The sequence below is a fragment of the Salinisphaera orenii subsp. orenii MK-B5 genome (genome assembly GCF_003788635.1).
GTDB lineage: Bacteria > Pseudomonadota > Gammaproteobacteria > Nevskiales > Salinisphaeraceae > Salinisphaera > Salinisphaera orenii.
On the sequence record NZ_AYKH01000016.1, the window covers coordinates 1 to 55,928 of the forward strand.

The following is a 55,928-nucleotide window of genomic DNA, read 5'->3' on the forward strand; positions in this document are numbered from 1 at the left end:
TGCACCTTTCGGAATGACACGGCCCTTTATTTGTACCTTGATATTTTTTCCGGCATCGGTCTGGATAGCGTCGTAGCCGGCTTGCCGAGCCCCAGCGAGCTCTAAGCCTAAAAGTTCAGCGGCTGCAAATTCAGCAACCTCGCCAGTGATACCCAAAGGCTTGCCGGTAAGATTTCGATATCGCCGCGCCAAGGATTTCGCTTCTTGGAGCAGTTTGGCTTGCTCATCCATATTTTAATAAGGCATAACGCCGAAGCTCAGGTGCGCCGGAGCGCGTAGCGCGGAGGGAACCCAAGCCGCGACAGCGGGTTGGGCGTCACCTGCAGCGCCTCGTTATACCAAACACCGCATTGGCGCATTAGGCTCGAAATAACTGAAGCACCGAAGCTTCTTGTTACTTCACCGCAACCACATTTGCCCCCAAGCGCTTCAGTTCTTTAATCAGCTTCGCGATATTTTTTTGCGCGGCTTCTTCATTCGCTAAGCGTAAGCGCTTAACTCCAAAAAATGCATCTCCCATAGTTGCTGAACCAGTTGATCCTATTATCTCGTTGTAAATTATGTCATTGCTACCTAAGTTTCGAAGCATATAACGCACACGCATTGTTACAGACAACGTAAATCCAGCGATCGGCTGATCTACACTCAGCAAATCAGCCATTAAAAGATAACGGCCTTCTCCTTGTGATGAGGCGAGCATACCAACTGACTTTAACGACTCGCGTAATGCCTGACCAAAGTTTCCGCTACTAATTTCGGATGTCCACATCGGGTTTGTGTCGCTTCCTCCATTAACCGCTCCGACGGATATTTCATCGTGCAGTGCTGTGGATGAAGCTACGGGCTTCGCCGTGTAAACACTCATGCCTTTCACGGTAGCTGGTGCTGCGCACCCGGTTAGCTGTACCACGACAAACGCAAATACGGATATTGCCAACAAGTTCTTTACGGACTTCATACTTCCCCCTTTCGAAAATAATAGGCTACATCAAAATTCCAGATCCGTCCCACACTCCACGACATGCTCAATTTGATTCACACAAAATCGGCGTGAAGCAAACCGGAGCCAGGCCGGGCACGCCTAGAACCAAAGGCGTATAACGCTGTGCATCACCGGCAGCAAAAAGCAGAGCGACAAAGGAGCGGCGCTTTTTGCTGTCCGGGTGCATGCAATTGTTAGGCTTAGTACTGATCTAGTATTTGAAGAATTTGGCCGTCCAGGCTCACCTTCGCCTTCACGGAGTTCTTTACGACACCGCCAAATGCATTCTTGCCTCTAAAAGTAGTTCGCACTATCAAATAGTCACCCTGATCCCAATATACAGTCTCAACGTGATCGTAGCTGTCTGGATCATTCATTGAATTCTGAATCACACGCTCCAAATTTCTATGCGAGCCGTCCCATGCACTGAACTGAGACTCGATTCTTTTTTTCCTTTTCTCGGCGGCAATCTTCTTTCTTTTCTCTTCCTCTATCTTTTTGCTGTAGAACGCGACTTTCTCTTTGTATAGGTCATTATTCGGGTGCATCTTCAGTAGTTGTTGGTACAAATTTTTATTCTTGTTATATTCTTCTACCGGTATGGATTTCAGCTCGGCCAACAACTTCTCGGTTTTTTCGGCCTTCTGAATTGCCGCACGCTCGTTTTTTGCTTGAGCATTCAATTGCTCAAGCTTCTTGTCGCCAGCAACAAGGTACTTGCTAGACTGGGAAAGAGCCGCCTGATATTCCTCATGTGTAATCGCTTTCTCAACTGAGGCTATTATCTGGGCGCGGTTGGCATTGAAGTGATCAATTCTTTCCTGCCGCAATTGGGCTGCCTTTTCAGCCCTTTCTTCGGCTTTCTGGGCAGCTAACTCTTGTTCTCTTTGTTCCTGCGCCTGTCCGGCGAAAAAACCAAATGCCATAAACAGAACAAAGACGGAAACAGCTCTAGCCTTTACAGGAAACTCTCGATTTGTTTTTGAGTAGACGAAATTCCTTACCGGAGGAAGCAAGAGAGTGGATGCAGCAATGAGACACAGTCCAGCCAAAGGTGATTCAATTAAGGAAAGCGCCCCCGCTAATAAGAAAAGGACGCCAAAGACCCAATTTAGCGCCAGATATACATATTTCACTATTCTCTCCTTCTACGTTGCCGCATCCGCAGATGCCTAACGCCTAAGCTCAGGTGGCCGAAACCGCGACAGCGGGTTTCGGATCACCTGCAGCGCCCTGTTGTACGCCAGAGGAGCAAGGAACATGAGTGAGATAATGCTTGGAGTGCTGGAAATGCCGGATGACCTGTTTTGGTCTGACGAAACAATGGCGCGATACCAGCACAACCAGATACGCAAAGAGGCTGCGGCAGCACTCCGGAAGCTGCAGGAAGAAAACGACGCGATGCGGAGAATGCTTGAGTATTCCCGCGAAGCCATCGCATCACAGCCAATCGACGCATTCGGAGATGGACAAACGCCGGAAGGGCAGACATATCCGATTCGCGATGAACTCACACACGACATCACCAAGGCACTGTCGTACAACGCCGAAGCTCAGTTGCCCGCGTGGAGCGAAGCGGAACGTGGGTCAACTGCAGCGACCTGTTGGGTGACTGCATCACCACGAACTTACCACCGTTCGGCTGAGCGAAGGCAACCAACGTGATTGAACAAAGCCCGCGGCTTATAGCTGATAAATCCCCCATGCCCTGAAGATAGCAAAGCTTGAACGAAGCCGCTTGGGCAGCCGCCGACTCTAAGCATCAAACGAGGCCCGCTTGGCGGCTTAAAACGAAGGGGCCGGAACCACTGGCGACTGCGAAGTCTGACTTTGCCGAGACACGCCAAGCCTCGACCGAAGGCGCTGTGTCCGAATGGCCATTTTCCATCGCCGGACGGGCTGCCAAATAGCGAAGCCGAATCGGGCCAATGGTCGGCTGCAAGCCCGGCGTGCAGCAACCAAACAACACAGTTACCCAACGCCAAGTATACGTCGACTGCTAGGTATAGCACTCGTGCTGAAATTCGTATAGCGATACAATGGTCTAGTAAATGGCGGGCATTTTGGTGCTAATCTCACTGCTATAGCAAAACACGGAATAAGCAATGGCGGACGAAGCCGGTAATGAGCCGAAACTCCTCGATCGGGTGTCGGAGAAGTTGCGGCTGGGCCATTACAGTCTTCGTACGGAAAAATCGTATATCGCCTGGATCAAACGCTTCATTGTCTTTAACGGCAAGCAGCACCCGAAGCTGATGGGCAAGCCGGAAATCGAGGCGTTTCTGACGCATCTGGCGGTGGAGCGTCATGTGGCGGCGGCCACACAGAATCAGGCGCTGAACGCGATTCTGTTTCTCTATCGGCAGGTGCTGGCCATCGATCTGCCCTGGATGGACGATGTGGTGCGGGCCAAGCGGCCGGAGCGTATTCCGGAGGTGTTGAGTGCGGCGGAGGTGGCGCGGCTGCTGGCACAGCTCCAGGGCACCTACAAGCTAATGGCGTCGCTGCTCTACGGCTCGGGCCTGCGGCTGATGGAAGTCGTTCGGTTACGGGTGAAGGATGTGGACTTTGAGTACCGCCAGGTCGTGGTGCGCGACGGCAAGGGGGCGAAGGACCGTGTCACGCCGTTGCCTGCGAGTATCGAGGCGGCGCTGCGGGCGCAGATCGAGACGGTCGCGGCGTTGCACCGGGTGGATCTCAAGGCGGGCTACGGCCGGGTGTTTCTGCCGAACGCCCTGGCGCAGAAATATCCCAACGCCCAGCACGAGTTCGGCTGGCAGTACGTCTTTCCCTCCAGCCGACTGTCGCGAGATCCGCGTTCGGATGCGGTGCGGCGGCATCATCTCAACGAGAAGGGCTTGCAGCAGGCGGTGAAGCGCGCGGTGGCGCGGGCCGGCATCCACAAGAAGGCGAGCTGCCATACGCTGCGGCATTCCTTCGCGACCCATCTGCTGGAACGTGGCAGCGATATCCGCACGGTGCAGGAGCTGCTGGGCCACAAGAACGTGCAGACGACCATGCTGTACACGCATGTCCTCAAACGCGGCGGCCGCGGCGTGGTCAGCCCGCTGGACAGTTGACCGGCGGGGTTGCGGCTCGAGGGTGTCGATCAATCGGCCCGCGGGAGCCGGTGGTGCGGGTCGGTCAGCGCGTTGTGGTGCGTGTTGCGCTTTGCGGAATGATACGCACCAGGGCCCGGTCGTCGCTTTGACCGGGCGGCGAATCCTTTTCGTCGAAAGCCTCAGGCGACCATGCCCCGGACCTGCAACCGATCGACATCGGTGCGCTCGCTCGCGTGCTCGAACGTGATCGCGCAGATATTGCCTTTGGCGTCGATGTCCAGAATCGTGTTCTCGTCGAGGTCTCTTGTTTCGGCGATGTCGCCGGCGCGGAACTCGATATAGATCGTGTCGGTGTCGTCGAAGTACTGAACTTTCATGGCGTATATCCGCGGTCGAAGAAAGCGTTGTGGACCGTTTCGCCGTCATCCAACAATACGACTCTCAGGTAACGACCGTCCATATCCCCGATCGCCGCCCAGCGTCGCACACGGCCGTCGGCTTGCACGACCTCTCGCTCTGGCTTGTCGATGACGTGCTGAATCCATTCGTCGCGGATGACGGCTCGATCAGGCCGGGTGCGCGTCGCCTGGAAGTAGCGTGTCGTTTTCATCTCCGCGAGCCGCCGGGCCGCGTGGCTAGACCGGATTCGCGAGTTGTTTCAACAGAAACGCGAAGATCAGGCCGGTCTCCTCCAGCGCGGCGAAGCGACCGGGGACGCCGCCGTGTCCGGCCGCCATGTGGGTCTTGAGCAGCAGCGGATTGTCGTCGGTTTTGGTGGCGCGCAGCTTCGCGACCCATTTGGCCGGTTCCCAGTAGGTCACGCGCGGGTCGGATACGCCGGCGATGACAAGCATGGCCGGATAATCCTGGGCGGCGACGTTCTGGTAGGGGCAGTACGAGCGGATGGTCTCGAAGGCCTGGGCGTCGTCGCGCGGGTTGCCCCATTCCGGCCATTCCGGCGGGGTCAGCGGCAGGCTGTCGTCCATCATGGTGTTGAGCACGTCCACGAAGGGCACGTCGGCGATGGCCGCGCCGAACAGGTCCGGCCGCTTGTTGACGACCGCGCCCACCAGCATGCCGCCGGCGCTGCCGCCGAAGGCGGCGATCCGGCCGGGGGCGGTGTGGTTGGTCTCGCACAGGTGCTCGGCCACGCGGATGAAGTCCGCGAAGGTGTTGGGCTTTTTCTCCAGCTTGCCTTCGGCGTACCAGCGATAGCCGCGTTCCTTGCCGCCGCGGACATGGGCGATGGCGTGGACGAAGCCGCGGTCGACGAGCGAGAAGCGGGCGGCTGAGAAGGCCGCGGCCTCGGAGATGCCGTAGGCGCCGTAGCCGTGCAGCAGACAGGGCGCGCTGCCGTCGATGGGCGTGTCGCGGTGGTGCGTGATCGTGATCGGCACGCGCTCGCCGTCCGCGGTCTCGGCGGTCAGCCGGCGCACCACGTATTGCGCCGGGTCGAAGCCGCTCGGCACCCGGCGCTGCTTGCGCAGCACGCGCTCGCGGGTGGTCATGTCGTAGTCGAAGGTCTCGTCCGGCACGTGCGGCGCGCTGTATAGAAAGCGCAGCGTGCTCGTGTCGTACTCGTAGCCGGCGGCCATGCCCAGGGAATAGGCCTCGTCGTCGAAGGCGATGGCGTGTTCCTCGCCGCTGGCCTTGTCGGTGATGACGATGCGCGGCAGGGCGTCCGCGCGCTCCATGCGCACGCGATGGCGGGCGAGCTCGACGTGGTCGAGGATGAGCCGGCCGGGCACGTGCGGCACCAGTGCCTGCCAGTGGTCGTAGTCCGGTGTCTCGATCGGCGCGCGCATGAGGCAGAAGTCCTCGGCCCCGCCCGCGTTGGTGAGGATGACGAAGTGCGTGCCGTTGTCGTCGTCCACGCCGTATTCGCGGCCGGTGACGCGCGCGGCGATCAGCCGCGGCTCGGCGGTCGGGTCGTCCGCGGGGATGAAGCGCGTCTCGCTGGTGGCGTGGTCGTGGGCGTCGATGAGGATGTAGCGCGCGCTCTGGGTCTCGCCCAGGCCCACGAAAAAGCCGGGGTCGGGCTCTTCGTAGACCAGCACGGCGTTGTCGGGGGTCTCGCCCAGCGCCAGCCGCCAGACGCGGCAGGGGCGGTGGTTGTCGTCCAGCGTGGTGTAGAACAGCGTGGCGCTGTCGGCGGCCCAGACCACGTTGCCCGTGGTGTTGCCGATGGGCGGCTGGAGCTCGGCGCCGGCCTCGCCCGCGCCGCCGGTGTTGTCGGCGTTATCGGCGGCGTCGTCGAGCGCGCGGACGTGGATGGTATAGGCCTCGGAGCCGCGCTCGTCGACGGCGAAGGCGAGCCGGGCGTGGTCCGGGCTGTGGTCGACGCCGCCGAGCGCGAAGTACTCGCGCCCCTCGGCCTCGGCGTCGCCGTCCAGCAGGATGCGTTCGCCGGGCAGCGGCTCGCCCGGCTCGGCGCGGCCGTCGGCCGCCCGCGGCGCGCGGCAGAAGATCGGGTGCTGGCCGCCCTCGCGAAAACGCACGTAGTAGACCCAGTCGCCGTCGGCCGTGGGCACGCTGGCATCCGCCTCGGCCATGCGGGCGCGCATCTCGGCCACGAGCGTGGTCTGCAGCGCGGCGGTGTCGGCCATCATCGCCTCGGTGTAGGCGTTCTCGGCCTCGAGATGGGCGCGGATGTCGGCGCCGAGCTTCGTCGGGTCGAGCATGGCCTCGCGCCAGTTCGCGTCGCGCAGCCAGGCGTAGTCGTCGACGAGGGTCACGCCGTGGATCGTGGTCTCGCTCGGCCGGCGGGCGGCGACGGGCGGCTGCGGGGCGGCGTTGTCGGCGGCGGTCTGGTTCATGGGCGGGGGTCTCGAAGGTCGGCGCAATCGCACACCATCATGCCGCGGCAGGCGGGATTCAAGCGCCGCCGGCCGCCGCGTCCGCCCGCGCAGGTGCCAGCCGGCGCCGCGCGCGCCGGTGGGCCTGTTCCAGGGCGGCGGTGTCGCGCCGGCTGGTCGCCGCGGCGACGGCGGCCTCGCGCAGGGCGTCGGCCTGTTCGCGCAGCCGGCGGCGCGGGCTGTCGTCGTCCAGAAAGGCGCCGATCGCGCCGATGTGTTCGAGCATGTGCAGCGCGGCGTTGCGGTCGCCGGCGAAGTAGGGGCGCAGCTGGTCGAACACGGCGTCGGCCAGGGTGTGGAAGTCGAACGGCGGCACCCACAGGCGCAGCCGGCCGTCGGCGTCGAAGCGGTGGCGGGGCGCGATGTCCTGCCGGGCCAGCCGGATGAGCGCGGCCGCCAGCCAGTCGAGACAGCCCATGGCGGTGTAGGGGTCGTTGATGCCGGGTGACAGCGCGCGGGCGGCGATCTCGACCAGCTCGTTGACCAGAAAACCGATGTCCTGGGTCTGCGTGCGCTGGCGGCCCAGGGCGTAGCTGTTGCGCAGCGCCGCGGCGAGGTCCGCGTCCACGCGCGCGGCCGGCCAGGCGCGCAGCAGGGTCTGGCCGTCGGCGACGAAGTCGCCCGGGGCGCGTTCCAGCCGCAGGACCAGATCGTGCCGGGCCGCCGCGCGCACGAGCGAGGCAAAGCCCAGGTTCTGGATGTAGCCGTGGTCGTCCGCGGTCACCGCCAGCGCGGCGTCGTCGAAGCCGGCCGGCAGGCGCGCGGGCCCGTGTTCGGCCGCGGTCTCGGCCTCGGCGGTGTAGTCGTCCAGGGCCGCGTCGAGGTCGCGGGCGACGTTGCCGACCACGTTGGAGACGTGCAGCGATTCGGTGATGTGATGGATGAAATAGATCAGCACCGCCAGGCTGGCCACGGTCAGCCCCAGGGCGAAGACCAGTGACAGATGCGGTATGAAGGCCGCATCCGCGCCACTGTCCGCCTGCACCGTGCGCAGCAGCAGCAGGCAGTAGACGAACGTCGCCACGAACGTGCCCAGCGTGATCTGGTTGCCGCGGTCGTTCATGAAGTTGGTCAGCAGCCGCGGGCCGAGGGTGGAGGTCGTGTACGACAGCGCGGCGATCGTGATCGAGAAGGTCACGCCGGCCACCCCGATCATCGAGCCGGCGACCGTGCTCAGCACGCCGCGCGCGCCGTCGGCCTGGATGCGATAGACCCACGGCACCGCGTCCACCCAGGCGCTGCCGATGGCGCCGTCCACGGCCACCAGCACGAACGAGCAGGCCGCCGCGGCCAGCGACATGACGGTCGGCAGGAACCAGTAGCTGCCCCGCAGCCGGTTCCAGAGCTGGATGAGTCGTGCCATTGGCGGCGCCCGCTGCAAGCCGGATGATGGGGGCACTCTATCGCACCGGAGAACGAGCCATGCAGCGCGAAATCCAGGGCCTCACCCTCGAATGCGTCCAGGGCGACATCACCGCCCAGCCGGACATCGACATCATCGTCAACGCCGCCAACAAGCAGCTCAAGGGCGGGGGCGGCGTGGACGGCGCGATCCACCGCGCGGCGGGCCCGCAGCTGGTCGAGGCCAGCCGCGCGCTCGCACCCATCGAGGCCGGCGAGGCGGTCATCACCCCCGCCTTCGATCTGCCCAACGCCCACGTCATTCACTGCGTCGGCCCGGTCTACAGCAACAATCCGGCGGTGGCCGACCGCCTGGCCGGCTGCTACCGCGAGGCCATGCGCCTGGCCGCCGAGGCGGGCGCCGAGTCCGTCGCCTTTCCGGCCATCTCCTGCGGCGTCTACGGCTACCCGCTGGATGCCGCGGCGCGGATCGCGGTGGATACGGTGGCCGCCTGCGCGGCCGACGCCGCCCCGGTCACCCGGGTGCGCTTCGTGCTGTTCGACGACGCCGCGCGGGCGGCCTTCGAGGCCGCGCTCGCGGATCATCGGCCGGCGACGGAACAGCCGGGGCGACCGGGCTGAGATCGCGGTGCGGCCCAGCGCGTCTTCGCCGCGCCGATCGGGCGGGCCGGGACGACGAGTCCCCGGATCGGGCGCCGTAACCGGCGCCCGGCCTCGATTCCGCGAGTGCGGATGGCCGTTCTCGCATCGGGTCGATCACGCCGCCGAGCCTCTGGCGACGCGGCCGGGTTGGCGCGCGAACGCGATTGGTGCGGACGCCGGGGTGGCCGTTTCCGGGGCTTCGGGGCGGGGCGACGGGACGCTGTCCGGCGCGGCCGATGGACGGGCCGGCTGCCGATCCGTGTCCGTCGGCCCGCCATTCCCGCGAGCATTGGGGGTGCGTGGACGCCGGGCCGAAGGCCGTGATCGTCGGCCGTCCCGCGGCACGCCGGGTTTTCCGGAACGCGGGCTGTACCGCGGGGCGTCTCGAGGGCCCCGCTTCATGGAGATGTCACGAACACCGCCTAGCTTTCGGTGGGCCCGTTGCGTGTTCCGGGCAACACGCACATCCCAGGACCCACCACCGAGAAGGGGGAATCGTGAGCGAAGAAATCGAAGACCATCGGCTGCTCAACACGAGCGACAACGAGCCGTTTTCATCCGTGCTGGAGCGGCGCGTGTCGCGTCGCGGCGTCATGCGCGGCGGCCTTGGCATGGCCGCCGTGGGCATGCTCGGCAGCTTCGGCCTGACCGCCTGCAGCGACGACGACGGCGACGGCGTCGATCTGGACGACGACGACATGGCCGCGGCCATGGCGCTGGCGTTCGAGTCCGTGGCGGGCTCGAAGACCGACGCCGTCGTGGTGCCGGCCGGCTACACCGCCCAGGTGCTGATCCCCTGGGGCACGCCGATCAACGCCGCCGCGCCCGCCTACAGCGCCGATCTCGCCTTCACGCCGGAGATCCAGGAAAACAGCGTGGGCATGCATCACGACGGCATGTACCACTTCGCGCTGGACGACGAGAGCGCCTCCCGCGACTTCATCCTCGCGCTCAACAACGAATACATCGACCAGGGCGCGCTGTGGGCGCCGCAGGGTGGGCCGACCGGCATGGACGACGACGACGATCGCCGCCCGGCCGACGAGGCCCGCACCGAGATCAACGCCCACGGCGTGACCCTCGTGCGCGTCAACCGCGGCGACGACGGCCGCTGGACGCTGGCCGACGACACCTCCTACAACCGCCGCATCACCAGCGCCACGCCCATGCGTCTGTCCGGCCCGGTCGCCGGCACCGACTACGTGCGCACCGCCTGGTCCAGCGATGGCACCCGGACCCGCGGCACCAACAACAACTGCGCCAACGGCTACACGCCCTGGGGCACCTATCTGACCTGCGAGGAGAACTGGCCCAACGTCTTCGTCAAGGACTCGGACCGCTACGCCGACGACGACCGCATCGGCATCCCGACCGGGCGCGGCCGCTACGGCTGGGAGACCGCCGCGGGCGACGACAGCGAGCGCGACGGCGAATTCGCCCGCTTCAACGCCACGCCCACCGGCGGCTCGGCGACCGAGGACTACCGCAACGAGCCGCGCACCTTCGGCTACATCGTCGAGATCGACCCGTACAACAACACCGCGCGGCCGGTGAAGCGCACCGCGATGGGCCGCTTCCGCCACGAGGGGGCGTGGATCGGCAAGCTCGTCGAGGGCGAGCCGGTGGTCTACTACTCCGGCCACGACTCCCGCAACGAGTACATCTACAAGTTCGTCTCGGAGCAGACCTGGAGCGCGAGCGACGAGAACATGGCCGGCGGCAGCTACGACCGGCTGGCGATCGGCGACAAGTATCTGGACCGCGGCACCCTCTACGTCGCCCGCTTCGACGACGACGGCCGCGGCGAGTGGCTGGCACTCACCCCCGACGCCATGACCCGGGACGGCGACCGCACGCTCGCCGAGGCGCTGGGGCTGGCGGCCGACGATCTCGCCGGCATCATCATCCACACCTGCGACGCGGCCGATCTGGTCGGCGCCACGCCCATGGACCGCCCCGAATGGGGTGCCGTCGACCCGGTGTCCGGCGAGGTCTACATGACATTGACCAACAACGGGGATCGCACTGCCGCCGGCACCGATGCGACCTATAGCAATGGCGGCGCCAATGACGACGAGCTGGGTGTCGGTTTCGCGACCGCGCCGGTCAACGACGCCAATCCGCGGCCGGAAAGCGACGATGGTCACGTCATCCGCTGGGTCGAACCGAGCCCAGGCGATACCGTTTTCAGCTGGGACATCTTCGTATTCGGCAAGGTGCCGAGCAGCGACGACGAAAACCTGTCGGACCTGAGCGATCAGAACTACTTCTCGAGTTGCGACGGCCTCTGGTACGACGACCGCAACAACGGCAACGGCATTCTCTGGATCGAAACCGATACCGGCGGTACCGACTACACCAACGACCAGGTGCTCGCGGTGGTGCCGCAGGGCCTGAGCCAGGGCGACAATGCCGCCGTGATCAACAGCGACAACCAGGCCCAGCTCAAGCGGTTTGCCGTCGGCCCGAACGGCTGCGAGGTGACCGGTATCTTCGCCACCCCGGACAAGACGGCGCTGTTCATCAACATCCAGCATCCGGGCAACTGGCCCGCGCAGGCCGGCGACAACGTCCAGGACGCCACCACCGAGACGGCCGGCGAGGTCCGCCCGCGGGCCTCCACCGTGGTCATCCAGAAGGCCGACGGGGGCCAGATCGCGGTCTGAGCACCGCGCTCGCATCGACCCGTCATCGGGGCCGCCTTCGGGCGGCCCTTTTTCGTTGGCCCGCCCCGCGGCGTCCCGCGCTCTGGCAATCCCGCGCCTATCGGCGTGGCCGGGCGCTGCAATCCGTCGTGTCTAGATGCCGCTGGCGCGATGCCGGCGGCGTTCTGCGCTCGGTGTGCGGCCGAACAGCCGGCTGTAGCGGCGCGTGAAGTAGGAGTTGGAGCCGAACCCGCAGCCGTGGGCGACTTCGGCGATCGAGGCCTGGGAATAGCGCAGCCGCGTGCGTGCGATATTCAGCCGGAGCTGCATGTAGTAGCTGCTCGGCGTGCAGTCGAGTTCGGCGGCGAACAGGCGTTCGAGCTGGCGTTTGGACAGGCCGGCGTGCCGGGCGAGTTCCGCGAGCGCGAGGGGCTCCTCGATGTTGGCTTCCATGATCGTCACCGCGTCGCGCAGTTTGGGACGCGTCATGCCCACCTCGTGGCGCAGCGGCAGATGCTGGCTCTCCCGCCCGGTGCGGATGCGGTCGTGGACCAGCAGTGCGGCCGCGGCGCCGGCCAGATCGCCGTCGGCACGCACCATCGCGATGTAGTGCAGCATCATGTCCATCGCGGCCGTGCCCCCGCCGCTGGTCAGCCGGTTGCGGTCGATCTCGTAGAGATGGTCCGACACGACGATGTCGGGAAAGGCCACCAGCATGCTCTCGCGGTCCTGCCAGTGGATCGTGCAGCGGTAGCCGTCGAGCAGCCCGGCCCGCGCCAGCAGCACGGTGCCCGTGTCGAGGCCGCCGAGCACTACGCCTTCGGCGGCCATGCGGCGCAGCCGGTGGCCCAGATACGCCGGCTGCGGGAAGGCGATCGGATTGGGGCCGCAGACCAGCAGCGTGTCGATATCGGTCAGCTCGTCCAGCAACGTGTCCGGCACCGTTTCGACGCCGTTGCTCGCGGCTACGATCTGGCCGTCGACCGAGGCCGTCAGCGCCTCGAACACGGGCGTGCTGCTGACCATGTTGGCCATGCGCAGTGGCTCGATCGCCGAGGAGAAGCCGATATGGCTGAAGCCCGGAATCAGCAGAAAGCCCACCCGGTGCCGTTGCGCGCGCGGGCCGGGCGGCCCGTTGAGACGGCGCGGCGGGCCGGCCAGCTGCGCCGGCATGGTCGCGATCCCGGCCGGGGGCGCCTCGGCGCCGGGCGGGCTGTATTCGGCCGCCGTCGATGGTTCGTTCGTCGCCTGCGGCGCGGTGTCCGCGCAGTCCGCTCGTTGTGAATGGATGTCGGTGTCGGACGATGGGCGCACGCGGAACTCTCGTAAGGGTGATGTCGCCTTTGTATTAACACATGTCGTTTGAAGACGAAAAACGGATCGGCCAAGCGGCTAGGGTCTCTCGTGTGGCGGGCGGCTGCCCCGGCCACGACTCATTCATGCGACACGAGCGACACGAACATGGCGATGCCTCAGACACTGACCATCCGCAACGGCGAACGCGTCACCGGCACCTTCTCGGACGCGGAGATGCAGTCCCGGCTCGACCGGCTGCGCGGGGTCATGGCGGCGCGCGGCGTCGATGTCGTGCTGTTCGTCTCGTATCACAACATCAACTATTACAGCGACTTCCTGTACTGCCAGTTCGGCCGACACTTCGGCCTGGTCGTCACCCCCGAGCAGTCGACGTCGATCTCGGCGAACATCGACGGCGGCCAACCCTGGCGGCGGACGTTCGGTGACAATCTCGTCTACACGGATTGGCATCGCGACAACTACTTCGTCGCCGTCCGACAGCTGATCGCGGATGGCCTGCGTGTCGGCATCGAGTACGATCAGGTCTCGCTGACCCAGCTGCGCAAGCTCCAGGGGGCGCTGCCCAGCAGCGAATTCGTCGACATTGGCCTGGCGGCCATGCGTCTTCGCATGGTCAAGTCCGCGGAAGAGATCGCGCATATCCGCGAGAGCGCGCGGATCGCCGATGTCGGCGGTTGGGCCGGCGCCGAGGCCATCGACATCGGTGTGCCGGAGCACGAGGTCGCGCTGCATTCGACCCGGGCCATGGTGCGCGAGATCGCGTGGACGTTTCCGCATGCCGAACTGATGGATACCTGGACCTGGTTCCAGTCGGGCATCAACACCGACGGCGCCCACAATCCGGTGACCAGTCGCCGGATCGAGCGCGGGGACATCCTCAGCCTCAACTGTTTCCCCATGCCGGCCGGCTACTACACCGCGCTGGAGCGCACGCTGTTCGCCGGCGAGTGCAGTGACGCGCATCGGCGGCTGTGGGACATCAACGTCCAGGTCCACGAGGCCGGGCAGGCGCTCATCCGGCCGGGCGTTCGCTGCTGCGATATCGCCCGCGAGCTCAACGCCATCTACGCCGAGCATGGCGTGCTGGCGTATCGCACCTTCGGCTACGGGCATTCCTTCGGCGTGCTGTCCCACTACTACGGTCGCGAAGCCGGACTCGAGCTGCGCGAGGACATCGAGACCGTGCTCGAACCCGGGATGGTGATCTCGATGGAGCCGATGATCATGATCCCCGAAGGGCAGCCCGGCGCGGGCGGCTACCGCGAGCACGACATCCTCGTGGTGACGGACGACGGCGCCGAGAACATCACCGGTTTTCCCTACGGGCCGGCGCACAACGTCATCGCCTGCTGAAGCCGCGGGCGCGCGCCGCGGCCGGCCGCGGATCTCATTCCACGGGGCGTCGACGGGGACGGCGCCTGTGCAAGCAGGGGGCACCGATGTTGATTGATTCCTGGCCACTTGAGCTGTTCTGGATTCTGAGCGCGGCGACCGTGGCGTTCGCCGGCGCGGCCTACGTGCTGCTCGAGTGGCGCAGCCGCGCCCGTCGCCGCCGACGCTGACGCCGGCTCCGCTCACGACGGGCTTTTTCTCTGGGGGACAACACCTATGTTCGACAACTGGATGTGGCTCAACTGGAGCCTGATGGGGCTATCGTTCGCGGTGCTCATCGGGCTGGGCATCCGTGCGGCACGGATCGCGGATTCCGGCGACGAGTCGGGCTTTCTGATCGCGGGCCGTTCGCTCGGCCCGTTCGTCGGTGCGGCCACGATCATGGCCACCGGCTACAGCGGCTGGGGCTTCGTCGGGTCGCCGGGCGTGGCCTACGAATACGGCGCGATCGAAGTGCTCGGCAACTTTCTGTTCGGCCCGGCCTTCGTTCTGGCCATCCTGTTCTTCGCGCAGTTCCTGCGCGCGCGGGCGCAGGCGATCGGCTGCTGCACGATTCCGGAGTACATCGCCCGCGAACACGGCGCCGGCCGGTGGGTGAACGTGCTGCAGGCGATCTCGGCGGTGATCATCGTGGTCCTGCTGCTGGTGTTTCTGGTCAGCCAGATCAAGGCCGTGGGGCTGCTCGGCGCGCGCTGGCTCGACATCGACCTGGCCGCGAGTGCGACGCTCATGATCGCCGTGGTCGTGCTCTACACGCTGCTCGGCGGGCTCGCGGCCGTGGCCTGGACCGACACCATCATGCTCTGCGGCATGATGCTGGCGGCCGTGGTCATCGTCGGCCAGATGCTCGGTGATACGAGCATCGGCGGGCTGATCGCCGAGCTGCGGGCGATCGACCCCGCGCTGGTCGATCCGCAGGATTCCGGTCCCTACGGCGCCAGCCGCGGCTCCGTGTTCACGATCCTCGCCTACGCGACCCTTTGGGCGGCCGTACTGCCGTACATGGGCATGCGCTTCATGGCCTTCAGGTCGGACGTGAAGATGCGCACGGTGGCACTGTATGCCGCGCCCATGGGCGTGGTGCTGAGCCTAGTGCCGCTGGTCGGCCTGTACGTGCGTGCCCGGGTTGGTGGGCTGGACGATTCCGACGAGGCGATGCCGGTCTATCTCACCACCTTTCTGCATCCCGCGGTGGGCGCGGTCATCACGCTGTGCATTCTGTTCGCGATGAAGTCGACGGCCAATTCGATACTGCACACGGTCTCGTCCGCGGTGTCTCACGACCTGCGGCAGGCGTTGTTTCCGCATCGCACCTTCAGTGCGTCGGCCACGCTCTGGATCAACCGGGGCGCCGTGGCGGTGCTGGGTGTGCTCGCGCTCGTGCTGATGCTCTATGCACCGCCGTTTCTGCTGTCGTGGCTGGGGATCCTCGGCACCGGTACGCTGCTCGCGGCCACCGTCGCGCCGGTCTTCGTCTCCGTGTTCTGGCGCGGCAACGCCTACGGCGCGCTCGCGTCGATGCTGACGGGCACGCTCACCAGCGGCGGGCTGCTGCTGTTCAGCGGCGCCGGCTGGATGATCGGCCCGCTCGCCGGCTGTGCCGTGGCGACGGTCGCCTATGTCGCGGTCAGCTGGTCGACCTTCTCGATCCAGCCGCGCGTGGACGCGGGTGTCGCCGATCGCTCGGACGCGGCAGTGCCGAGTCCCGCGGCGGGGCGGCTCGCTCGCGGTTAGCTATCGGTAACGTGTGGCGGCCGCTATCGACGCGGGCGCCTTGTCAGTACAGGAAGCAGCGGGCCGTGTGGCCGTCGCCGAAATCGCGCGCGGCCGGGTCCTCGCGCCGGCAGCGGTCCATGACGTGCGGGCAGCGCGGGTGGAAGTGGCAGCCGCTCGGCGGGTTGGCCGGTGATGGCAGATCGCCGGTGAGCCGGATGCGTTCGCGCCGGCCGGCGTCGTCGACGCTGGGCGTGGCCGAGAGCAGCGCCTGGGTGTAGGGGTGCTTCGGGGCGCGCAGGATCCGCTCGGCCGGGCCGGATTCGACGATGCGCCCGAGATACATCACCGCGATGTCGTGGGCCAGATACGACACCACCGCCATGTCGTGGGTGATGAAAAGATAGGCCAGCCCGCGCTCGGCCTGCAGCCGTGCCAGCAGGTTGAGGACCTGCGCCTGCACGGAGACGTCCAGCGCGCTGGTCGGCTCGTCGCAGATCAGCAGCTTCGGTTCCAGCGCCAGCGCGCGGGCGATGCAGATGCGCTGGCGCTGGCCGCCGGAGAATTCGTGCGGGTAGCGCTCGAGGGCGCCTTCCGGCAGGCCGACGTCGGCGAGCAGTTCGGCGGCGATGCGGCGACGATCGGCGCTGTTGCGGCCGATGTGCTGCGCGATCAGGCCCTCGGTGAGAATCTCGCCGACCAGCATGCGCGGGTTCATGGACGAGAACGGGTCCTGGAAGATCATCTGCAGATTGCGCCGCGCCGCGCGCAGGCCGCGCCCGCGCAGGTTCAGCAGGTCCGTGCCGTCGAAGTCGGCGCGGCCGGCGGTGGCGTCCAGCAGCCGCGCCAGGGCGCGCCCGAGCGTGGTCTTGCCGCAGCCGGATTCGCCGACCAGTGCCAGCGTGCGTCCGCGCGCCAGCCGCAGGGACACCCCGTCGACGGCGCGCACATGGCCCACGGTGCGCCAGAGTACGCCCCGTGTGATCGGAAAATGCACCGCCACGTCGCGGGAGTCGAGCAGGGCCTCGGCGTCGGCCCCGGCCGCCTCGGTCGTGACGGGCTCGGCCGAGGGCAGCGCCGCCGGCAGCGGATGGCCGGCCATGCGCGTGTCGTAGAGATGGCAGCGGACCTGCGCGCCGCGGTCGCTCGCCCACGCCGGGCGGGTGTCGAAGCAGGCGGCCCAGGCGTGCTCGCAGCGATCGGCGAAGCGACAGGCCGGCAGGGTGGCGGTCAGCGGCGGCACCTGCCCGGCGATGATCGACAGCCTGCGGCCGCGCTGGGCCGCACCCGGCAGGGCCGCGAACAGCTTGCGGGTATAGGGATGGCGCGGGGCGGCGAACAGAGCCGCGCGGTCGGCGGTCTCGACCAGATGGCCGGCGTACATGACCGCGACGCGGTCGGCGACCTCGTTGACCACGGCCAGATCGTGGGTGATCAGCAGCAGGGCCATGCCGCGCTCGCGCTGCAGCCGGGCCAGCAGTGCCAGGATCTGGGCCTGGATGGTGACGTCGAGCGCGGTCGTGGGCTCGTCGGCGATCAGCAGCTCCGGCTCGCCGGCCAGGGCGATGGCGATGACCACGCGCTGCTTGAGTCCGCCGGAGAGCTGGTGCGGGTAGGTGTCCCAGCGCTCGGCCGGATCGGGAATGCCCACATCGTCGAGCAGGGCCAGTCCGGCCTCGCGCGCAGCCCGGCCGCGCAGACCGCGATGCGCGGCAAGCGCCTCGGCGAGCTGGCGTCCCACGGTCAGCACCGGGTTGAGTGCGCTCATCGGCTCCTGGAAGACCATGCCGACGCGGCGGCCGCGAACCGCGCGCAGCTCGCGCTCGGACAGGGCCAGCAGGTCGTCGCCGCCGAGCGCCACCCGGCCGTCGAGCACGCGGGTGGCGTGGGCCGGCGTCAGGCCGATGAGCGACAGCGCGGTCATCGACTTGCCGCAGCCGGACTCGCCCAGCAGGGCCAGCGTCTCGCCGGCCGCGATCGTGAAGCTGACGTCGTCCACCGCCCGCAGCGGCCCCTGCGGAGTGTCGAGCACGGTGGACAGCGCCTCCACGCGCAGCACCGGCTCGTCGCCGCGACGCGTATCCATCAGCGGGCCCCGCCCGCGGGCTGGAGCGGCGCGCTGTCGTCGTTGGCGTCGGCGCCCTCGCCACCCTCGGCGCCGCGCAGGCGCGGGTCGAAGGCGTCGCGCACCACGTCCGCGAACAGATTGGCTGCCAGCACCAGCACCAGCATGAACACGAAGGCCGCGAACAGCGGCCACCAGACGATGGGCTCGCGCGCCATCTCCAGCCGGGCGCTGTTGATCATGTTGCCCCAGCTGTTCATGGACGGGTCCACGCCGACGCCGATGTAGGACAGCACCGCCTCGGCCAGCACCAGCGCGGAGAAATCCAGCACCACCTGGATCAGCACGATGTGCATCACGTTGGGCAGCATGTGGCGGGCGAGTATGCGCCCCGGCCCGCTGCCCAGCCCGCGGGCGGCGGCCACGTAGTCCAGCTCGGCGAGCTTGCGGGTCTCCGCGCGCAACAGCCGGCACAGGCTGGTCCAGCTGGTGATGCCCAGTATCAGGCACAGGAACAGCAGCCGCAGATCCGCGCGTTCGGTGGTGGTGCCGAAGGCGTCGGCGTTGTTGGCCATGTAGACCTGCATCATCAGCACCGCGGCGGCGATGAGCAGCACGCCGGGGATCGAGCTCAGCGTGGTGTAGAGATACTGGATGACGTCGTCCACCCAGCCGCGGAAATAGCCGGCCAGGAGTCCCAGCACCAGCGCGAAGGGCAGCATCACCAGCGTGGTCAGCGTGCCGATGGCCAGCCCCGTGCGGATGCTCTTCACGGCCTGGTAGAACACGTCCTGGCCGACCTTGTCGGTGCCGAGCACGTGGTAGTCGCCGGCCAGCACGACCAGCGTGCCGACGCATACGGACACGACCAGGGCGGCGATCAGCCCGGCCCGCCAGGCCAGACGCGTGCGCCCGCCCGCGATGCGCCGGGCGACCCGCTGCGGCGGGCCGCGCGTGGCCGCGGCGATCGTCAGGACCAGCGCCAGCGCCCCGAGCAGCCAGGCCGCCAGCCCGTAGCCGGCCCCGACGAGCCCGCGGCGCGCGATGTCCTCGACCCGCGTCAGGCCGGTCTCGTCGAGCCGGGTGCCGGCGTAGGACAGCCGCGGATAGGTCTGCACCTTGCGCCCGTCGGCCTCGGTGACCACCTGCTGGACATAGGAATCCAGCGCGAACGGCGCGGAATAGGTCTGCTCGTTCTGCTCGATCAGCGGCCGGGCCAGCGTGTCCAGCACGCTGACGACCTCGCTGGCGACCCGCGTGCCGCCGTCGCCGGTCGCCTCCACCGGCCGGTAGTGGATGCTGTCGAGCACGCCGACCACGGTATAGGCCAGCAGCACGACCAGCGTGACCATGCCCACCGGGCGGGCGAACACCCGCAGCCACGGCACCCGCAGCGGCTTGCTGCGCGCCGCGAAGACCGCGAACACGCCGATCGCGATCAGCAGCAGGTAGATCAGCGCGTCGGTGTAGAGGAGGACGTACAACGTGTTCAGCTATGCGAGGAAATGACGGTGAGCGACGCGATCATGCTTCTGCGGGTTCATGATCAGGCCGCGTCGAACTCGATTTTCTCGACCGTATCCAGATCGATCGTACGCCGGGCCTGCCAGAGTTCGTACTGATCCTGCATGGCCATCCAGCTTTCGGGCGAACGACCGAGCGTTTTCGACAGCCGCAGTGCCATTTCGGAGCTGATGCCGCTCGTACCTTTGAGCACCCGGTTGAGTGTGGATGGGGACACGCCGAGCTTGCCGGCCAGCGTGCGTCCGGTAATACCGTGGGGCTCCAGATAGACCGCGCGGATGAATTCACCGGGATGCGGGGGATTGTGCATGGTCATCAGTGATAATCCTCGTAATTCAGTACGTACGCGTGCCCGTGTCGGAACTCGAAGGTGAGGCGCCAGTTGCCGCTGACCCATATCGACCATCGATCGAAGTTGTCGCCGCTGAGCGAATGGAGTTTGAAGCCCGGGATATCCATATCGCTGACCGTCTGTGCGGTATTCAACGCGGCCAGTTGCATTTGCAAGCGCTTCGCATGGTCGGGTTGTATGCCGGCCTTCGAGCCGGTCTCGAAATATTTCTTGAGCCCCTTGTGTCGAAACGATTGGATCACGACTCGATTCTAGCGCGTTGCGCAACGCGCAACAAATGACGGATGTCTTGTTCCGGTGCTGCTCACAGCCGTATCCGCGGATCGAACAGTGTGTAGCTGATATCGGTCAGCAGCAGGCCGACGATGTAGAGCACCGAGCCGAGAAACACCATCGCCCGCACGATGGCGAAGTCCTGGTTCTGGATCGCCTCGATGGTGTAGCTGCCCAGGCCCGGGATCCCGAAGAACGATTCCATGATCAGGCTGCCCATGAACAGCAGCGGCAGCAGCACGACCACGCCGGTCAGGATCGGGATCATGCCGTTCTTGAGCACGTGCACGAAAAGGATGCGCAGGTCGCCCATGCCCTTGGCGCGGGCGGTGCGGACATAATCCTTGCCGTATTCCTCCATGAAGATGGTGCGATACCAGCGCGTGCCCGAGCCGATGCCGGAGACCACGCCGATGACCACCGGCAGGACGAGGAACTTGGCCATGTCCCAGCCGCCGGCATAGCCGGAGATCGGCACGAGATTCATCAGCTTGCCGGCCACGAACTGCCCCGCGATGATGTAGAACAGCGGCGAGATCGACATCAGCACCACGCACAGCACGACGCCGCCCCAGTCGATGGCGGTCGAGCGGAAGAACACCAGCAGCAGGCCGAAGGTGATGTTCACCGCCATGCCCACCAGCAGCGTGGGGATGGCCAGCGCCAGGCTCGGACCCATGCGGGCCTGGATGTCGGCGGCGATGGCGCGCCCGCCGTCCGAGCGCCCGAAGTCGAAGGCCATGACCTTCACCGATTTCTGGAAGAACAGCGTGTCGGTGAACGCCGCCAGACCCGGTTCGTCGGCGTTGTGGAAATAGGGCCGGTCGTAGCCGTGGGTGGCCTTCCAGGTGTCGATGGCCTCGGGCGTGACACGCTTGGCGCCGAGCTGCATGCGGGCGATGTCGTCCGGCGTGTTGACCACGAAGAACAGCAGGAACGTGATCAGGTTGACGCCGATCAGCACCGGAATCGCGTACAGGGCGCGGCGGACGATATAGGCGAACATCAGCGCGCCGGCCGCCGCACGGCTCGGTGTTCGCGCCGGCGATGGATCCACACCCCGGGCAGCAGCAGCACGAGCAGCCCGCCCGCCCCCGCGGCGAGCGGCCAGAGCACGGGCTGATTCCAGGCGAGGCGTTTTTCGGCGCGCGCCGCCGGGTCGATGTCGAGGTACTTGATCGTGTTGTTCGCCATCGCGTTGGGCTTCGTGTTGGCGAGCCAGCTCTGGTAGAGGCCGTACTGGCGCGGATACATGCCCCACACCCAGGGCGCGTCGCGCTGGACGATGTCGATCATGCGGTCGATGAGCTGCTGGCGCTCGGGGCCGTTGTCCATGTCGCGCATGCGCCTAAACAGCCGGTCGAAGGTGTCGTCCTGGTAATTGGCGATGTTCTGGCCGTTGTTCTCGGCCGCGCTGTTGGGGCCGTAGAGCAGGAACAGAAAGTTCTCCGGATCGGGATAGTCGCCCATCCAGCCGGAGCCGAAAAACATCTGCACGTTACCGTCGGCGGTCTTCTGCTGGAACCGGCTCCAGGTGGTCGCGCGCACCACGAGCTGAATGCCCAGCTTGTCGAACTGCTGGCGCATCCAGTCCATCTGCGACTTGAATTCCGGGCCGCTGGCCGGCGTGTCCAGATTCAGCAGCAGCGGTCGTCCGGTCTCCTCGTCGGTGCCGCCGGGATAGCCCGCCTCGGCCAGCAGCTCGCGCGCGACCTCGATCGGCTTGCGCCGGCGTTCGCCGTCGACCCAGTCGTAGACCACGGGGTTCATGCCGGCTTTGCCCTCGCGGGCGCCGAACAGCCCCGGCGGCAGCGGGTCCTGGGCGACCAGGCCGCGGCCGTTGAGGAATATGGCGACGTAGGACTCGTAGTCGACGGCGATCGAGATCGCCTGGCGCAGCTTGCGGGCGTCGTCGTCGCCGCCGACCACGTCGTCGTTCATGTTGAAGCCGAGATAGTAGATCGCCGGCAGCACGGTGGTGGCCAGCCGCATGCCGCGCTCGGCCATGGTCTCGGTCAGATGCGGCTCGCCGTCGGCGTCGATGCGGATCGCCTGGCCGAAGGCGTCCGAGGAGATGCCGGAACTGTCGTAGTAGCCCTGCAGGAACTTGTTCCAGTAGGGAATGGATTCCTTCTCCAGCGAGAACACGACCCGGTCGATGAAGGGCAGCGCCCTGCCGGCGTCCTCGAGCAGGCCGGCTTCGCGATCGCCGGGCGCACCCTCGCTCGGGTAGCGCTCGCCGTGGAAGTTGGGGTTGGTCTCGAGCACCATCCGCCGGTTCGGATTGTTCTCGGTGAGCATGTAGGGCCCGGTGCCCACCGGAAAGGTGTCGATGCCGATGTTCTTCGCCGCCAGCGCGTCCTGGTTGTAGAAGGCGATGGCCTCGGGCGGCATCGGCGCGAAGAACGGCATCGCCAGCCAGTAGCGTAGCTGCGGGTAGACGCCGTTGACGCGGATCTCGAAGTGGCGGTCGTCGACGGCGCGGGCGCCCTCGAAGTCGTGGCGGGTCAGATCCAGATGTTCGCCCGGTGCGAGTGTGTCCCGCGCGGCGCGCAGGCGTTCGGCCAGATCGGCCAGGCCGACGATGTGCTCGCTCATCACGCCGAGGATCGGCGAATTCACTTCCGGGCTCGCCAGGCGCTTGATCTGATGCACGTAGTCCGAGGCGCGCAGCGTCCGGCTGCCCTGGTGAGCGAAATCCGCGGGCGAGGCGATGCCCTCCAGATCGGCCGGCGACAGGTCGCGATAGCGCGGCGCGCCGTCCGGCCCGCGGGCGAACGCCGGGTGCGGCTGATAGCGCACGCCGGGCTTGATCTCGATGGTATAGACGCTGGTGGCGACGTCCTCGGGCGGCGTGTCTGCGGGCAGGGGGTCGCCGTCGGCGTCCAGATACTGCGGCTCGGGCAGGCGCGTCGCGGCCAGCGGCTCGAGCTGGTAGGGCCGCTTGAGATAGTGATACTGGAGGGGCGGCTCGTAGATCTGGCCGGTGAACTCCACCTCGTCGGTGGCGTAGGAGCGCGCCGGATCCAGATGCCGCGGCGGTTCGGTGAAGGCGCGATAGAGCGTGTCGCTGGCGCGCTCCGCGTCCGGGTAGGGGCTGTTCCAGGGCCGTTCGCAGCCGGCGCCGAGGACGATCGCCAGCCACAGCAGCGCCCAGAGCGCGCCGCGCCGGGCCGAAGGGGTACGAACGCATGTTGCGCAGGGCATGCCCCGCAAAATAGCGGATTCCACCGGCCGACCCAAACGCGGCTCGTCGGGTGTCCACCTTCGTCGTATAGGGCCGGGGGCCTTCACGCTGGCATATTGCCGGAATCTGCGAGTAGAGGAGCGAGCATGTCCGACCCCAGCCGATACGCGGCCGAATTCGAAGCCGCGCGCGACAACCCGGACGCGTTCTGGGCCGATCAGGCCGAGGCCATACGCTGGACGCGGCCGCCGACGCAGGTGCTGGACGACAGCCGCGCGCCGTTCTATCACTGGTTCCCCGACGGCGAGCTCAACACCGCCGACAACTGTCTCGATCGCCACGTGGACGCCGGCCGCGGCGACGTCACGGCCCTGATCTACGACAGCCCCGTGACCGGCACGCAGGCGCGCTACACCTACGCCGAGCTGCGCGACGCCGTGGCCCGTTTCGCCGGCGTCATTCGCGATCAGGGCGTGGCCAAGGGCGACCGCGTGATCATCTACATGCCGATGATTCCGGAAGCGGTCATCGCCATGCTCGCCTGTGCCCGCATCGGCGCGGTGCATTCGGTGGTCTTCGGCGGCTTCGCGGGCGCCGAGCTGGCCAAGCGCATCGACGACGCCACGCCGACACTGGTGCTCTCGGCCTCCTGCGGGATCGAGCCGGGGCGCGTGGTCGAGTACAAGCCGCTGCTGGACACCGGCATCGATCTGGCCGAGCACAAGGTCGAGCGCTGCGTGATCTTCCAGCGCGACACGCAGCGCTGCGAGCTCGTTTCCGGCCGCGACATCGACTGGAACGAGGCCCTGGCCGCGGCCGAGCCGGCCGACTGCGTGCCGGTGGCCGCCACCGACCCGCTCTACATCCTCTACACCTCCGGCACCACCGGCAAACCCAAGGGCGTGGTCCGCGACAACGGCGGCCACGCCGTGGCCATGCACTACTCCGCGCGGGCGGTCTACGGCCTGTCGCCGGACGACGTGTTCTGGACCGCCTCCGACGTCGGCTGGGTGGTCGGCCACTCCTATATCGTCTACGCGCCGCTGCTGCTGGGCTGCACCTCGGTGATGTACGAGGGCAAGCCGGTGGGCACCCCGGACGCCGGCGCCTTCTTCCGGGTGATCGCCGAGCACGGCGTCGATGTCTTCTTCACCGCGCCCACGGCCTTTCGCGCGGTCAAGAAGGTCGACCCGAACGCCGAACTCGGCGCCGCCCACGACACGTCCTGTCTGCGCGCGCTGTTCCTGGCCGGCGAGCACACCGACCCCGACACCGCCCGCTGGGCCGGCGAGAAGCTCGACGTGCCCGTCATCGACCATTGGTGGCAGACCGAGACCGCCTGGGCGATGAGCGCGAACCCGCTGGGCATCGAGATGCTGGACGTGCCGCCGGGCTCGGCGGGCCGGCCGATGCCGGGCTACGACATCCGCGTGCTCGCCCCGGACGGCAGCGAGGTCGGCGCCGACGAGATGGGCGACATCTGCGTGAAGCTGCCGCTGCCGCCCGGCTGTTTCCCCACCCTCTGGCAGAACGACGCCCGGTTCCGCTCGTCCTATCTGGACGAGTTCCCCGGCTACTATCGCTCGGGCGACGCCGGCTATTTCGACGCCGCCGGCAACGTCTGGGTGATGAGCCGTGTCGACGACATCATCAACGTCGCCGGGCACCGGCTGTCCACCGGCATGATGGAGGAGGTCATCGCCGACCACGCCGACGTCGCGGAGGTCGCGGTGGTGGGCGCGGCGGACGCCGACAAGGGCCAGCTGCCGGTGGCCATGGTGGTGCTCAAATCCGGCGTCACGCGGCCCTCGGACGAAGTCATCGCCGAACTGGTGGCGCTGGTGCGCGACCGGATCGGGCCGGTCGCGGCCTTCCGTCACGCCACCCTCGTCGAGCGTCTGCCCAAGACGCGCTCGGGCAAGGTGGTGCGCGCCACCCTGCGGCAGATCGCCGACGGCAAGGAGTGGAATACGCCTGCGACCATCGACGATCCGGCCATTCTCACCGAGATCGAGGCGCAGCTGGCGACCATCGGTTATCCGCGCCGCGGCGGCTGAACGCGCTAGGGCCGGACCCGGCCGCGGCGAAGCGGTGATCCGCGCGGCGCTGGTCGTCGGCCTCGTGCTCGTGCTCGGGCTGGGGCTGTCCGCACCGGCGGCGGTCGCCGACACCCGCGCCGGCATCGCGGCCCATGCGCGCGGCGATTACGCCGCCGCCGCCGAGGCCTGGCAGTCGCCGGCGGCCGAGGGCGCGGCGCGGGCGCAATACGGGCTGGGCCTGCTCCATGCCGAGGGCCGGGGCGTGCCCGCCGATCCGGCGCGGGCGCTGGGCTGGTACACACGCGCGGCCGAACGCGGTTTCGCCCCCGCCCAGTACAACCTGGCCGTGCTGCACGAACGCGGCGCCGGCGTCCCGCGCGATATCGCCCAGGCGGTGTTCTGGTATGCCGAGGCGGCGCGCCGGGACTTCGCCCCCGCGGCGACCAACCTGGCGCTGGCTTATCTGGACGGGCGCGGTCTGCCGCGCAATCTCGAGGCGGCGGTGCAGACGCTGGCGGTCGCCACGCCGGCCGATCGGGCGCGCCTGCGCTCGGCCCTGCCGGCGGCGCGGGTGGGCCCGGCCCGGGTGAATCTGCGCGCCGGGCCGTCGCTCAACGCCGCGGTGCGCAGCCGGCTTGCCGCGGCCACGCCGCTGCGCGTGTATCGGCGCCAGCGCGGCTGGGTCGAGGTCTGGGCGGCGGACGGCGAGCGCGTGGGCTGGGTCGCCGAGCGGTTGCTGCGCGGAGTGCCGAAGTCTCTGTCGCTCGATCTCGAGGGCCTGCGCCGCGGCCCGCTGAACGGCTTCGACGCGGCCGCGGCGCCGCGACGGGTGCCGGCGCGCGGCGCCGGGTCCGAACCGCCGACGCTGGCGGCCTATGTCGGTTTGCCCGCGCTCTTCGCCGATATCGACGCCGGCCGCGGGCGCGACAGCCCCGAGGCGATGCGGCGCGTGGCCACGCCGCGGCTGAACGTGCGCGCGGGGCCCGGTACCGACCGGGCGGTCGTGGCGACGCTCTCCCGCGGTGCGACGGTGCGTGTTCTCGGCCGCGCCGGCGGCTGGCGCCGCGTGCGCTACGGCGCGGAGGCGGCCGAGGGCTGGGTCGCGGCGTTTCTGCTGGCGCCCGCGGTGGGTGCGGAATCGGCCGCCGACACGCGGCCGGCGGTCGGTACGGGCGGCGGTTAGGCGGGGAGCGCGCGCCCCATCAGGTAGTCGTCCATGATGAAGCCGGCGCCGATGTCCTTGACGTCCTCGGCCTCCACCGCGAAGCCCAGGCGCCGGTAGGCGTGGACGGCGTCGACGTTGTGCCGGTTGACCCGCAGTCGCAGCCGGGTCGCGCCCCGGCGGGCGGCGTCGGCGAGGCTGTCCGCGACCAGCCGCCGGCCGAGCCCTTCGCCGCGGGCCTCGGCGTGGACATAGAGCTTGTCCAGCCAGGCGGTGGCGGCGTCCGCCGGGTCGGGCGAGACGGCGGCGAAGCCGATGGCCCGGCCCGCCCGCCGGGCGAGCACGAAGCGGGTGCCGGCCCGCTGTTCGGCCGCCAGCGCCTGCGGGCTGTAGCCGCGTTCGAGCATGTAGTCGATCTGGGCCCGGCTGATCAGCCCCGGGTAGTGCTCGTGCCAGATCTCGCGGGCGAGCGCGGCCAGCCGGGCGTGATCCGCGGCCGTGGTCGCCGCCGCGAGGACGGCGTCGGTCATGCGCGGTCGTCGTTGCCGGCGAATCGGTCGCGTACCGCCGCGGCGTAGTCGGGATCGGCCAGCAGGGCGCGGCCGCGGCGGCTCTGGCGCAGGCGCGTCTCCAGCCAGCGCAGGCGCCGGGTCAGGCGTTCGGACTCCGCGCTCTCGGGCTCGGTCGCGGCGAGCAGTTCCTCGATGTCGCGGATCGCGCGGCGGGATTCGATCTCGGGCGGCACGAAGCCGGCGTTCTTGAGCAGACGATAGCCGGCCCGCAGTTCCGGCGGCACGTGGCGGTCGTCGTCGAGATTCAGCGGTTGGCCGGCGCCCGGCAGATCGTCGAACTCGCCGCGCTCGGCGGCGGCCTCGATATGGGCGTCGGCCAGTCGGTCGAGCAAGCTCATGACGCTAGAATACACGCGTCGCGCGCCGGGGCCGAGTGCCCCGGGCCCGGAACGAGCAGTCGCAGGATGGTTCGCTATGACAGAGTTTCTGGCGCCCGCACTCGAGGGGGCGGACAAGCAGGGGCGGGTGGCCGCCAACGGCCTCGAGCTGGCCTGGGAGCAGTTCGGCGACGACCGCGACCCGGCGCTGATCCTGATCATGGGGCTGGGCACCCAGCTCACCGGCTGGCCGGACGCCTTCTGCCGCGCCCTGGCCGACACCGGCCTGCGCGTGATCCGTTTCGACAATCGCGATATCGGCCTGTCCACCAAGCTGCGTACCGCGACCCGGCACGACGGCCCGCGGGCGGCGTTCTTCAAGTCGCTGCTGGGCCGCGAGATCGACGCGCCCTACACGCTCGAGGACATGGCCGTGGACACGGTCGGTCTCATGGACGGGCTCGGCATCGCACGGGCGCATCTGGTCGGTGCCTCCATGGGCGGCATGATCGCGCAGCTGGTTGCCGCGCTGTATCCGGAGCGCGTGCAGACGCTGACCTCGATCATGTCCACCTCGGGGGCGCGCCGTCTGCCGCGCGGCCGGCTCAAGACCCTCCTGCGCCTGGCCAAGGCGCCGCGAAGCCGCGACCCGGACGCGATCGCCCGGCACATGGCGGTGACCATGCGCATGATCGGCAGTCCCCGCTACGGCCGCAGCCTGGCCGACTGGACCAGCGAGATTCGCCGGAACGTCGCGCGCAGCTACTATCCCGCCGGCACCCGGCGGCAGATGCTCGCGGTGATGGCCGCGGCCTCCCGAACCGATCTGCTCGGCGGCATCCGGCAGCCGGCGCTGGTGATCCACGGCGCCGCCGACCCGCTGTTGCCGGTCAAGCACGGTCGCAGCACCGCCGAGCATCTGAGCGACGCGCGCTACGAGGAGTTCCCCGGCATGGGTCACGATCTGCCGCCGCGGCTGCTGCCGCGGTTCGTGGAGCTGATCGGCGAACTCGTGCACGGCGAATCGGAGCCCGCCGGCCGGGCGAGGTAGCCGCGGTGCGGCATCCGGCCGGCCGATCGAGACGGACCGCCGACGGCCGTCCGTCGACCGGGCCGCACTCGCCCGCGGGTCGCCAGGCCGGGCCGGCTGCGCCCTGCAGGCCGGGCGACTGCGGGTCGACGGCGCTCCAGCCATGCGGCGGCGCATCCGTCGCGGGCGCCGCTCGGCGCGCCGGGATCGGCCAGGTCGTCGTGTCCGGGCGGGTTGGCATTTGTGGCCCGGCACGCGGCGGCACGGAGGCGGATGCACCGCGTCGTCCCGGAACGCCTGTCGTATGAGGCCGACGATCGCGAATCGCGCCGGCCCGTCGTTCAGGCGAAATCGAAGGCCTTCTGGTCGCCGGCCGCCGGCGGACACGCGAAGCGGCCGGTATCGAGCGTGATGCGGCGGCTCGCGTCGATGCCGGCGCGCCGGCAGGCGAGCCGGAAGCGCCGCGCGATGAGTTCGGCGTGCACGCCCGAGCCGCGCATGCGCTGCCCCCAGCGGGCGTCGTAGTCGCGCCCGCCGTGGCTCTGGTTGATCAGGCTCATGACGTGGGCGGCCCGGTCCGGATAGTGGGCGGCGAGCCAGTCCCGGAACAGATGCTTGACGCCGTACGGCAGGCGCAGCAGCACGTAGCCCGCCGTCAGCGCGCCGGCCTCGGCCGCACGCGCGACCAGCGCCTCCAGCTCGTGATCGGTCAGCGCGGGGATGACCGGCGCGACCAGCACGCCCACCGGAATGCCCGCGCGCCGCAGCGCCTCGATCGCGGCGAAGCGCCGGCCGGGGCCGGCCGCACGCGGCTCCAGGCGCCGCTTGAGCGTCGCGTCGAGGCTGGTGACGCTGACCATCACGCTGGCCAGATTGTCCGCGGCCATCTCGCCCAGCACGTCGATGTCGCGGGTGACCAGTGCGCCCTTGGTCACGATCGAGATCGGCTGGTTGAAGCGGCGCGCGACCGCGAGCAGCGCGCGGGTGATCCGCAGCCGGCGCTCGTCGGGCTGGTAGGGATCGGTGTTGGCGCCGAGGGTGATCGGCGTGCAGCGATAGCCCGGCGCCCGCAGCTCGGCCTCGAAGCGCTCGGCGGCGTCGGGCTTGTAGTAGATCTCGGTTTCGAAATCGAGCCCGGCCGAATGATCGAGGTACTCGTGGGTGGGCCGCGCGAAACAGTAGATGCAGCCGTGGCTGCAGCCCTTGTAGGGGTTGATGGAGGCCGAGAAGGGCACGTCCGGGGAGTCGTTGCGGCTGATCACGCGTCGCGCCGGATCGGCGTGCAGCCGGGTGGCCGGCGGCGTGTCGTCGGCCAGCGCCTCGGCGTCGAGCGTGCCCCAGCCGTCGTCGAAGTCGTCGGCGCCGGCCGCGGCGAAACGCCCTGCGGGGTTGGTCAGCGCGCCGCGCGTCTTGTGGTGGGTCGGGCGATGGGGCATGCTTGCAACTGTATAAATAAACAGTTTATTCGGCAAGAGGTCACGGTTCGATGCTTTCGCCCGCCCAGTCGAAGACGTGACCGCTGTCCTCCGGCGTGAGCCGGTCGATCACCGCCAGCAGATGCCGGGCCGCCGTGTCCGGGCTCTGCAGGCGGCCCGCCGGCACGCGTCGCTGGAAGGGCTCGGACAGCCCGGTGTCCACGGTGCCCGGGTGCAGGCCCACGCAGATCAGCGCCCGGGAATGGCGTCGCAGCTCGATGGCGGCGGTGCGGGTGAACTGGTTCTGGGCCGCCTTGGCCGCCCGGTAGGCGTACCAGCCGCCGATGTGGTTGTCGCCGATCGAGCCCACGCGGGCCGACAGACTGGCGATGACCGCGCGCTCGCCGTGCGCGAGTAGGTCCTGGAAATGCTTGATCATCAGCAGCGGCCCGGTGGCGTTCACGGCGAAGCTCGTGGCGACGTGGGCGGGGTCGATGTCGGCCAGGCGTTTTTCCGGCCAGAGGCCGGTCCGTTCATCGTGAAGCAAGCCAGCCAGCACCAGCATGCCGTCCAGACGCTCGACCGTGCGCCCGATTCGGGCCCGCGCGTCGGCAACGCTGGTTTCGCTTGTCACATCCAGCGCCACAATCCGGAGCCGTGTATCGCCGTGCGCCTCGGCGAGCGCCTGCAGACGCGGTGCGGCCGACGGATCGCGCACGGTCGCGACCAGTCGCACCGCGTCGCGCTCGAGCAGCCGGGTCGCCAGCGCGAGGCCGAGGCCTCGACCGGCGCCCTGTATGAGGATGTTCATGGGGTTTGCCTGCTCCCGGATTGGATGGGCTGTCGTCTGCCGCGGCCGCAGCGGGCCCGGTACGGCGGATGCGTGCGCCTGTGCGGGCGCGCGGTTCGGCCCTGGGTGTGGCCCGAAGGGATACAACGACAATGCCGAACAAGGAAACCACCTCCGCCGAGCTGTACCGGCTGGAACGCGCGGAGGAGCAGCAGTGGGCCGAGGGCGCGCAGCAGACGCCGACGGAACTGCTACGCGAGCAGCGCGAACGCGGTTTCGCCACCCTCTGGTTCCGACCGGAACTGGAGGCGGATTTCTGTCGCTATCTGCGGCTGTCCGGCCGGCTCAGCCGTCTGACGCTGCTGTCGATCGCCTTTCTGGCGATGGCGATCACGCCGCTGATCGACACCACGCTGCTCGGCATGCCGGAACCGCTGGTGCCGCTGTCGCGCTGGCTGCAGCTCGGCGGGATGATCCCGCTGCTGCTGGGTGTCGGCCTGTTCTGCTGGAAGCGGCCGGACGCGGCGGCCATCGAGCTGGTCATGGTGTTGCTGTTTCTCGGCTTCATCGCGGGGCTGCTGGGCCAGCGGATCGTCGATGCCCGATACGGCTTCGACCTGCCGGTGGAGTTCATCGGCATCTGCACCGTCACCATGTTCGCCCTCGCCCGCATCCGCTTCTGGGTGATGCTGCCGGCGGCGGTCGTGGCCGGCATCGCGGCCATCGGCGTCGAGATCGCGTTCATCCATATCGAGCCCAACGTCAACTATCACGTGTTCGCGACCGTGGTGCTGATGGTGGTGGCGGTGTGTGCGGGCTATTCGCTGGAATACTTCATCCGCTGGACCTGGCTCAACGGCACGCTGCTGCATTATCTGTCGCGCCAGGACAGCCTCACCGGGCTGCTCAACCGCTATGCGCTGGAGGATGCGCTCGAGCAGGCGCAGGCGCAGGCGGCCCGGGAATCGGCGGGCTACGCGGTGGCGATGATCGATATCGACGCCTTCGGCGCCTATAACGACCACTACGGCCATCAGGAGGGGGATGCGGCGCTGCGCCGGGTCGCGGCGGTGCTGCGAGCCGGAGCCCGGCGGCCGCTGGATGTCTGCGGCCGCTACGGCGGCGAGGAGTTCGCCATGCTGTGGATGCACGGAGACGCCGACGAGATCCGGGCGCTTGCGGAAAACGTCTGTTCAGCCATCGCTGCGGAACGGATTCCGCACGCGGTGTCGCCGGTGGCCGAGTGGGTGACGGTGAGCATCGGCGTCTGCCACATCGGCCCCGACGACGGCCGCGTCGGTCTCTCGGCGGCGCTGCGCAAGGCCGACGCGTTGCTCTACGAGGCCAAGGCGCGGGGCCGCAACCGGGTGCTGTGCGAGCGTTTCAGCAGCTGGCCGGACGACGACGGCTGAGGCGCCGCGGTCGAGCGCCGGCGGGCCGACTTGCCGGTATCGCCGGCCGCGGAGCCTGCGGCGGGTGGTCGCGCGTCAGTGGATCAGCCAGGTCAGCACCACCACGCCCAGCGCCGCCCAGATCACCGCGCCGATGAGCCGGCGCTTGAGCAGCGCACGCAGGGCTGCCCAGAGCATCACCAGGCCGAGCAAGAGAATGAGCAGGCTCAGCACCGAGGTGCTGATGCCCAGGGCGTTGGTCAGCCCCGCCAGAAAGCTGTCGATGAGGCCGTAGAGATTGCCCAGCAGCCCCGCCAGCCCGTCGACGATGAAGCGGATGGCCGCGCCCAGTGTCTCGCCGATCCAATGAAAGAATTCTTCCACGTTCCTGCACGCTTCCGGCGAGCGCCGGTCCGACCAAACCAGCTGCCAGTCTAAAGCCTCATGAGGCCGATGCGGGCGGTTGGGCGCGCGCCGCGCGGTTGCCGCCGGCGGGACCGCGACCGTCGGATGCGGCCGGCGTGACCGTCGTGTCCACAGCCACCTCCACCATCATGCCCGGGCTGAGCGCGGTCTTCGGCCCGTGGTCGATGGCGATGCGCACCGGGATGCGCTGGGTGATCTTGGTGAAATTGCCGGACGGGTTCGGGTTCGGCAGCAGCGCGAACTGGTTGGTCGCGGCATGGCCGATGACGGCGACATGGCCGCGATAGGCGATGTCCGGGCGGGCGTCGACGTGCACGGCCACCGGCTGGCCGACGGCCAGTTCGGCGATCTTGGTCTCCTTCATCTTGGCCTCGATCCAGACGTCGGCCGGGTCGTGCATCATCACGATCGGCTGGCCGGCAGAGACGTATTCGCCGGCTTCGATGAAGGTCTCGTCGACGACGCCGTCGATCGGCGCGGTGATCGCCAGATCGTCCAGACGCGTGCGCTGGTGTGCCAGTTCCGCCTTCGCCTCGGCGAGCCGATGTTTCATGACCGCGCGCTCGTCGGTCAGCACCTCCGGGTTGTCGATCGTGGCCTGCGGCGCCGACAGCAGGCCGGTTCGGGCGTTGTCCAGGGCGATGCGATCGACGCGCACCTGCCGCTCGGCGCGGTCGTGCTCGGCGCGGGCGGCCTGGTAGGCGTAGCGGTCGGCGTCGCGCTCGGCCTCGGAGACGCCGTGGCGCTGATAGAGTTCGGCCGACCGTTCGGCGTCGTGGCGGGCCCGGGTGGCGTCGGCGGCGGCGGCCTTCTCGGCGGCGACGTCGGCCGCCAGCACGTCTTTCATCTGCTCGATGCCGCCGCTGATCTGGCGGCGGGCGAGGTCGATGCGGCCCGCCTGGGCGTCGAGCTCGGCCTGCATGCGCTCGACCCGCGCGGCCAGCTGGCGGCGGCGCAGCGCGTCCGGCCGGCTGTAGAGCTGGGCCACTCGCGCGCCGGTCGCGAGGCGGTCGCCGCGAATCAGGTCGAAGCCGGTCACGCGCCCGGCCAGCCGGCTGCTGACCGTGATCTCGTGGGTGGCCACCCGGGCGTCGTTCTCGCTGACGTGGGTCAGGCGGTGATGCAGCCAGAAGCCCACCCAGATCGCCGCGATCCCGATCAGCACGGCGGCCGCGAGGAGCTTGAACAGCCGCCCGGTCCGGCCGCGGCCGGATGCGCTGGAGTCGGTGTCGTTGTCGGTCTGCGATGCGGTCATGTGCGAAGCGTCGGTTGAAGGTCAGCGGTCGGCGGCGCGGGCGCCCCAGCGGCTGAGCAGAAACGAGGGCAGGCAGACCGCGACCAGGGCGGTCGCCACCATGAGAAAACCGTCCTGATAGGCGTAGATCGTCGCCCAGATGCGGTCGATGCCGGAGAGCACGTGCTCGGCCGCCGCGCGCCGGTGCGTCGCGTCCACGCCGGTGCGCCCCAAGACCTCGCCCAGATGAGAGAGCGCACGGCGGGCCATGTCGTTGCCCGGGTTCAGGCCGGCGGTCAGGTGATCGCTGTGGGCCAGCGTGCGGCGGTCGAGCATGGCCACCAGCGTGACGGTGCCGAAGGCCCCGCCCAGCTGCAGGGCGAAGTTGATCGCCCCCGAACCGTAGCCGATCAGCCGCGGCGGCAGCGCGGCGATGGAGCGCGACAGGGTCGGCGGCGGCACGGCGGCCATGCCCACGCTCAGCAACGCCATCGACAGCGCGAGGCTGGCAAACGAGGTGTTCCAGTCGGCCTGGGCCATCCGGCAGACCGCCCAGATCGCGAACGCCAGCCCGGGCAGGGTCAGCCAGTGCGGGGCCATGCGGTCGCTGAAGCGGCCGACCAGCGGCACGAGCACGGCCAGCACCAGCGTCGACGGCGTGAACAGAACCCCCGAGGTGATCGGGCTGAAGTGCAGGATCGCGTCCATGAACTGCGGCAGCAGGTACATCACGCCGTAGAAGGCGCCGCCGAACAGCAGCATGACGATCGACCCGGCCAGGAACTCCTTGTGCCGGAAGATGGCGAGGTCCAGCAGCGGGCGCGGCTGGCGCAGCTCCCAGCCGATGAAGAATACCGTGGTCGCCAGCGAGAGAACTTCGAGCTGGAGGACCGCGCTGCTCTGCCAGCCCCAGCGCTGGCCGTTGGCGATCGCGGCCAGCGCGGCGAAGATGGCCACGAACAGCGTGATCGCGCCGACCCAGTCCAGCGGCGGCCGCGGCCCGGTCGACTCGCGCCGGGGCAAAAAGATGGCGCCCATGACCATCGCGGCGACACAGATCGGCAGCACGATGAAGAACACGTAGCGCCAGGAGAAATGTTCGACCAGAAAGCCACCCACCACGCTTGCCAGAGTCAGCGGCAGGCCCAGGCTCATGCCGTAGAGCGCGGTCGCCATGCCGCGCTGATGGGGCGGATAGACCGCAAATAACGCTTCGAGCGCGACCGGGCGGATGATGCCGGTCATCGCGCCCTGCACCACGCGCGCGACGATGATCGCGCCCATGCCGGTGGCCAGACCGCCCACGAACGAGGCGGCGATGAACACCGCCAGCAGGCCGACGTAGGTCGCGCGCTGGCCGAAGGCGCTCATCAGCCAGGGCGAGATCAGCAGCGTGACCGTGGTCGCGGCCAGAAAACCGGTCGACAGCCATTGCACCTGGTCGGCGCTCATGCCGAAGGCGCCCTTGATGTAGGGCGTGGCGACGTTGACGATCGTGATCGACATGCCCAGCGCGACCAGCCCCAGCAGCACCGTCAGCGTGACCAGCCAGCGGTATTTCGGGCCATAGCGCTCGAACATGGCCTCGACCTGGGTCATGCCGCTCCGGAAGGGGAAAGACGAAGGCGTATTCTATTGCATGTAAACTACAATAAAAATGACAGTCATCGGGAGCGAGTCATGGGCGATCACACCGGGGCGCCGCGCCGCCGCGCGTGGGGGATGATTCTGGCGGCGGTCGTGGCTCTCGCGGCCCTGTCCGGCTGCGCCGCCGCGCCCGGCATGTCCGACACGTCCGTCGCGTCGGCGGCCTCATCGCGGCACTACCACAGCCCGCGCTACGGCCTGGCCATCGCTTACCCGCAGGGTGTCCCGGCCGCGCGGCGGTTCGAGGCCGATTATTTCCTGGGCACGCGCTGGAATCCCGATGCGGCGGCGGCCGTGCCCGGCGACGCCCTGCTGGCGTTGACGCTGCCCGGGTCCAACACGATCACCCGTGGGGTGATGCGGATCGGCGCCAGCCGCGCGCCGCGCGCGCTGGCCGCCTGCAGTGGACCGTCCAGCGGGCCGGCGGGCGCCCCGGCCGAGCCGCGGCGGGTGTTGATCGACGGGGTGGCCTTCACCCGGGTCGATACCGGCGATGCCGCGATGAATCACCACCTGCAGCGCCACAGCTACCGCGCGGTGACGGCCGGCCGCTGTATCGCCATCGACCTGATCGTGACCGGCGTCAATCCCTCGGTCTATGCCTCGCCGCCGGCGCGGCCGTTCGACCGTGAGACCGCATTCGCCCGGCTGGAGGCACTGTTGTCGCGGCTGCGGCTGGAATGATGGATCGCGCCCGCCCATGGGCGGCGGGCGTCGGTCCTATTCGGCGGCGTCCTGGACTTCCTCGCCGGCGCGTTCCATGTCTTCGCCGGCGCCCTGGATCGTGTTGCAGCCGGTGAGCAACGACATGCCGATGAGCATCAGAGCCACGAGGCCGGTCCATCTCGGGGTATTACGGTTCATCTGCGAACGCCCTCCGGGCGTGTCCACGGGGCGGGCTCGCCCCGCATCGACTATAGCCCCAGCCCGGGCGGATTGCGAGAGGCCGTCGAGGCCCGTGCGCGGTCGCTGTCGGCGGCGTTGTCCCCCGACATGCAAATCCCGTTTTGCCAAGTTGATGACGTCAACGGCTCCCGGCGTGTCGGCCGCAGCCATCGGCCTTTAATCAATTGAAAATAAGTAACAAAAGTGTGACAACCTCTGTTTCCAGGTGCGTTGAAAACAGCTGGTGATTCGGCGGTTTCGCTGCCAGGTCAATGATCGCAGCGGGTGTGGGCGATGTCGGCCCACGCCGGCCGTTGCCCTGCTATCGGGGCCGCGACCCGGGATCGCGCGGTGCCGCGGCCGGCCGCGAGAAGCGGCAGGCTAGGCCATGCGCGTCGGCGCGCGAGGCCGCTCGGGCGACGCGTCGGGTGTGTCTGCCCGCGCCACCGCGGCGGGCCGCTGTCGGGGCGATCGGTCCTGCGGGGCGCGAGTGCCGACCGGTTGTGGCGCGGCGCGCGCTGTCCCGGGCGGGCCCCGCGAGCCTCGGCCGCGGGCGCCTCGACGTGCTCGCTCGTACCGGCCCGGGGTGGAGATGACGTCATGCCCGGACCTATCGCGAACGGCCGCGAGCCCGCGGCTTGGAGGCGGGATTTCGCCGTCCGCATCGGCGGATCGACCCCACGTTTCCGGTTGCCGGGCGAGACCCGGCGTCAGCGCGGCGGCAGCACGCGGTCGTGCATCACCCGGCGCAGCACGAAGCTGGAATGCACGCCCGAGACACCTTCGATGCGCGTGATGTGCTGCAGCAGCAGCCGCTGGTAGTCGTCCATGTCCACCGCGGCGATGCGCAGCTGATAGTCGGCCTCCTGGCCGGTGATGAGCAGGCATTCCTGAACCTCCGGCAGCTCCGCGACCCGGGCCTCGAAGTTGGCGAAGCGTTCGGGCGTGTGCTTGTCCATGGAGATCAGCAGCAGCGCGACCAGACCGTAGCCGAGCGCGCGCGCGTCCACCTCCGCCCGATAGCCGGTGATCAGCCCCGCGGCCTCCAGTGCACGCACCCGTCGCAGGCAGGGCGAGGGCGACAGGTTCACGGCCTCGGCGAGCGCCTGGTTGCTGATGCGGCCGTCGGCCTGCAGCACCTCGAGGATGCGGCGGTCGAAACGGTCCAGGCCGGCGGTGTTGCGCTGATTTGACATGAGTTGGCAATAATTTTTATTCAGCAGGATATTATCAGCATGATATTGCGTGCCGATGCATTCCATGCGTCGACTTGGCAATCCGGTGCCGCCGCAGGCGGGTTAGACTATGTCCAGCCGGATCCCGACTAGTCGCGACCCGGCGTTCGACCGACAGCAAGGACGCAGACATGAGCCGTTTCGACCATCGCAAGTATCGCCCCGCCCCGCGGGTGACCGGTTTCGACCGCACCTGGCCCGAGCGCGACCTGACGCAGGCGCCGATCTGGGTCAGCGAGGACCTTCGCGACGGCAACCAGGCCCTGCTCGAGCCGATGAGCGTGGACCAGAAGAAGCGCCTGTGGCAGCTGCTGGTCGATGTCGGCATCAAGGAGATCATGGTCGGCTTTCCCTCGGCCAGTCAGCCGGATTACGACTTCGTGCGCTGGCTGATCGACGGCAATCGGATTCCGGCGGACGTGACCATCGCCGCACTCACCCAGTCGCGGGATCACCTCATCGACCGCACCTTCGAATCGCTGGAGGGCGTCGACAAGGCCATCATCCATCTCTACAACTCGACCTCCACCGTCCAGCGCGAGCGCGTGTTCGAGATGGACGAGGACGGCATCATCGACATCGCCGTCGAGGGCGCCAGGCGGGTCAAGGCCAACGCCGAGGCCCGCCCGGGCGTGCACTGGCGGCTGGAATATTCACCGGAGAGTTTCTCCACCACCGAGCCCGAGTTCGCGGTGCGCATCTGCGAGGCGGTGATGGACGTCTGGCAGCCCACGCCCGACGACCGGATCATCTTCAACCTGCCGAACACGGTCGAGATGGCCGGCCCGCACCATCACGCCGACCAGATCGAGTATTTCTGCCAGAACGTCAAGAACCGCGAGTCCGTGATCGTGTCCGTGCACACGCACAACGACCGCGGCGGCGCGGTGGCCGCGGCCGAGCTGGCGATGCTGGCCGGCGCCGAGCGCGTGGAAGGCACGCTGCTGGGCAACGGCGAGCGCACCGGCAACATGGATATCGTGATCCTGGCGATGAATCTCTACGGCCAGGGCATCGATCCGGAGCTGGATCTGTCCAACCCGGATGAGATCATCCGCGTGGTGCACGAGTGCACCGGCATTCCGCTGCATCCGCGCCATCCCTGGGTGGGCGAGCTGGTCTATACCGCGTTTTCCGGCAGCCACCAGGATGCGATCCGCAAGTCGCTGCGCAAGCAGGGCGAGGACGAGCCCTGGCAGGTGGCCTACCTGCCGATCGACCCGCGCGACATCGGCCGCGACTATCAGGCCGTCATCCGCGTGAACAGCCAGTCCGGCAAGGGCGGCATGGCGTTCCTGCTGGAGCGCGACTACGGCATCAACCTGCCGCGCTGGATGATGCTCGCACTCGCCCCCCACGTGCAGGCCGAGAGCGAGAAGATCGCCGGCGAACTGGCCAGTTCGCAGATCCGCGATCTGCTGTTCAGCCACTTCTCGCGGCGGGCGCCGATCGCGCTGGTGGACTACGGCCTCAGCCGCGCGGGCGATACGCAGTCGATGGTGGTCACCCTCGAGCAGGACGGCGAGCAGTTCACGCTGGAGGGCCGCGGCAACGGGCCGCTGTCGGCGTTCGTCAACGCCTGGAACGCGCATGCGAACGACGACATCGCCGTGGCCGATTACGCCGAGCATGCGCTGTCGACCGGCTCCGACGCCGACGCCATCGCCTTCGTGCAGCTCAAGTGCGGCACGGTGCGGGTACCCGCGGTGGCCGAGGACAGCGATACGGTCAGTGCCTCGCTGCAGGCGATCATCAGCGCGATCAACCTCACCCGGGAGCGCGACGAGACCGGCCAGCGGGGCGGGCTGACCGCGCTCGCCAGCTGATCGCCCGCGCACGGGCGCCGGCCTCGCTCCGGCGCCCGCTTTTCAGATGCGCGGGAGGCGCGTTTCCATGGCCGAATTCATCCGTTTTGACGTAGACGCCGACGGCATCGCCCACGTAGTGCTCGATCGGCCCGACGTGCTCAACGCCATGCACGCGCCGATGCGCGAGGCGCTCATCGATTGCATGGCCACCCTCGACGCGCGCCCCGACGTGCGCGCGGCGGTGCTCACCGGCGCCGGCGAGCGTGCGTTCTGCGCCGGGCAGGATCTAGACGAAGCCGTGGCCTTCGACGGCGACGACGCGGTCGCGGCCTGGGCGCGGCACCAGGGTGCGCTGCTGCGTGCCGTGCGCGCGCTCGACAAGCCGCTGGTCGCCGGCTTCAACGGCGTGGCTACCGGCGTGGGCTTTCAGCTCGGCCTGCTCGCCGATCTGCGCATCGGCTATCCCGAATTGCGGCTGGGCCAGCCGGAGGTCCGGGTGGGGCTGGCCAGCATCTACGGTTCCTGGCTGATGTCCCTGCATCTGGGGCTGGCCGCGAACGTGGAGCTGTCGATGACCGGCGACCTGATCGACGGCGAGCGTGCGCAGGCGCTGGGGCTGGTCAACGAGCTCGTGCCGCAGGGCGGCGTTCGCGATCGCGCCGGGGCGACCGCACGACGTCTCGCGGCGCAACCCGCCGCCGCGCTCGCCGCGACCAAGCGCCGTTTTCGCGAACAGACCCAGGCCGGCTTCGATGCCACCTGCGAGGCGGCGGTAGCCGCCCAGGTCGCGGCCTACGCGAGCGGCGAACCCCAGCGGCGGATGTCCGCCTTCATCGCCCGTCGCCAGGCCTGACGCAGCCGCCCGGGCGGGTGTCGCCCGTGATCGCGCGTTGGCGCATCCCGATCCGGACCGTTGCGGCGGTCGGGCTCGGGTCACCACCACGAGACCCGGTCGCGGCCACGGCGCTGGCCGCCAGTCATCCCTCGGGGTCGGGCGCGCGGTCGCGCTTGATCCGGACGTGCGGTGCCGCGGCCTGTGTCGCCGGTGTACCCGGTCGCTGGCTCGACTCAGCGCCGGAGGTTGGTGGCCGACACCGGCGCGGCGTCGTTGCCCCAGCTGCCGCGGATGTAGCTGATCACGGCGGCGAGCTCGCGTTCCGATAGCTGGTGGAACGGCGGCATGCCGTAGGGGCGGGGATTGCCCGCGGTCGCCGGTGGAAAGCCGCCGCGCCGGATCATGTTGGCGACGTTGACCGGGTTGTCCATGGTCACCGCGCGGTTGCCGGCCAGGGACGGGGCGCCGTCGCCGCCTTCGCCCTCGTCGCCGTGACAGTCGGCGCATGCGTTCGCATAGATGCGCCCGCCCTCGCGCATGGCCGCTTCGCGCCCGCGCTCGGACAGCCCGATCAGGCGCTCGGGCGAGGCCACCGTCCGTGCCGGGATCGATTTCAGATAAGTGGCCATGGCCTGGGCGTCCTCGGAGCTCAGGTACTGCAGACTGTCGAATACGACATCGGCCATCGGGCCCATCGTCGCGGCGTGCTCGGTTCGGCCGCTGCGCAGCAAGGCCGCCGCCTCGGCCACGGGCCAGTCCTGCAGCCCGGCCTGGGCCGGATCGGCCAGCGGCGGCGCGTACCAGCCGTGGATCATCGCGCCGGGGGCGTCGGCCTCCGTGTCGGTCGCACCGAAGGTGCCGCGGGCGCGGTGGCAGCCGTCGCAGTGGCCCAGGCCCTCGACGAGATAGCGCCCGCGCGCCCGCACGGGATCGGCGTCCGCCGTGTCCGCGGGCGTGCCCGGCTCGAAGTACAGCGCCTGCCAGAGATTGACCAGCGGCCGGTAGCCGTAGGGCCAGTCCAGATCGTGCGGCGCGGTCTCGTGCGCCACGGCCGGCACGGTCTCGAGATAGGCGTGGATCGCGTCGATGTCGTCGCGTTCGACCCGGGTGTAGCTGGGGTACGGGCAGGCCGGATACAGCGGCGAGCCGTCGGCGCGTTCGCCGTCGTGCATGGCCGCCCAGAGGTCGTCGGCGCCCCAGTCGCCGATGCCGGTGGCCGCATCCGGCGTGATGTTGGGCGTGATGAAGGTGCCGTAGGGGCTGTCCAGGCGCAGGCCGCCGGCGAAGGGTTCGCCGCCGGGCGCCGTGTGACAGCCCGCGCAGTTGCCGATGCGGGCGAGATACTCGCCGCGTTCGGCATCGGCGCTGTCAGTGGCGCCGACGGCCGGGGCCGCGGTCAGAAGGAGCAGCAGTATCGGAAGCAGGCGATGCATGGGTCAGGCGTTGTCGTCGGGCGCCGGAACGCTGCCGCAGTCCATCGGCGGCTCGGCGATCGGGGTGTCGGCGGGTTCGGTGTTGTCGGGCACCGGCCGCGCGGCCAGCCAGGCGGCCACGGCCTCGACGTCGCGGCCGTCGAGCCGCGCGGTGATTTCGGCCATGCAGTCCGGCGCCGCGGCGTGCCGGGTACCGACCTGCCAGGCGCCCAGCTGGGCCATGATGTACTGACGCGGCAGGCCGACCAGGCCGGGCGTGTTCGGCTGCACACCGGTCAGGCGCTCGCCGTGGCAGCTCGCACAGGCGGGCACCTCGGCCTGCGGGTCGCCCTCGCGCACGAGCTGTTCGCCGCGTTCGGCCAGGGCTCGGCCGGGGCGCTCGGCGGCGGCGGGATAGGGCGGATGCCGCTCGGCGAAATGGCGTGCGATCTCGTAGAGATAGTCGCGCGACAGATGCGACACCATGTGATTCATGGTCGCGTTGCGCCGCCGCAGCGTCTGATAGTTGACCAGCTGGTTGTAGAGATAACCCGCCGGCTTGCCGTGGATGCGCGGCACGTAGCCGTCCTCGAGCCGGATGCCCTCCTCGGCGTGGCAGGCGGTGCAGGCCGCGACGCGGTCGCCCATGCCGTCGTCCGCCGCAATACCTTCGGCCGGCAAGCACAGCAGATAGAGCAGGCAGGACACGATCGTGGCGAGCCGGTGCATGGGTTCGATCTCCGAGTGGCGGCGGGGCGACGCGACGAGCGCCCGTGAGCGGGGCAAGGATACGGTTTTTCGCCCCGAGCTTCAGCCCCGCGGGAGCACCGCTGGGCCGGGCCGGCTACGCAGGGCTACGGATGGCGACCCGGCTCGGGTGCACGCTAATCTATGGCGCTGTGCATTGATGCCGGCGGATGCGCGACGGGGCGCGATGGGATCCGGCCGGGGAAAGGGGAGCCTTGCATGGCTGAAGAGTCGAAGCCGGTCGACCGGGCACCGGACAATTACGTGATGCGACTGTTCGAGCGGCCGATCCAGGTGCGGTCGTTCATCATGACCGCGATCCTGGCGCTGCTGGTGCTCTATACGCTGTACTTCGCGCGGTTCGTGTTCATTCCGGTAGTGCTCGCGCTGATCTTCAATCTGCTGCTCGGGCCGCTGGTCACCAGGCTGCAGCGCTGGTACGTGCCGCGCTGGATCAGTGCGCTGCTGATTCTCGGCAGTTTCGGCTCGTTGGTCATCTACGGCGCCTACGCTCTCATGGGGCCGGCGCAGTACTGGATCAACCATGCCCCCCAGGCATTCACCTCCTTCAGCCAGCAGACGTCCGAACTGCAGCAGCAGATTCAGGACATGAACGAGAGCACCGAGGAGATCAAGGAAGCCGCCTCCGAGCTGATAGGCGAGGCGTCGCGCCGGACCATCACGATCAACGATCAGGGCATTCGCGATCAGATCGTGGCCAATCTGCAGTGGACGAGCGGCATCCTGTTCATGACCGTGATCATGCTCTATTTCATGCTCTGCGGCCGCGGCTTCCTGCTTCGACGACTGCTCATCCTCACCCGTACCGGCCGCAGCCGGCGCAACGCCGTGCGCATCGTGCGCCATCTGCAGAGCGACATCAGCCGTTATCTGCTCACAGTGACCGTGATCAACACCGTGCTCGGCGCCGCGGCCGCCGGCGTGCTCTGGGTGATCGGTCTGCCGGACCCGATACTCTGGGGCGTGCTGGTCGGGGTTTTCAATTTCGCGCCCTACGCCGGGGCGGCGATCTCGCTGGCCGCCATCTCGCTGGCCTCGTTCGCGACCTTCGACACGCTGGCGCATGTGCTCGCCGCCCCCGCCGCGGTGTTCGCGTTGAACGTGCTGGAAGGCAACTTCATCACCCCCGCGATCCACGGGCGACGCTTCGAGATGAGCGCGCTCATGGTCTTTTTGGCGCTGTTCTTCTGGGGCTGGCTCTGGGGCGTGGCCGGCATGCTCATGGCCGTGCCGCTGCTCGTGGTCATCAAGGTCACCTGCGACCACATCGAGGAACTGCGGCCGGTGGGGCGGTTCCTCGGGAACTAGCCGGGCAGATCCCGCAAAGACGTGCCGCCGGGTCGTCGATTCGGCGCAGGCTGTCGCCGGGCCGGCCGGTGCCGGATGCGCCGCCGGGCCCGAATGGCGAGCGGCGCGGGCGCCGTGGCCGGTGGCCGACGGACCACGCCACTATCGACTTCGGACGTGACCGACGCACCGCCGGCGACTCCGGACGGGCACGGCTGGCCTGACCTCGAGGTTCGAGCTTGGCTCGCGCGCCTAGCCGGCCGGCCGCAGGAACACGAAGTAGCCCAGAAAGATGACCGCCAGCGCGTACATCAGCGGGTTGATGTCGCGGGCGCGGCCGGCGGCGGCCATGGTCAGCGGATAGACGATGAAACCCAGCGCGATGCCGGTGGCGATGGAGTAGGTCAGCGGCATCATCAGCACGGTGACGAAGGCCGGCGCGGCGGTCTCGAAGCGTTCCCAGTCGATCTGCTTGAGCGAGGCGCACATCAGCACGCCCACCACGATCAGCGCCGGCGCGGTCACCGCCGAAGTGACCACCGCCAGCAGCGGCGAGAAGAACAGCGCCAGCAGGAACAGCACGCCCACGACGACGGCGGTGAAGCCGCTGCGGCCGCCGGCGGCGACCCCCGAGGCGGACTCGATGTAGGCGGTGGTCGAGGAGGTGCCGATCAGCCCGCTGGCAGTGGTCGCCAGGGCGTCGGCGAACAGCGCCCGGCCGGCGCGCGGCAGACGGTTGTCGCGGATCAGCCCGGCCTGTCGGGCCACGCCCATGAGCGTGCCGGCGGAGTCGAAGAAGTCCACGAACAGCATGGTCGCGATCACCACCAGCATGTTCGCCGTGAACAGTTCGTCGAGACGGGTCAGGGCCACGCCGGCCACCGGGGTCACGTCCGGCACCTGGCCGACGATGTGGTTGGGCAGCTCGATCAGGCCGGTGACGATGCCCGCAGTGGCGGTGGCGACCATGCCGAGGAAGATCGCGCTGGTCAGGCGCAGCGTCATCAGCACCAGCGTCACCGCGAGGCCGAAGATCGCCAGCAGCGTCTCCGGCGTGGTCAGCGGCGCCAGCCGCACCAGCAGGGCGTCGTCGTCGAGCACGATGCCCGCGTTCTGCAGACCGATGAAGGCGATGAACAGGCCGATGCCGGCGGCCACCGCGTGCTTGAGTTCCGGGGCCACCGCGTCGATGATGCGCTGGCGGATGCGCGACAGCGACAGTGCCACGAAGATGAGCCCGGAGACGAAGGTGCCGGCCAGCGCCGTCTGCCAGTCGATGCCCATACCGAGCACCACCGAGAAGGCGAAGAAGGCGTTGAGCCCCATCCCCGGGGCCTGGGCGATCGGAAAGCGCGCCAGCAGCCCCATCACCAGCGAACCGAAGGCCGCGGCCAGCGCGGTCGCGGTGAATACCGCCTCGCGCGGCATGCCCAGCGCCTCGGCCTCGGGGCCGGCGCTGGCCAGCGAGAGCACGCTGGGGTTCACGAACAGGATGTAGGCCATCGACAGGAAGGTCGTCAGCCCGGCCACCGATTCAGTGCGGAAGTTCGTGCCCAGCGTGTCGAAATCGAAATAGCGCGCGATCGCGTTCACGGCGTAATCCCTGATGCGGCCCGGCACGAAACGATACAAGAAACGTGCCGTTCCCGGCGCCGGCGGTGGCTCATGCGCCGCCGCTGCGGCCGGCGACGCGGGCGAGAAAAGCGGTCAGCGGCGGATTGACCGCCGCCGGATGGGTCAGGTTGGCCGCGTGTCCGGCGCCGGGAATGCGCACCAGCTCCGCCCGGGGCAGCCGTGCGGCCATTTCCTCGGCGAGCGTCATGTCGATGGCGCGGTCGGCCTCGCCGTGGATGACCAGCGCCGGCACGTCGATCTCGCCGAGGCGGTCGCTGATGTCATCGCGCGTGTCGAGGGTGGCGTAGATGCGGGCGACATTGGCCGCGGAGGACGCCGCCCAGCGCGACTTCCACTGCTCGGCGTGGGCGCTGTCGTCGCCGAGGATGCGCGCGGCGATGTTGTCGGCCATCTCCGGCGTCAGGCCGTGTTCGGCCCAGAGGGCGGCCGCCCGTCGATGGGTTTCGATGCGCTCGGCGGGCTCGGGCCGGGCCTGGCTGTCAATGAGCGCCAGTGCCGCGACGCGCTCCGGATGGGTGAGTGCGGCCCGCAGGGAGAGATAGCCGCCCTGGGACATGCCGATCCAGACCGCCCGCTCGATGCCGAGAGCGTCGAGCAGCCCGACGGCGTCGTCGGCCGAATCGTAGTAGGAGAACGGCGCCTCGTCGGTCACGGTGGCGCCGTGGCCGCGTTCGTCCCAGGCGATGCAGCGATAGTCTTGTCGGAGCGCCTCGATCTGCGGCTCGAACATGCGATGGTCCATATGCAGTCCGTGCGAGAACAGCAGCGGCGGACCGTCGCCGCCGGTATCGATATAGAACAGTCGCTGGCCGTTGCTGTCGATGTGCGGCATGTCGTCTCCTCGTTGCGCGGTGGCTGTGGCGGCGCGACCGGGGCCCGGCGGTCAGCGTCCGGCGGACGGGCCGTGGCGCGGCTCGCGGCGGCGCGCCATCTGGCGGGCCAGCCGGCTGGAACGGGCCACGTCCGACAGCGTCAGGACACCCTGGACCTCGCGGGGATGGTTCATGTGGCCGTCCGGGGTCACCAGTGCGACCTCGCAGTGGGCGGCCCGCAGCCGGCCGACGATGTCGAAGATCAGGTCGTCGGCGCCGACCACGATATATTCGTGCTCCATGTGCTCGTCCGCCCAGCTGCGGATGCGCCCGCGCCCGGTCAGCCGGTAGTGGCGGCGCGAGGAGAAGATCGACTGGATGCCGCCTTCGGCGTCGAGCACCAGCACGTTCGGCGTCTGCCGGCCGAACCGGCGGAAGCGCCGGCGGATCTCGGCCATGCCGCGGGTGCTGCCGACCCGCACGACCCGCGGATCGTAGAAGTCCGAGGCCTTGCGCAGCATGAACAGATTGGTCTCCAGCGAGGCCGGCACCGGGTGATTGCGGCGGCTGAGCTTAAAGGTGTAGATCGTGTCGGCGGTCAGGAACTGGCGGATGCCGTAGGCGATGGAGACGATGATCACCATCGGGATGATCACGTGGTAGTCGCGGGTCATCTCGAAGATGATCACGATCGCGGTGAGCGCGGCGCCGGTGGAACCGGCCACCACGCCGGCCATGCCGAGCACGGCCATGGTCGCGACATCCAGCTCGAACCACGGCGCGATCTGCTGCATGCCCACGGCGAAAGCGCCGCCCAGGGTCGCGCCGAGATACAGCGCCGGCGAGAACACCCCGCCCGAAGCGCCGGAGCCCAGCGTCAGCGACGTTGCCAGCAGTTTCGCAGCGAACAGGAGCAGCAGCAGGCCGGGCGCGGTGAGCGCGTTCTGGAGGATGTCCTGGATGGTCGCGTAGCCCACGCCGTCGACATAGTAGTGCCCGGTCGTGGTCACGAACACGTACATCATCAGCCCCACGCAGCCCATGCCGAGCACGTGGCGCAGATAGGCGTTGCCGGGCAGGCGCTCGAACAGATCCTCGAACAGATAGATGCTGCGGTTGAACAGCCAAGCCGCCAGGCCCATGAGCACGCCGAACACGAGATAGACCAGCAGTAGTTCCGGCGAGTTCAGGTCGAGGCCGTTGTTGGCCAGCGCCGGGATGTCGAACGAGGGCGTGTTGCCGAACAGCGCCCGGCCCACGAACGAAGCCGCACCGGTGGCCAGGGCGACCGGAATCAGCGTGCGCCCGGAGGTCTCCGGCAGGATGATCTCGATGGCGAACAGCAGCCCGCCCAGCGGCGCGTTGAAGGTCGCGGCGATGCCGGCGGCCGCGCCGGCGGCGATGAGCGTGTTGCGCTGCCATTCGCGCAGCATCGTAGCCTGCCCGACGCCCGAGCCGAGCGCCGAGCCGATCTGGATGATCGGGCCCTCGCGGCCGACCGCGCCGCCGGTCGCGATCGAGATCGACGAGGCCAGCGCCTTGACCCCCGCCACCGTCGGCCGGATCACGCCGCCGCGGTAGTAGATCGCGTCGATGACCTCGGGCACGCCGTGGCCCTTGGCCTCGGGGGCGAAGTTCTGCACCAGGAAGGTCACCGCCACCGCGCCCAGCATCGGCACGATGATCACCCAGGCGCCCCAGGGGCTTACGCCGGTGTGCTGGTTGGCGTCGTAGATCCGCGACAGCTCGCCGAAGAAGGCGAGGTTGTGGAAGATCGCGATCAGGTCCCGGAACAGGGCGGCGCCGAGCCCCGCCGCGATGCCCACGCCGACCGCGAGGAGGGCGAGGACGAGGCTGGAGCGTTCGATCGTGCGCGGCCGGGCCACCGGAATCCTTTCATTGTCGGGCATATGGCGATGCCGCAGCCGACGTCTGCGCGGCGGGACGGCATCGACCTGATGCATGGATTATACAGTAGACGGTCGGCTCACCGGAGCCGGCCGGCCTGTCCCCCGGGCCGTGTCCGATCGACGCCGACCATGCGGGTCTCGGTGTCGTCGCCCGAAGACCGAGCGGCCGCCGGGCCCGGTAGACACGTCATGCGCGCGTCGCCCTGGCGGGCGTGTCCGGTAGCTGGCGGGGCGCGAATCGCCGATCGTGGTGCACCGCAATCAGGACCTGCCACGCCGCTGGGTGCCGATGGCTGATCGTTCTCGGGTGGCCCGGCCCTGTGCGACAGGCACTCTATCGCGTCAATCCGGCGTGCCGGCGCGATCGCGCGACGTGACGCCCCAGTGCGCACCACGTCTCGTGTGTCCGCGAACAGCGCTTGGCGCGGGCTCGCATGTCGTGTCGACTCGCCCTAAGCTGGCCGCATGAGCGATACCGATTCCCGCGACTGGCGCGCCCGGGTGATCGCCGGCGTGTCGCGATGGCTGCGTCAGGAAACCCGGCCGCTGGGCATGCCGCGCAACGACTTCGAGCGGCTCTGCGAGCAGCTCCGTCCCGCCGATGTGGTGCTCGTGGAGGGGCGCACGCGCATCTCCGGCATCATCCAGAGCGTGACCCTGTCCTCCTGGACCCACGCCGGGCTGTATGTCGGCCGCCTGGACGATCTGGCCGCCGGCGACGCGGTGGCGCGGCTGCGGGATGCCGGCGTTCCGGGCGACATGCCCGTGCTGCTGGAGGCCGAGATCGGCCGCGGCGTGCATCTGTCGCCGATCACGCGCTACGCACGGGAACATCTGCGATTGTGCCGGGCGCGCGAACTGAGCGTGCGCGACGCCCAGACCGTGGTGGCGTTCGCGCTGGCGCGGCTCGGCGCGCCATACAACCTGCGCCAGATCGGCGATCTGCTGCGGTTCTTCTTCCCCTACGGCCTGCTGCCACGGCGCTGGCGCTCGAGCCTGTTCGAGGCCGGCCACGGCGACATGGCGCGCACCATCTGCTCCACGCTCATCGCGCGGGCGTTCGCCCGCGTGCGCTATCCGATCCTGCCGGAGATGCACCGCGGGCCCCACGGCGAGGTCGTCCTGCACCGCCGCAACGCCCGGCTGGTGACGCCGCGCGACTTCGACCACTCGCCCTACTTCGAGATCGTCAAGTATCCGTTCTTCGGGGACGACGTCGCCCGCTACCGCGAACTGAGCTGGGCCGACGACCGGCCGGTGCCGTGAACCGGCCGGTCCGTGGGCCTATTTGTCGAACATGTGGGTGGCGTGGGTGATCGCGCCGCCGGCGCGGATGGCCGCCGCGACCACCGCGGTCTCGCCGAGCTCGGCATCGCTGGCGCCGGCCTCGCGTGCGGCGTCGGTGTGCAACTCGATGCAGTAGGGACACTGGGTGGTCATGGCCACCGCCAGCGCGATCAGCTGCTTGGTCTTGCCGTCGATGGTCCCTGCCTTGAAGGCGGCCTGGTCGAAGGCCCAGAAGGCGTCCATGCCCTCCGGGGCGCTGGCGTTCAGGGTCTCGAGCCGGTTGAGATTCTGCTTGTCGTACATCACGCCTCCGATGATCGTTGTCGTTGTGCTTGCCGCTGCAAATATCTGATTGCGGCGGCATTCGAGACTGCGCCGCGGCTGTTGCGGCTGTCAACGTGAATCGAACGATCGGTACAATCCTGGGCGTTCGATGGGCCGCGGGTGCGCCGATGCCGCTGGCCACCCCGCAAACCGCGCGGCACCGAGTGCGCGTCGCCCGTTCGGCATCGCTTCCCCGGCCGTCGCCGTCCTGCGGCCTGAAATCGCAGGCGGATTGCGGTGCGGCCAATCGGGCGCGAACCGCCGCGCAGGCATGGCGCGATGGTTCGCGGGGCGCAGGGGAACCGCTGGCTCGCGCTCGGGCGTCGGCCCCGGGGCCGCGTATAGACGCGCCGGGCCGGCCACGCCGCGGGCGTGCGGCCGGTCTGGGCGAGTAGGCCCTAGCGCGGCGGCGTGGGCCGGGTGGCCAGAAACACGGCCACGCCGCACAGCCCGGCGGTCACGCCGATCGCCAGCGGGCGGTAGTCGATGTGCCACCAGACGATGCCCGCGCTCGCGGCGATCGTCGTCAGGGCGATCAGCTTGGCCCGGGGGGCGATCGCGCGGTCGCGTTCCCAGTTGACGATGGCCGGGCCGGCATAGCGGTTGGCGCGGATCCAGCGGGCGAAACGCGGCGAGCCGCGCGAGGCCAGGGCCACGGCGGCTAGCATGAAGGGCGTCGTCGGCAGCAGCGGCAGGAACACGCCCAGCACGCCGAGCGCGAACAACAGCGCCGCGGCGAGCACGTACAGATGCCGGATGAACGCCGGGCGCGGGTTCACGATCGCGCTCCGCGCAGAAGGATAGACGGGCGTTCGGCGGCGATCATGGCGAAATGCTACGTGCCGGCGCGCCCGGCTGTCATGCCGCGCGCAACCGTGTCGTGCGCGGTGCGTATACTCGACCATCGCATTTGCAGGTGGGACTCGATGGTGCACCGACGCAACGCCCAGCGACCGGCGCCCGACGGCGAGGTCGCCAACGACGGCCGCGGCCGTCGCGCGCGCAATCCGGCCGCCATTCCGCTGATCGGCTGGCGCGACGTGCTGCTGCGCGTCTATCACGCCTTCGGCGACAACAACCTGTCCATCATCGCGGCGGGGGTTTCGTTCTACGGTCTGCTCGCGATCTTTCCCGGCATCGCCGCCTTCGTGGCGATCTACGGCCTGTTTCAGGACCCCGGACAGGTCGTGGCCCAGATGCAGGCGATGCAGGGCATCGTGCCGGCCGACGTCATCAACACCGTCACCGCTCAGATGACCCAGATCGCCGGTCGTCCGGAGGCCTCGCTGGGCTTCGCCGCCCTGTTCACGCTGGTGCTGGCGCTGTGGAGCGCGCGCAAGGGCACGACCGCGCTGATGGTCGCGCTCAACGTCGTCTACGCCGAACGCGAGACGCGCAACTTCTTCGTGCAGATCGCGGTCTCGCTCGCGCTCACGCTGGCGATCATCCTGGGGCTGAGCGCGATCGCGCTGCTGGCCGCGGGCGTGCCGCTGGTGCTGACCGCCCTCGACTTCGCGGATTGGGTGGTCACCATCGGTCGCGGCCTGGGTCTCGGCGGCGCGGCCCTGCTGCTGATGACCGGCATCGCCGGGCTGTACCGCTTCGCCCCCAGCCGGCGGGCGCCGCGCTGGCGCTGGGTGCTGGTGGGTGCGGCGACGGTCACGGTGTTCTGGATTCTCGGCTCGATCGCGTTCTCGGTCTATGTCGCGTTTTCCGGTTCCTATTCGGCGACCTACGGCTCGATCGGGGCGGTGGTGGTCGTGCTCACCTGGCTCTACATCACCGTGCTGATCATGCTGGTGGGCGGCGAGCTCAACGCCCAGCTGGAATACCAGACCGCGGCCGACACCACCGCCGGCCACACCCGGCCGATGGGCGAGCGCGGCGCCTTCGTGGCCGACAACGTCGCCCGCAAGACCGAGGCGATCGACTTCGAGCAGCAGGACAGGCCGGAGTAGCGCGTGGCCACGACCGATCTCCACGTCGACAGCAGCCACGCCCCCGGCGAGCGCATCCGGCTGCGCGAACGCCATGCGGGTGTTTCACCCGCCGCGGCAGGGCGCGCGGTACTGTTCATCCACGGCGCGACCTATCCCGGCGCGATGTTCGATGTCCCCGGCACGAGCTGGCTGGCCCACGCCGTGGCCGACGGCTATGCCGCCTACGCCCTGGACGTGCGCGGCTACGGCGGCTCGACCCGGCCCGCGGCTATGGACGGGCCGCCCGAGCGGGCCGCGCCCTTCGCCCGGGCGGACGCCGCGATCGCCGACATCGCCGACTGTATCGCGACAATCCGCGAGCGCGCGGAGGTGGACACGGTGGATGTGGTGGGTTGGTCCTGGGGCACGATGACCTGCGGCGGGTACGCCGCCACGCGGCCGGGCACCATCGGCCGTCTGGTGTTGTTCGCGCCGGTGTTTCGTCACCGCGACCCGTCGCGGCTGCAGGCGCTGGTCGGCCGCCGCGGTGCCGGCGATCCGGGGGCGCTCGGCGCCTATCGCACGGTCACGATGGCGCAGGCCGCGGCCCGCTGGGACGCCGACTTCGACGGCGACGACCCCGCGCGCTGGCGCGCGCCCGGGGTGCTCGAACGCTGGTTCGATCTGATGTGCGCCGACGAGCCGGCGGAAGTTGTGCGTGCACCCAACGGCGTGCTGCTGGATCTGGCCGAGGCGCTCGACGGGCGCGCGCTCTACGACGCCGGCGCGATCGACAGGCCTACCCTGGTGGTGCGCGGCAGCACGGACGCCACCGCGGTGCGCGCGGACGCGCTGGGGCTCTACGACGCCCTGGGCGGCGCGCATCGCCAGTACGCCGAGATCGCCGACGGCGGCCATTTCCTGCTGCTGGAGCGGCGGGCCCCGGCGCTGTTCGAGACCGTTTCGCGTTTTCTCCGCGGCCCGCTGGACGACAGCGACGCCGGGCGCCTCTAACCCCGGTCGTTACCCGCCCTCGGAGCCGGCCGGCGACGCCGCCCGGGCGCCCCGTGATCGCGGCGCGCTTATCGGCGCGCTATCTGTTGCGCCTCGCCGGAGCCGAACGCGTCGATCGACCACGGCCGGTCGCCCATGCCTGAGCGTGGACTGGCGACAGCGCCGTGCCGAATTCATGATTCTCAGCGTTGTTTGGCGCCCGCCGCCGTTCTGATCGGGGCCGGTGTTCACCGGTGCGCACGATGCCCTGGCACGGGCGCGCCGACGCGGTGGGATGATGTAAGCGGGCGCGTCCTCCGCGGGGACGTTGCCGTGCGACGTGGCGGCGCGGCCGGAAATCGCCGCGGCGGACGCGGCATGCGGCGAGCGTAGCGCTCGAGGCCGCGACCGCGCCGATGAGCTCGCGGGCTCGCCCGCGTCTGAGCAAGATCACGCGAGGCAGCCGAGCCGTGGGTGCCGGCGCGATGATGTCGGCCCGGCGGAGGCACGCCCGGGCCCTGCCCGGATCGGCTCTAGAACAGCGCCCGCAGCAGGAAATAGAAGATCGCGGTGAACAGGGCCGCGCCCGGCAGGGTCAGCAGCCAGCCGATGAAGATGGTGCCCAGTACCGACAGGTCCAGCGCGCGGATGCCGCGGGCCATGCCCACGCCGAGCACGCCGCCGATCAGCGTCTGCGTGGTCGAGACCGGGATCGCGAACCAGGTGGCCAGCACTATGGTCGAGGCTGCCGACAGCTCGGCGGAGAAGCCGCGGCTGGGTGTGAGCTCGGTGATACGGGTGCCGATCGTGCGCATCACCCGGTGGCCGTAGGTCGCCAGCCCCACCACGATGCCGCCGCCGCCCAGGGCCAGCACCCAGCCGGACAGCTCCGAGCGCGCGCCGACCGCCTCGGGGTTGCCGACCACGTTCAGGACCGCCGCGACCGGGCCCACGGCGTTGGCGACATCGTTGGAACCGTGCGCAAACGCCATGGTCGCCGCCGTGAACACCTGGGCATAGCCGAACACCCGCTCCACGTTGCGATAGCGATCCGAGGCCCGGGCCTCGGCCGACAGGTCCACCCGCCGCAGCACCAGTGCGGAGAACACGGCGGCAAGGGCGCCGAGCGCGAGCGCGCCGACGACGCTGGTGGTCGTCGAGAGCGTGAGGCCGATATGGGCCAGGCCCTTGACCAGGGTGACCAGCGCGATCACGAAAGCGGCCAGGAAGACGTAGTAGGGCACGTAGCGGCGCGCACCCGCGGCCGGATCCGGATGGTTGAGCACCAGCATGCGGATGGATTCGAACAGCACGAAGGCGACCAGCCCCGCCAGCAGCGGCGAGACGACCCAGCTGGCCACGATCTTGCCGATCGCGCCCCAGTTCACCGGCTCGACCCCGAAGGCCACCAGGGCGAAGCCGAGAATGCCGCCGACGATCGACTGGCCGGTGGATACCGGCAAGCCGCGCATGGAGGTGACCACCAGAAAGCTGCCCGCACCGAGCAGGGCCGCGAGCATGCCGTAGACCAGCAGTTCGGGCTGGTCGGCGAAGGCCTCCGGCCGGATCAGCCCGCCGCTGATCGTCTCCGTGACCTGGCCGCCGGCGAGCCAGGCGCCGAGAAACTCGAAGGTGCCGGCGATGAGCACGGCCTGCCAGACCGTGATCGCGCCCGAGCCGACCGAGGTGCCCATGGCGTTGGCGACGTCGTTGGCGCCGATGCCCCAGGCCATGAAGAAGCCGAAGACGCACGCCAGGACGATGAACAGGTCGGCGTGCTGCGCGATGATCGACATGAGGCGGGTGGGAGACGCGGCGCGGAGCGCGCAGGTTAGCGGATGCGCCGGCTATCGCGCCATCATGATCTGCAGGCGCGAACCCACACGCTCGGCGCGGTCGGCGACCGTGCCGATCCAGTCGATCACGCGGTAGAGGAACATCACCTCCAGCGGCGGCAGCTCGCTTTCCAGCGCCAGCAGGCGCTGCCGGATGTCGATCTGCTCCTCGTCGGCGCGTTTTTCCAGCCGGCCGAGTTCGACGACCATGTCCTCGATCATCTCGCCGACGTTGCGGCCGAAGCCCGAATCGAGCAGCTCGTCGAGCTCCTCGATCACCTTGCGCGCCTGGTGCACGGAGGCGATCGAGGTCTGCATGTAGTCGCCGATCGGCTGCTCAAGCGTGGCCGGGAACTGCATCCGCCGCCCGGTCATCAGGCCCGAGATATCCTTGATCTTGTTGATGATCTTGTCCTGCGCCTCGATCAGGACCAGCAGATCCGAACGCGAGATCGGGAGAAACAGGGTGGACGGCAGGTTCAGGCGGATCCGATCCTTGAGGTCGTCCGCGGCGTGCTCGCACTCCGCGATCTGCGTGTGCAGCCCGTCCGCGCGCGCCCAGTCGCCGGCCGCGCTGGCCTCGAGGTAGGCGCCGAGCAGGTCGGCGCCGTGATCGACCTGACGAATGTGCTCGGCCACCGCGTCGAACGGCGAGCGCCCGAACAGACGGCTCAGAGGGCTGTTCTTGCTGGGGTCCATACGCTGCTCCGGTGTCGAGCGTTCATCCTAACGTCTGCCGCGGTGCGGCGGCATGCTTCGGCCAGCCGCGCGGGCTGCGACCGGGCGCGCCGGAATGCGTCGTGGCGGTTGTCGGGCCCGCATCGCGGCGACGTCGAGTGTGTCGACAGGGCGGCGCAGGCAGACGAGCGGAGACGCGTGGGCGTTCGCCGGGCCGCCGCCTGCGATCCGAAGGCTGCCGCCTCCGTTCGATCGACTCCGGCCGGGGGATCGAATCGCCGGCTCGGCAGCGTGCATGTTCGCATCGCGACGATGGCCCGGCACGCCGACGGGCCGTCGGGACTCAGTCGCGATCGTCCAGATGGGCGGCCCGGCGCGAGCCTTCGGCCAGTACCGACAGATCCAGGTCGGCCTCGCCGGCCGCGAGTGCTTCGACCAGGCGTTCGCGCGCGGTCGCGGCCAGCGGCAGGGGCACGTGTTCGGCCCGCGCGGCGGCCAGCGCCAGATTCATGTCCTTGGCGCCGAGCGCCAGCCGGAAGCCTTCCGGGTTGTCGTAGTCGCGGTCGGCCATGGCGCCGGAATAGCCGAGATAGGCCGGAGCCGCGAACACCGAACCGGTGATGATCTCGAGAAAATCCGCGGGCTCGACGCCGTAGGCCGAGGTCAGGCTCGTGGCCTCGCCCATGGCTTCCACCGCGGTCACCAGCATGAAGTTGGCGGCCAGCTTGATGGCGTTGGCGCGATGGGGTTCGTCACCGGCCGGCCAGACGTTCTGCCCCATCGCCGTCAGCGCCGGGCGCGCGCGTTCGACGGCGTGGGCGGCGCCGGCGGCGACGATGTTGAGCCGCGCCGCGCGGGCGATGTCGGGCCGGCCCAGCACCGGCGCGGCGACGTAGTCGCGGCCGGCCTCG

The 55,928-nt window shown here is 68.9% G+C and carries 50 protein-coding genes and 1 pseudogene (1 of these 51 running past the window's edge); 18 read left to right on the plus strand and 33 right to left on the minus strand.

Annotation, left to right across the window (positions count from 1 at the left end; translation table 11 throughout):
• The 3 genes and pseudogenes from SAOR_RS09325 to SAOR_RS09335 form a co-directional block, all read right to left on the minus strand.
• A pseudogene (locus tag SAOR_RS09325) lies at positions 1–231 on the minus strand (hypothetical protein); the annotation flags it as partial.
• A 163-nt stretch (positions 232–394) separates the two neighbouring features.
• Positions 395–865, minus strand: a complete 471-nt coding sequence (locus SAOR_RS09330) for a hypothetical protein (protein ID WP_221179940.1) — start codon at positions 863–865, stop codon at positions 395–397.
• Positions 866–1,182: 317 nt separating this feature from the next.
• On the minus strand, positions 1,183–2,118 hold the full coding sequence (locus SAOR_RS09335) for a hypothetical protein (RefSeq protein WP_123631191.1): 936 nt from the start codon (positions 2,116–2,118) through the stop codon (positions 1,183–1,185).
• 124 nt (positions 2,119–2,242) lie between these two features.
• On the opposite strand from SAOR_RS09335, the gene SAOR_RS09340 reads away from it, so the two are divergent.
• Positions 2,243–2,647: a hypothetical protein gene (locus tag SAOR_RS09340; RefSeq protein ID WP_123631192.1), complete on the plus strand. Its 405-nt coding sequence runs from the start codon at positions 2,243–2,245 to the stop codon at positions 2,645–2,647.
• Positions 2,648–3,087: 440 nt separating this feature from the next.
• Positions 3,088–4,062 carry an integron integrase gene (locus SAOR_RS09345; protein ID WP_123631193.1) on the plus strand — a complete coding sequence of 325 codons (975 nt, stop codon included), beginning with the start codon at positions 3,088–3,090 and terminating at the stop codon, positions 4,060–4,062.
• Positions 4,063–4,223: 161 nt separating this feature from the next.
• Here SAOR_RS09345 and SAOR_RS09350 read toward each other — a convergent pair whose 3' ends face one another.
• The 4 genes from SAOR_RS09350 to SAOR_RS09365 are packed head-to-tail and all read right to left on the minus strand — an operon-like array spanning position 4,224 to position 8,262.
• Positions 4,224–4,421 (minus strand): DUF2283 domain-containing protein, encoded by a 198-nt coding sequence (locus SAOR_RS09350; RefSeq protein ID WP_123631194.1) that lies wholly within the window; start codon positions 4,419–4,421, stop codon positions 4,224–4,226.
• Positions 4,418–4,654: a hypothetical protein gene (locus tag SAOR_RS09355; protein WP_123631195.1), complete on the minus strand. Its 237-nt coding sequence runs from the start codon at positions 4,652–4,654 to the stop codon at positions 4,418–4,420. The genes SAOR_RS09350 and SAOR_RS09355 overlap by 4 nt, the downstream gene beginning before the upstream one ends.
• A 25-nt stretch (positions 4,655–4,679) precedes the next feature.
• Positions 4,680–6,860, minus strand: coding sequence for a S9 family peptidase (locus SAOR_RS09360; RefSeq protein ID WP_123631196.1), 2,181 nt, complete (start codon positions 6,858–6,860; stop codon positions 4,680–4,682).
• 58 nt (positions 6,861–6,918) lie between these two features.
• Positions 6,919–8,262: a DUF2254 domain-containing protein gene (locus SAOR_RS09365; RefSeq protein WP_123631197.1), complete on the minus strand. Its 1,344-nt coding sequence runs from the start codon at positions 8,260–8,262 to the stop codon at positions 6,919–6,921.
• A gap of 59 nt (positions 8,263–8,321) precedes the next feature.
• Between SAOR_RS09365 and SAOR_RS09370 the strand changes: the two genes are divergently transcribed.
• Positions 8,322–8,882: an O-acetyl-ADP-ribose deacetylase gene (locus SAOR_RS09370; RefSeq protein WP_123631198.1), complete on the plus strand. Its 561-nt coding sequence runs from the start codon at positions 8,322–8,324 to the stop codon at positions 8,880–8,882.
• Between the two features lie 518 nt (positions 8,883–9,400).
• Entirely contained in the window at positions 9,401–11,569 is a 2,169-nt protein-coding gene (locus tag SAOR_RS09375; RefSeq protein ID WP_123631199.1) for a PhoX family protein, read from the plus strand.
• A 132-nt stretch (positions 11,570–11,701) separates the two neighbouring features.
• Here the strand turns inward: SAOR_RS09375 and SAOR_RS09380 are convergent, their stop codons facing one another.
• Positions 11,702–12,862, minus strand: a complete 1,161-nt coding sequence (locus SAOR_RS09380) for a GlxA family transcriptional regulator (RefSeq protein WP_123631200.1) — start codon at positions 12,860–12,862, stop codon at positions 11,702–11,704.
• Positions 12,863–13,009: 147 nt separating this feature from the next.
• Between SAOR_RS09380 and SAOR_RS09385 the strand changes: the two genes are divergently transcribed.
• The 3 genes from SAOR_RS09385 to SAOR_RS09390 all read left to right on the plus strand — a co-directional run bounded on the left by SAOR_RS09385 (position 13,010) and on the right by SAOR_RS09390 (position 15,991).
• Positions 13,010–14,218 carry a M24 family metallopeptidase gene (locus SAOR_RS09385; RefSeq protein ID WP_123631201.1) on the plus strand — a complete coding sequence of 403 codons (1,209 nt, stop codon included), beginning with the start codon at positions 13,010–13,012 and terminating at the stop codon, positions 14,216–14,218.
• Between the two features lie 86 nt (positions 14,219–14,304).
• Positions 14,305–14,427 carry a hypothetical protein gene (locus SAOR_RS17205; RefSeq protein ID WP_281273434.1) on the plus strand — a complete coding sequence of 41 codons (123 nt, stop codon included), beginning with the start codon at positions 14,305–14,307 and terminating at the stop codon, positions 14,425–14,427.
• Between the two features lie 46 nt (positions 14,428–14,473).
• Positions 14,474–15,991, plus strand: a complete 1,518-nt coding sequence (locus SAOR_RS09390; protein WP_123631202.1) for a sodium:solute symporter family protein — start codon at positions 14,474–14,476, stop codon at positions 15,989–15,991.
• A gap of 43 nt (positions 15,992–16,034) precedes the next feature.
• Here the strand turns inward: SAOR_RS09390 and SAOR_RS09395 are convergent, their stop codons facing one another.
• The 6 genes from SAOR_RS09395 to SAOR_RS09420 all read right to left on the minus strand — a co-directional run bounded on the left by SAOR_RS09395 (position 16,035) and on the right by SAOR_RS09420 (position 23,391).
• Positions 16,035–18,056, minus strand: a complete 2,022-nt coding sequence (locus tag SAOR_RS09395; protein ID WP_123631203.1) for an ABC transporter ATP-binding protein — start codon at positions 18,054–18,056, stop codon at positions 16,035–16,037.
• Positions 18,056–19,528: an ABC transporter permease subunit gene (locus SAOR_RS09400; protein WP_185015622.1), complete on the minus strand. Its 1,473-nt coding sequence runs from the start codon at positions 19,526–19,528 to the stop codon at positions 18,056–18,058. The genes SAOR_RS09395 and SAOR_RS09400 overlap by 1 nt, the downstream gene beginning before the upstream one ends.
• A 53-nt stretch (positions 19,529–19,581) precedes the next feature.
• Entirely contained in the window at positions 19,582–19,875 is a 294-nt protein-coding gene (locus SAOR_RS09405; protein ID WP_123589871.1) for a HigA family addiction module antitoxin, read from the minus strand.
• Positions 19,875–20,153: a type II toxin-antitoxin system RelE/ParE family toxin gene (locus tag SAOR_RS09410; protein ID WP_123631205.1), complete on the minus strand. Its 279-nt coding sequence runs from the start codon at positions 20,151–20,153 to the stop codon at positions 19,875–19,877. Before SAOR_RS09410 ends, SAOR_RS09405 begins: the two co-directional genes overlap by 1 nt.
• 62 nt (positions 20,154–20,215) lie before the next feature.
• The gene (locus SAOR_RS09415) at positions 20,216–21,190 is read right to left on the minus strand and encodes an ABC transporter permease (RefSeq protein WP_123631206.1); all 975 of its coding nucleotides are present in this window, start codon (positions 21,188–21,190) and stop codon (positions 20,216–20,218) included.
• A complete protein-coding gene (locus SAOR_RS09420) occupies positions 21,190–23,391 on the minus strand; it encodes an ABC transporter substrate-binding protein (RefSeq protein WP_123631207.1) in 2,202 nt (733 codons plus the stop codon). Before SAOR_RS09420 ends, SAOR_RS09415 begins: the two co-directional genes overlap by 1 nt.
• Positions 23,392–23,517: 126 nt before the next feature.
• On the opposite strand from SAOR_RS09420, the gene SAOR_RS09425 reads away from it, so the two are divergent.
• Positions 23,518–25,428, plus strand: coding sequence for an AMP-binding protein (locus SAOR_RS09425; protein ID WP_123631208.1), 1,911 nt, complete (start codon positions 23,518–23,520; stop codon positions 25,426–25,428).
• Positions 25,429–25,462: 34 nt separating this feature from the next.
• A complete protein-coding gene (locus SAOR_RS09430; RefSeq protein WP_123631209.1) occupies positions 25,463–26,593 on the plus strand; it encodes an SH3 domain-containing protein in 1,131 nt (376 codons plus the stop codon).
• On the opposite strand, the gene SAOR_RS09435 is transcribed toward SAOR_RS09430, so the two are convergent.
• Both SAOR_RS09435 and SAOR_RS09440 read right to left on the minus strand, forming a co-directional pair.
• Positions 26,590–27,102: a GNAT family N-acetyltransferase gene (locus SAOR_RS09435; RefSeq protein ID WP_123631210.1), complete on the minus strand. Its 513-nt coding sequence runs from the start codon at positions 27,100–27,102 to the stop codon at positions 26,590–26,592. The two genes, SAOR_RS09430 and SAOR_RS09435, sit on opposite strands and share 4 nt — an antisense overlap.
• Entirely contained in the window at positions 27,099–27,482 is a 384-nt protein-coding gene (locus SAOR_RS09440) for a DnaJ family domain-containing protein (RefSeq protein WP_123589877.1), read from the minus strand. Before SAOR_RS09440 ends, SAOR_RS09435 begins: the two co-directional genes overlap by 4 nt.
• Before the next feature lie 76 nt (positions 27,483–27,558).
• Here SAOR_RS09440 and SAOR_RS09445 point away from each other — a divergent pair, with 76 nt between their 5' ends.
• The gene (locus SAOR_RS09445) at positions 27,559–28,512 is read left to right on the plus strand and encodes an alpha/beta fold hydrolase (protein WP_123631211.1); all 954 of its coding nucleotides are present in this window, start codon (positions 27,559–27,561) and stop codon (positions 28,510–28,512) included.
• Positions 28,513–28,832: 320 nt separating this feature from the next.
• Here the strand turns inward: SAOR_RS09445 and SAOR_RS09450 are convergent, their stop codons facing one another.
• Both SAOR_RS09450 and SAOR_RS09455 read right to left on the minus strand, forming a co-directional pair.
• On the minus strand, positions 28,833–29,927 hold the full coding sequence (locus SAOR_RS09450) for a PA0069 family radical SAM protein (protein WP_123631212.1): 1,095 nt from the start codon (positions 29,925–29,927) through the stop codon (positions 28,833–28,835).
• A gap of 40 nt (positions 29,928–29,967) precedes the next feature.
• Positions 29,968–30,717, minus strand: a complete 750-nt coding sequence (locus SAOR_RS09455) for an SDR family oxidoreductase (protein ID WP_123631213.1) — start codon at positions 30,715–30,717, stop codon at positions 29,968–29,970.
• 131 nt (positions 30,718–30,848) lie between these two features.
• Here SAOR_RS09455 and SAOR_RS09460 point away from each other — a divergent pair, with 131 nt between their 5' ends.
• Positions 30,849–32,108: a GGDEF domain-containing protein gene (locus SAOR_RS09460; RefSeq protein WP_185015616.1), complete on the plus strand. Its 1,260-nt coding sequence runs from the start codon at positions 30,849–30,851 to the stop codon at positions 32,106–32,108.
• Between the two features lie 75 nt (positions 32,109–32,183).
• Here the strand turns inward: SAOR_RS09460 and SAOR_RS09465 are convergent, their stop codons facing one another.
• The 3 genes from SAOR_RS09465 to SAOR_RS09475 are packed head-to-tail and all read right to left on the minus strand — an operon-like array spanning position 32,184 to position 35,346.
• Positions 32,184–32,471, minus strand: coding sequence for a hypothetical protein (locus tag SAOR_RS09465; protein WP_123589882.1), 288 nt, complete (start codon positions 32,469–32,471; stop codon positions 32,184–32,186).
• A gap of 58 nt (positions 32,472–32,529) precedes the next feature.
• Entirely contained in the window at positions 32,530–33,768 is a 1,239-nt protein-coding gene (locus SAOR_RS09470) for an HlyD family secretion protein (protein ID WP_123631215.1), read from the minus strand.
• A 21-nt stretch (positions 33,769–33,789) separates the two neighbouring features.
• Positions 33,790–35,346 (minus strand): DHA2 family efflux MFS transporter permease subunit, encoded by a 1,557-nt coding sequence (locus SAOR_RS09475; protein WP_123631216.1) that lies wholly within the window; start codon positions 35,344–35,346, stop codon positions 33,790–33,792.
• 81 nt (positions 35,347–35,427) lie between these two features.
• Between SAOR_RS09475 and SAOR_RS09480 the strand changes: the two genes are divergently transcribed.
• Complete coding sequence (locus tag SAOR_RS09480) at positions 35,428–36,078, plus strand: hypothetical protein (protein WP_123631217.1); 651 nt, start codon at positions 35,428–35,430, stop codon at positions 36,076–36,078.
• 36 nt (positions 36,079–36,114) lie between these two features.
• Here the strand turns inward: SAOR_RS09480 and SAOR_RS09485 are convergent, their stop codons facing one another.
• Together SAOR_RS09485 and SAOR_RS09490 are read right to left on the minus strand one after the other, a co-directional pair.
• A complete protein-coding gene (locus SAOR_RS09485; RefSeq protein ID WP_123631218.1) occupies positions 36,115–36,258 on the minus strand; it encodes an entericidin A/B family lipoprotein in 144 nt (47 codons plus the stop codon).
• A gap of 731 nt (positions 36,259–36,989) precedes the next feature.
• Positions 36,990–37,475 (minus strand): Lrp/AsnC family transcriptional regulator, encoded by a 486-nt coding sequence (locus SAOR_RS09490; protein ID WP_123589887.1) that lies wholly within the window; start codon positions 37,473–37,475, stop codon positions 36,990–36,992.
• A gap of 170 nt (positions 37,476–37,645) precedes the next feature.
• On the opposite strand from SAOR_RS09490, the gene SAOR_RS09495 reads away from it, so the two are divergent.
• Positions 37,646–39,340, plus strand: a complete 1,695-nt coding sequence (locus tag SAOR_RS09495) for a 2-isopropylmalate synthase (protein WP_123631219.1) — start codon at positions 37,646–37,648, stop codon at positions 39,338–39,340.
• A 67-nt stretch (positions 39,341–39,407) separates the two neighbouring features.
• Positions 39,408–40,175 (plus strand): enoyl-CoA hydratase/isomerase family protein, encoded by a 768-nt coding sequence (locus SAOR_RS09500; protein ID WP_185015617.1) that lies wholly within the window; start codon positions 39,408–39,410, stop codon positions 40,173–40,175.
• A 215-nt stretch (positions 40,176–40,390) separates the two neighbouring features.
• Here SAOR_RS09500 and SAOR_RS09505 read toward each other — a convergent pair whose 3' ends face one another.
• Positions 40,391–41,590 (minus strand): c-type cytochrome, encoded by a 1,200-nt coding sequence (locus SAOR_RS09505; RefSeq protein ID WP_123631221.1) that lies wholly within the window; start codon positions 41,588–41,590, stop codon positions 40,391–40,393.
• Positions 41,591–41,593: 3 nt separating this feature from the next.
• Positions 41,594–42,298, minus strand: a complete 705-nt coding sequence (locus tag SAOR_RS09510) for a c-type cytochrome (RefSeq protein WP_123631222.1) — start codon at positions 42,296–42,298, stop codon at positions 41,594–41,596.
• 237 nt (positions 42,299–42,535) lie between these two features.
• Here SAOR_RS09510 and SAOR_RS09515 point away from each other — a divergent pair, with 237 nt between their 5' ends.
• The gene (locus tag SAOR_RS09515; RefSeq protein WP_185015618.1) at positions 42,536–43,645 is read left to right on the plus strand and encodes an AI-2E family transporter; all 1,110 of its coding nucleotides are present in this window, start codon (positions 42,536–42,538) and stop codon (positions 43,643–43,645) included.
• 231 nt (positions 43,646–43,876) lie between these two features.
• Here SAOR_RS09515 and SAOR_RS09520 read toward each other — a convergent pair whose 3' ends face one another.
• The 3 genes from SAOR_RS09520 to SAOR_RS09530 form a co-directional block, all read right to left on the minus strand.
• A complete protein-coding gene (locus tag SAOR_RS09520) occupies positions 43,877–45,208 on the minus strand; it encodes an NCS2 family permease (RefSeq protein ID WP_123631239.1) in 1,332 nt (443 codons plus the stop codon).
• Between the two features lie 79 nt (positions 45,209–45,287).
• Positions 45,288–46,091, minus strand: a complete 804-nt coding sequence (locus SAOR_RS09525) for an alpha/beta fold hydrolase (protein WP_123631224.1) — start codon at positions 46,089–46,091, stop codon at positions 45,288–45,290.
• Positions 46,092–46,142: 51 nt separating this feature from the next.
• Positions 46,143–47,981, minus strand: a complete 1,839-nt coding sequence (locus tag SAOR_RS09530) for a chloride channel protein (protein WP_123631225.1) — start codon at positions 47,979–47,981, stop codon at positions 46,143–46,145.
• 465 nt (positions 47,982–48,446) lie between these two features.
• Between SAOR_RS09530 and SAOR_RS09535 the strand changes: the two genes are divergently transcribed.
• Positions 48,447–49,247 carry a YiiX/YebB-like N1pC/P60 family cysteine hydrolase gene (locus SAOR_RS09535; RefSeq protein ID WP_123631226.1) on the plus strand — a complete coding sequence of 267 codons (801 nt, stop codon included), beginning with the start codon at positions 48,447–48,449 and terminating at the stop codon, positions 49,245–49,247.
• A gap of 18 nt (positions 49,248–49,265) precedes the next feature.
• On the opposite strand, the gene SAOR_RS09540 is transcribed toward SAOR_RS09535, so the two are convergent.
• Positions 49,266–49,571, minus strand: a complete 306-nt coding sequence (locus SAOR_RS09540; protein WP_123589898.1) for a carboxymuconolactone decarboxylase family protein — start codon at positions 49,569–49,571, stop codon at positions 49,266–49,268.
• A 419-nt stretch (positions 49,572–49,990) separates the two neighbouring features.
• A complete protein-coding gene (locus SAOR_RS09545) occupies positions 49,991–50,371 on the minus strand; it encodes a YbaN family protein (RefSeq protein WP_245965433.1) in 381 nt (126 codons plus the stop codon).
• Between the two features lie 147 nt (positions 50,372–50,518).
• Between SAOR_RS09545 and SAOR_RS09550 the strand changes: the two genes are divergently transcribed.
• Positions 50,519–51,550 (plus strand): YihY/virulence factor BrkB family protein, encoded by a 1,032-nt coding sequence (locus SAOR_RS09550; RefSeq protein ID WP_185015619.1) that lies wholly within the window; start codon positions 50,519–50,521, stop codon positions 51,548–51,550.
• A gap of 3 nt (positions 51,551–51,553) precedes the next feature.
• Entirely contained in the window at positions 51,554–52,525 is a 972-nt protein-coding gene (locus tag SAOR_RS09555) for an alpha/beta fold hydrolase (protein ID WP_123631228.1), read from the plus strand.
• Positions 52,526–53,037: 512 nt separating this feature from the next.
• Here SAOR_RS09555 and SAOR_RS09560 read toward each other — a convergent pair.
• From SAOR_RS09560 to SAOR_RS09570, 3 genes are all read right to left on the minus strand, one after another.
• A complete protein-coding gene (locus SAOR_RS09560; protein ID WP_123631229.1) occupies positions 53,038–54,300 on the minus strand; it encodes an inorganic phosphate transporter in 1,263 nt (420 codons plus the stop codon).
• A gap of 51 nt (positions 54,301–54,351) precedes the next feature.
• The gene (locus SAOR_RS09565; RefSeq protein WP_123589902.1) at positions 54,352–55,038 is read right to left on the minus strand and encodes a TIGR00153 family protein; all 687 of its coding nucleotides are present in this window, start codon (positions 55,036–55,038) and stop codon (positions 54,352–54,354) included.
• A gap of 322 nt (positions 55,039–55,360) precedes the next feature.
• Positions 55,361–55,928 carry the 3' portion of an NAD(P)-dependent oxidoreductase gene (locus SAOR_RS09570; protein WP_123631230.1) on the minus strand. Its footprint extends 338 nt past the window's final position, so 568 of the gene's 906 nt are visible here — the last part of the coding sequence; its start codon lies beyond the right edge, outside the window; the stop codon is at positions 55,361–55,363.

What these genes read in the sequence shown, in the direction of transcription:
- SAOR_RS09470 (WP_123631215.1), bottom strand. Translation starts at nt 33,768, where the DNA reads ATGACCGCATCGCAGACCGACAACGACACCGACTCCAGCGCATCCGGC.
- SAOR_RS09360 (WP_123631196.1), bottom strand. Translation starts at nt 6,860, where the DNA reads ATGAACCAGACCGCCGCCGACAACGCCGCCCCGCAGCCGCCCGTCGCC.
- SAOR_RS09350 (WP_123631194.1), bottom strand. Translation starts at nt 4,421, where the DNA reads ATGAAAGTTCAGTACTTCGACGACACCGACACGATCTATATCGAGTTC.
- SAOR_RS09435 (WP_123631210.1), bottom strand. Translation starts at nt 27,102, where the DNA reads ATGACCGACGCCGTCCTCGCGGCGGCGACCACGGCCGCGGATCACGCC.
- SAOR_RS09445 (WP_123631211.1), top strand. Translation starts at nt 27,559, where the DNA reads ATGACAGAGTTTCTGGCGCCCGCACTCGAGGGGGCGGACAAGCAGGGG.
- SAOR_RS09495 (WP_123631219.1), top strand. Translation starts at nt 37,646, where the DNA reads ATGAGCCGTTTCGACCATCGCAAGTATCGCCCCGCCCCGCGGGTGACC.
- SAOR_RS09525 (WP_123631224.1), bottom strand. Translation starts at nt 46,091, where the DNA reads ATGCCGCACATCGACAGCAACGGCCAGCGACTGTTCTATATCGATACC.
- SAOR_RS09355 (WP_123631195.1), bottom strand. Translation starts at nt 4,654, where the DNA reads ATGAAAACGACACGCTACTTCCAGGCGACGCGCACCCGGCCTGATCGA.
- SAOR_RS09505 (WP_123631221.1), bottom strand. Translation starts at nt 41,590, where the DNA reads ATGCATCGCCTGCTTCCGATACTGCTGCTCCTTCTGACCGCGGCCCCG.
- SAOR_RS09480 (WP_123631217.1), top strand. Translation starts at nt 35,428, where the DNA reads ATGGGCGATCACACCGGGGCGCCGCGCCGCCGCGCGTGGGGGATGATT.
- SAOR_RS09370 (WP_123631198.1), top strand. Translation starts at nt 8,322, where the DNA reads ATGCAGCGCGAAATCCAGGGCCTCACCCTCGAATGCGTCCAGGGCGAC.
- SAOR_RS09510 (WP_123631222.1), bottom strand. Translation starts at nt 42,298, where the DNA reads ATGCACCGGCTCGCCACGATCGTGTCCTGCCTGCTCTATCTGCTGTGC.
- SAOR_RS09540 (WP_123589898.1), bottom strand. Translation starts at nt 49,571, where the DNA reads ATGTACGACAAGCAGAATCTCAACCGGCTCGAGACCCTGAACGCCAGC.
- SAOR_RS17205 (WP_281273434.1), top strand. Translation starts at nt 14,305, where the DNA reads ATGTTGATTGATTCCTGGCCACTTGAGCTGTTCTGGATTCTGAGCGCG.
- SAOR_RS09460 (WP_185015616.1), top strand. Translation starts at nt 30,849, where the DNA reads ATGCCGAACAAGGAAACCACCTCCGCCGAGCTGTACCGGCTGGAACGC.
- SAOR_RS09485 (WP_123631218.1), bottom strand. Translation starts at nt 36,258, where the DNA reads ATGAACCGTAATACCCCGAGATGGACCGGCCTCGTGGCTCTGATGCTC.
- SAOR_RS09440 (WP_123589877.1), bottom strand. Translation starts at nt 27,482, where the DNA reads ATGAGCTTGCTCGACCGACTGGCCGACGCCCATATCGAGGCCGCCGCC.
- SAOR_RS09450 (WP_123631212.1), bottom strand. Translation starts at nt 29,927, where the DNA reads ATGCCCCATCGCCCGACCCACCACAAGACGCGCGGCGCGCTGACCAAC.
- SAOR_RS09550 (WP_185015619.1), top strand. Translation starts at nt 50,519, where the DNA reads ATGGTGCACCGACGCAACGCCCAGCGACCGGCGCCCGACGGCGAGGTC.
- SAOR_RS09565 (WP_123589902.1), bottom strand. Translation starts at nt 55,038, where the DNA reads ATGGACCCCAGCAAGAACAGCCCTCTGAGCCGTCTGTTCGGGCGCTCG.
- SAOR_RS09390 (WP_123631202.1), top strand. Translation starts at nt 14,474, where the DNA reads ATGTTCGACAACTGGATGTGGCTCAACTGGAGCCTGATGGGGCTATCG.
- SAOR_RS09385 (WP_123631201.1), top strand. Translation starts at nt 13,010, where the DNA reads ATGGCGATGCCTCAGACACTGACCATCCGCAACGGCGAACGCGTCACC.
- SAOR_RS09535 (WP_123631226.1), top strand. Translation starts at nt 48,447, where the DNA reads ATGAGCGATACCGATTCCCGCGACTGGCGCGCCCGGGTGATCGCCGGC.
- SAOR_RS09420 (WP_123631207.1), bottom strand. Translation starts at nt 23,391, where the DNA reads ATGCCCTGCGCAACATGCGTTCGTACCCCTTCGGCCCGGCGCGGCGCG.
- SAOR_RS09530 (WP_123631225.1), bottom strand. Translation starts at nt 47,981, where the DNA reads ATGCCCGACAATGAAAGGATTCCGGTGGCCCGGCCGCGCACGATCGAA.
- SAOR_RS09365 (WP_123631197.1), bottom strand. Translation starts at nt 8,262, where the DNA reads ATGGCACGACTCATCCAGCTCTGGAACCGGCTGCGGGGCAGCTACTGG.
- SAOR_RS09425 (WP_123631208.1), top strand. Translation starts at nt 23,518, where the DNA reads ATGTCCGACCCCAGCCGATACGCGGCCGAATTCGAAGCCGCGCGCGAC.
- SAOR_RS09330 (WP_221179940.1), bottom strand. Translation starts at nt 865, where the DNA reads ATGAGTGTTTACACGGCGAAGCCCGTAGCTTCATCCACAGCACTGCAC.
- SAOR_RS09500 (WP_185015617.1), top strand. Translation starts at nt 39,408, where the DNA reads ATGGCCGAATTCATCCGTTTTGACGTAGACGCCGACGGCATCGCCCAC.
- SAOR_RS09515 (WP_185015618.1), top strand. Translation starts at nt 42,536, where the DNA reads ATGGCTGAAGAGTCGAAGCCGGTCGACCGGGCACCGGACAATTACGTG.
- SAOR_RS09560 (WP_123631229.1), bottom strand. Translation starts at nt 54,300, where the DNA reads ATGTCGATCATCGCGCAGCACGCCGACCTGTTCATCGTCCTGGCGTGC.
- SAOR_RS09455 (WP_123631213.1), bottom strand. Translation starts at nt 30,717, where the DNA reads ATGAACATCCTCATACAGGGCGCCGGTCGAGGCCTCGGCCTCGCGCTG.
- SAOR_RS09405 (WP_123589871.1), bottom strand. Translation starts at nt 19,875, where the DNA reads ATGACCATGCACAATCCCCCGCATCCCGGTGAATTCATCCGCGCGGTC.
- SAOR_RS09395 (WP_123631203.1), bottom strand. Translation starts at nt 18,056, where the DNA reads ATGGATACGCGTCGCGGCGACGAGCCGGTGCTGCGCGTGGAGGCGCTG.
- SAOR_RS09345 (WP_123631193.1), top strand. Translation starts at nt 3,088, where the DNA reads ATGGCGGACGAAGCCGGTAATGAGCCGAAACTCCTCGATCGGGTGTCG.
- SAOR_RS09490 (WP_123589887.1), bottom strand. Translation starts at nt 37,475, where the DNA reads ATGTCAAATCAGCGCAACACCGCCGGCCTGGACCGTTTCGACCGCCGC.
- SAOR_RS09340 (WP_123631192.1), top strand. Translation starts at nt 2,243, where the DNA reads ATGAGTGAGATAATGCTTGGAGTGCTGGAAATGCCGGATGACCTGTTT.
- SAOR_RS09415 (WP_123631206.1), bottom strand. Translation starts at nt 21,190, where the DNA reads ATGTTCGCCTATATCGTCCGCCGCGCCCTGTACGCGATTCCGGTGCTG.
- SAOR_RS09475 (WP_123631216.1), bottom strand. Translation starts at nt 35,346, where the DNA reads ATGACCCAGGTCGAGGCCATGTTCGAGCGCTATGGCCCGAAATACCGC.